The sequence below is a fragment of the Mycobacterium sp. E1214 genome, from assembly GCF_001666755.1.
Taxonomy (GTDB): Bacteria; Actinomycetota; Actinomycetes; order Mycobacteriales; family Mycobacteriaceae; genus Mycobacterium.
Genome location: NZ_LZJC01000166.1, coordinates 1 through 49,199 on the forward strand (window position 1 = coordinate 1; position 49,199 = coordinate 49,199).

At 67.9% G+C, this 49,199-nt stretch carries 47 protein-coding genes and 4 tRNA genes; 21 read left to right on the forward strand and 30 right to left on the reverse strand.

The genetic code is table 11. The features are described from left to right. Both purL and A5700_RS23790 read left to right on the forward strand, forming a co-directional pair. A partial coding sequence (purL, locus tag A5700_RS23785; RefSeq protein WP_231973839.1) for a phosphoribosylformylglycinamidine synthase subunit PurL occupies window positions 1-1,975 on the forward strand: 1,975 nt, incomplete at its 5' end. A gap of 34 nt (window positions 1,976-2,009) precedes the next feature. Beyond that, a complete protein-coding gene (locus A5700_RS23790) occupies window positions 2,010-2,624 on the forward strand; it encodes a CPBP family intramembrane glutamic endopeptidase (protein ID WP_156671418.1) in 615 nt (204 codons plus the stop codon). On the opposite strand, the gene A5700_RS23795 is transcribed toward A5700_RS23790, so the two are convergent. After that, complete coding sequence (locus A5700_RS23795; RefSeq protein WP_068071566.1) at window positions 2,614-3,825, reverse strand: MCE family protein; 1,212 nt, start codon at window positions 3,823-3,825, stop codon at window positions 2,614-2,616. The two genes, A5700_RS23790 and A5700_RS23795, sit on opposite strands and share 11 nt — an antisense overlap. A gap of 19 nt (window positions 3,826-3,844) precedes the next feature. Here A5700_RS23795 and A5700_RS23800 point away from each other — a divergent pair, with 19 nt between their 5' ends. The 3 genes from A5700_RS23800 to purM all read left to right on the forward strand — a co-directional run bounded on the left by A5700_RS23800 (window position 3,845) and on the right by purM (window position 7,074). Further along, on the forward strand, window positions 3,845-4,240 hold the full coding sequence (locus tag A5700_RS23800) for a sterol carrier family protein (RefSeq protein WP_068071564.1): 396 nt from the start codon (window positions 3,845-3,847) through the stop codon (window positions 4,238-4,240). A 132-nt stretch (window positions 4,241-4,372) separates the two neighbouring features. Beyond that, on the forward strand, window positions 4,373-5,899 hold the full coding sequence (gene purF, locus A5700_RS23805) for an amidophosphoribosyltransferase (protein WP_068071562.1): 1,527 nt from the start codon (window positions 4,373-4,375) through the stop codon (window positions 5,897-5,899). Between the two features lie 80 nt (window positions 5,900-5,979). Further along, window positions 5,980-7,074 (forward strand): phosphoribosylformylglycinamidine cyclo-ligase, encoded by a 1,095-nt coding sequence (gene purM / locus A5700_RS23810; protein ID WP_068071561.1) that lies wholly within the window; start codon window positions 5,980-5,982, stop codon window positions 7,072-7,074. A gap of 52 nt (window positions 7,075-7,126) precedes the next feature. Here the strand turns inward: purM and A5700_RS23815 are convergent, their stop codons facing one another. Together A5700_RS23815 and A5700_RS23820 are read right to left on the reverse strand one after the other, a co-directional pair. Then, window positions 7,127-7,312 (reverse strand): DUF3073 domain-containing protein, encoded by a 186-nt coding sequence (locus tag A5700_RS23815; RefSeq protein WP_068071559.1) that lies wholly within the window; start codon window positions 7,310-7,312, stop codon window positions 7,127-7,129. A gap of 146 nt (window positions 7,313-7,458) precedes the next feature. Continuing rightward, window positions 7,459-8,547, reverse strand: coding sequence for a folate-binding protein YgfZ (locus A5700_RS23820; protein ID WP_068071557.1), 1,089 nt, complete (start codon window positions 8,545-8,547; stop codon window positions 7,459-7,461). Between the two features lie 123 nt (window positions 8,548-8,670). On the opposite strand from A5700_RS23820, the gene A5700_RS23825 reads away from it, so the two are divergent. Then, on the forward strand, window positions 8,671-9,543 hold the full coding sequence (locus A5700_RS23825; RefSeq protein ID WP_156671419.1) for an aminodeoxychorismate lyase: 873 nt from the start codon (window positions 8,671-8,673) through the stop codon (window positions 9,541-9,543). 244 nt (window positions 9,544-9,787) lie between these two features. Here A5700_RS23825 and A5700_RS23830 read toward each other — a convergent pair whose 3' ends face one another. The 7 genes from A5700_RS23830 to lmeA all read right to left on the reverse strand — a co-directional run bounded on the left by A5700_RS23830 (window position 9,788) and on the right by lmeA (window position 17,392). Beyond that, window positions 9,788-11,314 carry a sensor domain-containing protein gene (locus A5700_RS23830; protein ID WP_068071553.1) on the reverse strand — a complete coding sequence of 509 codons (1,527 nt, stop codon included), beginning with the start codon at window positions 11,312-11,314 and terminating at the stop codon, window positions 9,788-9,790. 141 nt (window positions 11,315-11,455) lie between these two features. Then, window positions 11,456-13,828: a RyR domain-containing protein gene (locus tag A5700_RS23835; protein ID WP_068071551.1), complete on the reverse strand. Its 2,373-nt coding sequence runs from the start codon at window positions 13,826-13,828 to the stop codon at window positions 11,456-11,458. 71 nt (window positions 13,829-13,899) lie between these two features. Further along, complete coding sequence (locus A5700_RS23840) at window positions 13,900-14,556, reverse strand: FABP family protein (protein WP_068071549.1); 657 nt, start codon at window positions 14,554-14,556, stop codon at window positions 13,900-13,902. Between the two features lie 143 nt (window positions 14,557-14,699). After that, window positions 14,700-15,002 carry a DUF1416 domain-containing protein gene (locus A5700_RS23845; protein ID WP_068071547.1) on the reverse strand — a complete coding sequence of 101 codons (303 nt, stop codon included), beginning with the start codon at window positions 15,000-15,002 and terminating at the stop codon, window positions 14,700-14,702. A 1-nt stretch (window position 15,003) separates the two neighbouring features. Continuing rightward, window positions 15,004-15,837, reverse strand: coding sequence for a sulfurtransferase (locus tag A5700_RS23850; RefSeq protein WP_068071545.1), 834 nt, complete (start codon window positions 15,835-15,837; stop codon window positions 15,004-15,006). A gap of 39 nt (window positions 15,838-15,876) precedes the next feature. After that, window positions 15,877-16,347 (reverse strand): DUF4395 domain-containing protein, encoded by a 471-nt coding sequence (locus tag A5700_RS23855; RefSeq protein ID WP_068071543.1) that lies wholly within the window; start codon window positions 16,345-16,347, stop codon window positions 15,877-15,879. A 253-nt stretch (window positions 16,348-16,600) separates the two neighbouring features. Then, entirely contained in the window at window positions 16,601-17,392 is a 792-nt protein-coding gene (gene lmeA, locus A5700_RS23860) for a mannan chain length control protein LmeA (RefSeq protein ID WP_156671420.1), read from the reverse strand. Between the two features lie 210 nt (window positions 17,393-17,602). Between lmeA and A5700_RS23865 the strand changes: the two genes are divergently transcribed. From A5700_RS23865 to pstB, 6 genes are all read left to right on the forward strand, one after another. Next, window positions 17,603-18,370 (forward strand): response regulator transcription factor, encoded by a 768-nt coding sequence (locus A5700_RS23865; protein WP_068071540.1) that lies wholly within the window; start codon window positions 17,603-17,605, stop codon window positions 18,368-18,370. Further along, window positions 18,367-19,287, forward strand: a complete 921-nt coding sequence (mshD, locus tag A5700_RS23870; protein WP_068071537.1) for a mycothiol synthase — start codon at window positions 18,367-18,369, stop codon at window positions 19,285-19,287. Before A5700_RS23865 ends, mshD begins: the two co-directional genes overlap by 4 nt. 126 nt (window positions 19,288-19,413) lie before the next feature. Beyond that, complete coding sequence (gene pstS / locus A5700_RS23875) at window positions 19,414-20,529, forward strand: phosphate ABC transporter substrate-binding protein PstS (RefSeq protein WP_068071535.1); 1,116 nt, start codon at window positions 19,414-19,416, stop codon at window positions 20,527-20,529. 46 nt (window positions 20,530-20,575) lie between these two features. Beyond that, a complete protein-coding gene (gene pstC, locus A5700_RS23880; RefSeq protein ID WP_068071533.1) occupies window positions 20,576-21,610 on the forward strand; it encodes a phosphate ABC transporter permease subunit PstC in 1,035 nt (344 codons plus the stop codon). Beyond that, window positions 21,607-22,521, forward strand: coding sequence for a phosphate ABC transporter permease PstA (pstA, locus tag A5700_RS23885; protein WP_068071531.1), 915 nt, complete (start codon window positions 21,607-21,609; stop codon window positions 22,519-22,521). Before pstC ends, pstA begins: the two co-directional genes overlap by 4 nt. 14 nt (window positions 22,522-22,535) lie before the next feature. After that, a complete protein-coding gene (gene pstB / locus A5700_RS23890; protein ID WP_068071529.1) occupies window positions 22,536-23,312 on the forward strand; it encodes a phosphate ABC transporter ATP-binding protein PstB in 777 nt (258 codons plus the stop codon). Between the two features lie 4 nt (window positions 23,313-23,316). Here the strand turns inward: pstB and phoU are convergent, their stop codons facing one another. The 5 genes from phoU to A5700_RS23915 form a co-directional block, all read right to left on the reverse strand. Further along, window positions 23,317-23,985 (reverse strand): phosphate signaling complex protein PhoU, encoded by a 669-nt coding sequence (gene phoU, locus A5700_RS23895; protein ID WP_068071527.1) that lies wholly within the window; start codon window positions 23,983-23,985, stop codon window positions 23,317-23,319. Between the two features lie 57 nt (window positions 23,986-24,042). After that, on the reverse strand, window positions 24,043-26,094 hold the full coding sequence (locus A5700_RS23900) for an LCP family protein (protein WP_068071525.1): 2,052 nt from the start codon (window positions 26,092-26,094) through the stop codon (window positions 24,043-24,045). Between the two features lie 216 nt (window positions 26,095-26,310). Then, entirely contained in the window at window positions 26,311-27,444 is a 1,134-nt protein-coding gene (gene dusB / locus A5700_RS23905; protein ID WP_068071524.1) for a tRNA dihydrouridine synthase DusB, read from the reverse strand. A gap of 7 nt (window positions 27,445-27,451) precedes the next feature. After that, window positions 27,452-28,474, reverse strand: a complete 1,023-nt coding sequence (locus A5700_RS23910; RefSeq protein WP_068071521.1) for an acyl-ACP desaturase — start codon at window positions 28,472-28,474, stop codon at window positions 27,452-27,454. A gap of 170 nt (window positions 28,475-28,644) precedes the next feature. Next, window positions 28,645-29,253: a TetR/AcrR family transcriptional regulator gene (locus tag A5700_RS23915; protein WP_156671417.1), complete on the reverse strand. Its 609-nt coding sequence runs from the start codon at window positions 29,251-29,253 to the stop codon at window positions 28,645-28,647. A gap of 68 nt (window positions 29,254-29,321) precedes the next feature. Between A5700_RS23915 and A5700_RS23920 the strand changes: the two genes are divergently transcribed. Beyond that, window positions 29,322-30,380: an oxygenase MpaB family protein gene (locus A5700_RS23920; RefSeq protein WP_068071519.1), complete on the forward strand. Its 1,059-nt coding sequence runs from the start codon at window positions 29,322-29,324 to the stop codon at window positions 30,378-30,380. A gap of 10 nt (window positions 30,381-30,390) precedes the next feature. On the opposite strand, the gene A5700_RS23925 is transcribed toward A5700_RS23920, so the two are convergent. From A5700_RS23925 to A5700_RS23935, 3 genes are read right to left on the reverse strand one after another with little or no spacing between them, the layout of a single operon-like run. Then, the gene (locus A5700_RS23925; RefSeq protein WP_068071517.1) at window positions 30,391-30,594 is read right to left on the reverse strand and encodes a zinc transporter Slc39a7; all 204 of its coding nucleotides are present in this window, start codon (window positions 30,592-30,594) and stop codon (window positions 30,391-30,393) included. Continuing rightward, window positions 30,591-31,004 carry a metalloregulator ArsR/SmtB family transcription factor gene (locus A5700_RS23930; RefSeq protein ID WP_068071512.1) on the reverse strand — a complete coding sequence of 138 codons (414 nt, stop codon included), beginning with the start codon at window positions 31,002-31,004 and terminating at the stop codon, window positions 30,591-30,593. Before A5700_RS23930 ends, A5700_RS23925 begins: the two co-directional genes overlap by 4 nt. A 43-nt stretch (window positions 31,005-31,047) precedes the next feature. Further along, window positions 31,048-31,560, reverse strand: coding sequence for a nucleoside deaminase (locus A5700_RS23935; protein ID WP_068071511.1), 513 nt, complete (start codon window positions 31,558-31,560; stop codon window positions 31,048-31,050). 95 nt (window positions 31,561-31,655) lie between these two features. Here A5700_RS23935 and A5700_RS23940 point away from each other — a divergent pair, with 95 nt between their 5' ends. Next, window positions 31,656-32,552 (forward strand): class I SAM-dependent methyltransferase, encoded by an 897-nt coding sequence (locus A5700_RS23940; RefSeq protein WP_068071509.1) that lies wholly within the window; start codon window positions 31,656-31,658, stop codon window positions 32,550-32,552. An 8-nt stretch (window positions 32,553-32,560) separates the two neighbouring features. On the opposite strand, the gene A5700_RS23945 is transcribed toward A5700_RS23940, so the two are convergent. Further along, window positions 32,561-32,636 (reverse strand) — tRNA-Lys (locus A5700_RS23945). A 124-nt stretch (window positions 32,637-32,760) separates the two neighbouring features. Here A5700_RS23945 and A5700_RS23950 point away from each other — a divergent pair. From A5700_RS23950 to A5700_RS23960, 3 genes are all read left to right on the forward strand, one after another. Beyond that, window positions 32,761-32,833 (forward strand) — tRNA-Glu (locus A5700_RS23950). Window positions 32,834-32,861: 28 nt separating this feature from the next. After that, a tRNA-Asp gene (locus A5700_RS23955) sits at window positions 32,862-32,938 on the forward strand. A gap of 26 nt (window positions 32,939-32,964) precedes the next feature. After that, window positions 32,965-33,041 (forward strand) — tRNA-Phe (locus A5700_RS23960). A 32-nt stretch (window positions 33,042-33,073) separates the two neighbouring features. On the opposite strand, the gene A5700_RS23965 is transcribed toward A5700_RS23960, so the two are convergent. The 5 genes from A5700_RS23965 to A5700_RS23975 all read right to left on the reverse strand — a co-directional run bounded on the left by A5700_RS23965 (window position 33,074) and on the right by A5700_RS23975 (window position 37,135). Continuing rightward, entirely contained in the window at window positions 33,074-34,231 is a 1,158-nt protein-coding gene (locus A5700_RS23965; RefSeq protein WP_008263933.1) for a site-specific integrase, read from the reverse strand. Further along, window positions 34,232-34,465: an AlpA family transcriptional regulator gene (locus tag A5700_RS27140; protein ID WP_008263943.1), complete on the reverse strand. Its 234-nt coding sequence runs from the start codon at window positions 34,463-34,465 to the stop codon at window positions 34,232-34,234. Between the two features lie 10 nt (window positions 34,466-34,475). After that, window positions 34,476-35,822: a hypothetical protein gene (locus A5700_RS23970; RefSeq protein ID WP_020821580.1), complete on the reverse strand. Its 1,347-nt coding sequence runs from the start codon at window positions 35,820-35,822 to the stop codon at window positions 34,476-34,478. Then, the gene (locus tag A5700_RS25725; RefSeq protein ID WP_008263947.1) at window positions 35,819-36,241 is read right to left on the reverse strand and encodes a hypothetical protein; all 423 of its coding nucleotides are present in this window, start codon (window positions 36,239-36,241) and stop codon (window positions 35,819-35,821) included. Before A5700_RS25725 ends, A5700_RS23970 begins: the two co-directional genes overlap by 4 nt. 99 nt (window positions 36,242-36,340) lie before the next feature. Continuing rightward, the gene (locus tag A5700_RS23975) at window positions 36,341-37,135 is read right to left on the reverse strand and encodes a GntR family transcriptional regulator (RefSeq protein ID WP_020821582.1); all 795 of its coding nucleotides are present in this window, start codon (window positions 37,133-37,135) and stop codon (window positions 36,341-36,343) included. Window positions 37,136-37,214: 79 nt separating this feature from the next. On the opposite strand from A5700_RS23975, the gene A5700_RS25730 reads away from it, so the two are divergent. Beyond that, on the forward strand, window positions 37,215-37,646 hold the full coding sequence (locus A5700_RS25730) for an NUDIX hydrolase (RefSeq protein ID WP_008263949.1): 432 nt from the start codon (window positions 37,215-37,217) through the stop codon (window positions 37,644-37,646). A 116-nt stretch (window positions 37,647-37,762) separates the two neighbouring features. On the opposite strand, the gene A5700_RS23980 is transcribed toward A5700_RS25730, so the two are convergent. Continuing rightward, window positions 37,763-39,223: a hypothetical protein gene (locus A5700_RS23980; protein ID WP_231973838.1), complete on the reverse strand. Its 1,461-nt coding sequence runs from the start codon at window positions 39,221-39,223 to the stop codon at window positions 37,763-37,765. 264 nt (window positions 39,224-39,487) lie between these two features. On the opposite strand from A5700_RS23980, the gene A5700_RS25735 reads away from it, so the two are divergent. Then, window positions 39,488-39,934 carry a DUF6188 family protein gene (locus A5700_RS25735; protein WP_014710938.1) on the forward strand — a complete coding sequence of 149 codons (447 nt, stop codon included), beginning with the start codon at window positions 39,488-39,490 and terminating at the stop codon, window positions 39,932-39,934. A gap of 28 nt (window positions 39,935-39,962) precedes the next feature. Here the strand turns inward: A5700_RS25735 and A5700_RS23985 are convergent, their stop codons facing one another. Then, window positions 39,963-40,859, reverse strand: coding sequence for an alpha/beta fold hydrolase (locus A5700_RS23985; RefSeq protein ID WP_014710939.1), 897 nt, complete (start codon window positions 40,857-40,859; stop codon window positions 39,963-39,965). After that, window positions 40,856-43,942 (reverse strand): RND family transporter, encoded by a 3,087-nt coding sequence (locus tag A5700_RS23990; RefSeq protein ID WP_024636820.1) that lies wholly within the window; start codon window positions 43,940-43,942, stop codon window positions 40,856-40,858. Before A5700_RS23990 ends, A5700_RS23985 begins: the two co-directional genes overlap by 4 nt. Before the next feature lie 796 nt (window positions 43,943-44,738). Between A5700_RS23990 and A5700_RS23995 the strand changes: the two genes are divergently transcribed. Next, the gene (locus tag A5700_RS23995; protein WP_014710941.1) at window positions 44,739-45,374 is read left to right on the forward strand and encodes a TetR/AcrR family transcriptional regulator; all 636 of its coding nucleotides are present in this window, start codon (window positions 44,739-44,741) and stop codon (window positions 45,372-45,374) included. Between the two features lie 58 nt (window positions 45,375-45,432). Here the strand turns inward: A5700_RS23995 and A5700_RS24000 are convergent, their stop codons facing one another. Beyond that, on the reverse strand, window positions 45,433-46,626 hold the full coding sequence (locus A5700_RS24000) for a cytochrome P450 (protein ID WP_014710942.1): 1,194 nt from the start codon (window positions 46,624-46,626) through the stop codon (window positions 45,433-45,435). A gap of 83 nt (window positions 46,627-46,709) precedes the next feature. Here A5700_RS24000 and A5700_RS24005 point away from each other — a divergent pair, with 83 nt between their 5' ends. Further along, a complete protein-coding gene (locus A5700_RS24005; protein WP_014710943.1) occupies window positions 46,710-47,291 on the forward strand; it encodes a TetR/AcrR family transcriptional regulator in 582 nt (193 codons plus the stop codon). A gap of 57 nt (window positions 47,292-47,348) precedes the next feature. Here the strand turns inward: A5700_RS24005 and A5700_RS26405 are convergent, their stop codons facing one another. Continuing rightward, entirely contained in the window at window positions 47,349-47,660 is a 312-nt protein-coding gene (locus tag A5700_RS26405) for a hypothetical protein (RefSeq protein ID WP_131806047.1), read from the reverse strand. Window positions 47,661-47,719: 59 nt separating this feature from the next. Next, window positions 47,720-49,199, reverse strand: a 1,480-nt coding sequence (locus tag A5700_RS25740) for a hypothetical protein (RefSeq protein ID WP_369828304.1), incomplete at its 5' end; no start/stop codon positions are given.

Sequence of the window (49,199 nt, forward strand, 5' to 3'; positions counted from 1 at the left end):
GCCCAACTCACCGAACGGCTGCGGCTCGTCGGGGGTGGTCGCCGCGCGGTCGACGGTGTCGATCGCCTGGGTGGGCGGCATCGTCCGCGACATCATGGCGATGGGGGCGCGGCCGATCGCGGTCATGGACCAGCTGCGGTTCGGGGCCGCCGACGCGCCGGACACCCGCCGCGTGGTGGACGGTGTGGTTCGCGGCATCGGCGGTTACGGCAATTCGTTGGGCTTGCCGAACATCGGCGGCGAGACCGTCTTCGACGCGTGCTATGCCGGCAACCCCTTGGTCAACGCGTTGTGCGTCGGAGTGTTGCGCCAAGAGGACCTGCACCTGGCGTTCGCGTCGGGCGCCGGCAACAAGATCATCCTGTTCGGCGCGCGCACCGGGCTGGACGGTATCGGCGGCGTGTCCGTGCTGGCGTCGGAGACCTTCGACAGCGAGAACTCCCGCAAGAAGCTGCCCTCGGTGCAGGTCGGCGACCCGTTCATGGAGAAGGTGCTCATCGAGTGCTGCCTCGAGCTGTACTCGGGCGGCCTGGTGATCGGCATCCAGGACCTGGGTGGCGCCGGATTGGCTTGTGCCACTTCTGAATTGGCCTCGGCCGGGGACGGTGGGATGGCGATCCGGCTGGACGCGGTGCCGCTGCGCACCACCGAGATGACGTCCGCCGAGGTGCTGTGCAGCGAATCCCAGGAGCGGATGTGCGCCGTCGTCGCGCCCGAGAATGTGGACGCCTTCCTGGCCGTGTGCCGCAAGTGGGATGTCCTGGCGACCGTGATCGGCGAGGTCACCGACGGTGACCGGTTGCGCATCACCTGGCACGGCGAGACCGTCGTCGACGTCCCACCGCGCACCGTGGCCCACGAGGGCCCGGTCTACGAGCGCCCGGTCGCCCGCCCCGACACGCAGGATGCCCTCAACGCCGACCGCTCCACCGGACTGCCCCGCCCGTCGACCGGTGCCGAACTGCGCGCGACTTTGCTTGCACTGCTTGGCAGTCCGCATCTGTGCAGCCGCGCCTTCATCACCGAGCAGTACGACCGGTACGTGCGGGGCAACACCGTGCTGGCCGAGCACGCCGACGGCGGCGTGCTGCGCGTCGACGAGAACACCGGACGCGGCATCGCCTTGTCGACCGACGCGTCGGGCCGGTACACCAAGCTCGACCCCTACACCGGCGCGCAGCTGGCGCTCGCCGAGGCGTACCGCAACGTCGCCGTCACCGGCGCCACCCCGGTCGCGGTGACCAACTGCCTCAACTTCGGGTCGCCCGAGGACCCGGGCGTCATGTGGCAGTTCTCCGAGGCGGTGCGCGGGTTGGCCGACGGCTGTGTGGCCCTTGGCATTCCGGTGACCGGAGGCAACGTCAGCTTCTACAACCAGACCGGGTCGGCCGCGATCCTGCCCACCCCGGTGATCGGCGTGTTGGGCGTCATCGACGACGTCGCCCGGCGCATCCCGACCGGGCTGGGCGGTGAGCCCGGTGAGTCCCTGCTGTTGCTGGGCGAGACCCGCGACGAGTTCGACGGCTCGGTGTGGGCGCAGGTGACCGCCGATCACCTCGGCGGGTTGCCCCCCGCGGTGGACCTGCAGCGCGAGAAGCTGCTGGCCGAGGTGCTGGTGGCGGCCTCCCGCGACGGGTTGGTGTCTGCCGCACACGACCTGTCCGAGGGCGGTTTGGCCCAAGCCGTGGTGGAGGCGGCACTGGCCGGTGAAACCGGTTGCCGCATCGTGCTTCCCGAGGACGCCGACCCGTTCGTCGCGCTGTTCTCCGAGTCGTCGGGCCGGGTGCTGGTGGCGGTGCCGCGCACCGAGGAGAGCCGGTTGCGCTCCATGTGTGCGGCGCGCGGGCTGCCCGCCGTCCGGATCGGCGTGGCGGATCCGGCCTCCGACTCGGTGGAGGTGCAGGGCCTGTTCACCGTGTCCCTCGCCGAGCTGCGCGACACCTCCGAGGCGGTGCTGCCCCGGCTGTTCGGGTGAGCCGCGCCATCCAATCCCGTTGAGCGTCAACGCGATTCGGCGGGCAAGCTCGTTGCTGCTGGCCGCGGCCCTCGTCTGCTGGAGCTTCGCGAGCCCAGGGCTGCCGCAGCGCTGGCGGCCAGGGCTGAAAGCCGCGGTCGGTGGCGCGCTGGCGCTGGCCACCCGGGCCCCGCTGGGGCTGCGCGGCCGGCGGCTGCGGGCGGGGTCGCGGCTGGGCGCGGGCGTGGGGCTGGCGGCGGCGGGCGCGATCGGTGTGACGGCCCTGCTGGCGCCGGTGCGGCGGTCCATGGCCGCCCGCGACGCCCCGGCATCGCCGGCGGGCTGGTTGCTGCTGCGGATCCCGCTGGGCACCGTGTGGGCGGAAGAGGCGGCCTACCGCGCGGCGCTGGCGCACACCGCCTCGGCCGGCTTCGGCGCCCGCGGCGGAAGGCTCGTGCAGGCGACGGCATTCGGGCTCTCGCACATCCCGGATGCCCGCGCGGCCGGCGAGCCGGTGCTGGGCACCTTGCTGGTCACCGGCGCCGCGGGGTGGCTGTTCGGCTGGCTGGCCGACCGCTCCGGCAGCCTCGCCGCGCCCCTGCTGGCGCACCTGGCGATCAACGAGGCGGGCGCGGTCGCCGCCCTGACCGCGCGCCGCCTTACGGGTTGATGGTGTAGTCGCCCAGCTGCCGGCCCCAGACGTGCTCGACCAGCAGCGGCGACCCGAGCTCGAAGTGGTTGTAGGGGGCCATGCTCGCGCCGGTGTCCATGACGAGGAACGGGGCGGGCCACAGCTGCCGGGTGATCGTCTGCCAGCACCCCGGCCGCCCCCCGGGCCCGCCGCGGGCGTTGGTGCGGGGCAGGTTCTCCGGCCAGATGTAGGGGTTCGGTGCGCCCGTGACGGCGCCCGAGGCGTGGGCGCCCAGTGCGTAGCCGTTGTCGCCGAGGGCGTTGTGGATGCGCGGGCCGACCTCGGCGAAGTTGCGGATGGTGCAGAAGATTTCGGGGCTGTAGGCGTCGAGCAGTTCGCTGCTCGCCAGCAGGTCGGTCGCGCCGCGCTGCAAGAAGGGGCCGCCCCGGGTGACGACGTCGGCGCCGGTGTTGCCGACGCCGGCGGCCGCCAGCAGCGCGGCGTCGAGCTCGCGCCGCTGACCATCGACGGTGCGGGCCGTGGTCACCGCGTGATTGAGCGCGTCCACGAGGTCCGGCGCGGCCCGCGCGTATGTGTCGCCCAGGGCGGCCCAGCGGGCCAGGTCGCCGCGCAGCACCGGCAGCCGCGGGTTCACGTCGTCGAGGATGGCGTCGGCGTCGACCAGGGCCGCCCCGAGCCGTTGGCCCAGCCCGGTCAACGCCAGCGCGGCCGCGCTGAGCGTCAGGTTCACCTTGACCGGATCGACCTTGTCCGCGATGGCGACCAGCGTCTCGAACAAGCTGTTGAACTCCGTCGTCACCGACGTCGCGTCGATCACCGTGGCCGGTGTGATCGCCTGTGCCGCAGGGTTTTCCGGTGACGTGAGCGCCACGTACTTGTTGCCGAACACCGTCGTCGCCTTGACCGTGGCCGCCACGTTGGCGGGGATCTGGCGCACGTATTTCGGTGTGACATCGAGGATCATGACGGCGACGGGCACGCCGTCGCGGGTGGTCTCCGAAATCGTCGACACCCGCCCGACCTGCACGCCGTTGTAGGTGACCTTCGAGCCGGTGCCCATGACCAGGCCCGCCCGGGGGGCGATCATGGTCAGCTGCGTCACCGGCGTCAGGTCGCCGCGGAACTGCAGGTACAGCGCCGCCACGGCGAGGCCGAGGACCACGACCGTCGCCAGGCCGACGAGCTTGTACGGTGGCCCGCGCCGCAAACGACGCTTCATGGTTTTGAGACCCTAGGGTATGGCTGCCCGCGACAAGGCCGACCCGGCCAAGACCCGGCAGGCCGTGTTGGCCGTGGCGGACTGGCTGCGCGACGAGGCGCGGCCCGCGCCCGACCGCGCGGCGCTGGCGGCCGCGGTCCGGCTGACCGCCCGCACGCTGGCCGCGGTGGCGCCCGGCCGCAGCGTGGAGGTGCGCATCCCGCCGTTCGCGGCCGTGCAGTGCGTCACCGGCCCGGCCCACACCCGCGGCACGCCCCCCAACGTCGTGGAGACCGACCCCCGGACCTGGCTGCTGCTGGCCGCCGGCATGACGTCGTTCGCCGCGGCCAGAAGCTCCGCCGCGATTCGGCTGTCGGGGTCCCGCGCGGGTGAGATCGAACACTGGTTGCCCCTGGTCGACGTCGACGGAATGTAACTCTGAACTGCAGGTTTAGAGTGCGGCTCAAGGATTTTCGTCGCCCAACACGCCCGGGGGATTGGGCGGCGCGGCCGTCGTGCCCGTAGACTTCCCTACGTCACCAATCGTTCCCCGGGGAGCTGCCTAATCGTGACCGTCCAGGAACCCGAAGAGGATTTCAGCGCGCCTCGGGAAGAGTGTGGCGTATTCGGGGTCTGGGCCCCGGGCGAGGACGTCGCCAAACTCAGCTACTACGGCCTGTATGCGCTGCAGCATCGCGGGCAAGAGGCCGCCGGCATCGCCGTCGCCGACGGCTCCCAGGTCCTGGTCTTCAAAGACCTGGGGCTGGTAAGCCAGGTGTTCGACGAGCAGACGCTGGCCGCCATGCAGGGCCACGTCGCCATCGGCCACTGCCGGTACTCCACCACCGGCGACACCACCTGGGAGAACGCGCAGCCGGTGTTCCGCAACACCGCCGCCGGCACCGGGGTGGCGCTGGGCCACAACGGCAACCTGGTCAACACCGCCGAGCTGGCCGCTCGCGCACGCGACGAGGGGCTGATCGCCAAGCGCGCCCCGGCCCCGGCCACCACGGACTCCGACATCCTGGGCGCGCTGCTGGCCCACGGCGCGGCCGATTCGAGCCTGGAACAGTCGGCGCTGCAACTGCTGCCGACGGTGCGCGGCGCGTTCTGCCTGACGTTCATGGACGAGAACACCCTGTATGCCGCCCGCGACCCGCACGGCGTGCGCCCGCTGTCGCTGGGCCGGCTGGACCGCGGCTGGGTGGTGGCCTCCGAAACGGCCGCGCTCGACATCGTCGGCGCCTCGTTCGTCCGCGACATCGAACCCGGGGAGCTGTTGGCCATCGACGCCGACGGCGTGCGCTCCACGCGGTTCGCCAACCCGACGCCCAAGGGTTGCGTCTTCGAATACGTCTATCTGGCGCGCCCGGACAGCACCATCGCCGGCCGTTCCGTGCACGCGACGCGCGTGGAGATCGGCCGCCGGTTGGCCCGCGAGTCTCCCGTGGAGGCCGACCTGGTGATCGGGGTGCCGGAGTCCGGCACCCCGGCCGCCGTCGGCTACGCCCAGGAATCGGGCATCCCCTACGGCCAGGGCCTGATGAAGAACGCCTACGTCGGGCGCACCTTCATCCAGCCGTCGCAGACCATCCGGCAGCTCGGCATCCGGCTCAAGCTCAACCCGCTGCGCGAGGTGATCCGCGGCAAGCGGCTCATCGTCGTCGACGACTCGATCGTGCGGGGCAACACCCAGCGCGCGCTGCTGCGAATGCTGCGCGAGGCCGGCGCGCTCGAGGTGCACGTGCGCATCGCGTCGCCGCCGGTGAAGTGGCCGTGTTTCTACGGCATCGACTTCCCGTCGCCGGCCGAGCTGATCGCCAACGCGGTCGAGAACAAGCGGGAGATGCTGGAGGCGGTGCGGCACGCCATCGGCGCGGACTCGCTGGGTTACATCTCGCTGCGCGGCCTGGTCGCGGCCTCCGAGCAGCCGGCATCACGGTTGTGCACCGCCTGCTTCGACGGGCAGTACCCGATCGAGCTGCCCGAGGAGAGCGCCCTGGGCAAGAACGTCATCGAGCACATGCTCGCCAACGCCGCCCGCGGCGCCGGGCTCGAGGATCTCGCGCCCGACGAAGTGCCCGTCGTGCACTGACGGCCCCACCTCGCCCCTCGACCGACGGAACGCGGACGTTTGATACCGGCCGGCAAGGCCGCCCGGTAGCCTTTATCGCGATGACGGATCCCGGAAAGACCCCCGGACACCACCCGGACGGCCAGGGCATCACCTACGCGTCGGCCGGGGTGGACATTGACGCCGGCGATCGCGCGGTCGAACTGTTCAAGCCCCTGGCGAGCAAAGCCACCCGCCCCGAGGTGCGCGGCGGGCTCGGCGGGTTCGCCGGGCTCTTCGCCCTGCGCGGCGACTACCGCGAGCCGCTGCTGGCGGCGTCCACCGACGGTGTCGGCACCAAGCTCGCGGTCGCCCAGGCGATGGACAAGCACGACACCGTCGGCCTCGACCTGGTCGCGATGGTGGTCGACGACCTCGTGGTGTGCGGCGCCGAGCCGTTGTTCCTGCAGGACTACATCGCCGTCGGCCGGGCCGTGCCCGAACGGCTCGCCGCGATCGTGAGCGGGGTCGCCGAGGGCTGCGTGCGGGCCGGCTGCGCCCTGCTGGGCGGCGAGACGGCCGAACACCCCGGCCTGATGGAACCCGACCACTACGACATCTCGGCGACGGGTGTCGGGGTGGTCGAGGCCGACGACGTGCTGGGCCCCGACCGCGTCAAACCGGGGGACGTCATCATCGCGATGGGTTCGTCCGGCCTGCACTCCAACGGATACTCGTTGGCCCGCACGGTGCTTCTGGAGATCGACCGGATGAACCTGGAGGGCTACGTCGAGGAGTTCGGCCGCACGCTCGGTGAGGAACTCCTCGAGCCGACCCGCATCTACGCCAAGGACTGCCTGGCGCTGGCCGCCGAGACGCACGTCCGCACGTTCTGCCACGTGACCGGGGGTGGGCTCGCCGCTAACCTGCACCGCGTGATCCCGCATGGGCTGGTCGCCGAAATGGACCGTGGCACTTGGACGCCCGCGCCCGTGTTCGCGATGATCGCCCAGCGCGGCCGGGTCGCCCGGGAAGAGATGGAGAAGACGTTCAACATGGGAGTCGGCATGCTCGCCGTCGTGGCCCCCGAGGACACCGACCGCGCGCTGGCCATCCTGACGGCGCGCCACCTGGACTGCTGGGTGCTGGGCACCGTCGGCAAGGGCGGGAAGCAAGGCCCACGGGCGAAATTGGTGGGGCAACACCCGAGGTTCTAGGAGGACTACCGCGCTGCCGGGGGCGAGGGGTTAACGCCGGCCCGCGCGGGTCTCAACGACGCCAGGTGTCCTGCTCATCCCAGGGTTCGTCCAAGCCGTCCGAGTCCAGTTCGGTCGAGTCGTCCGAATCCGTCCCGGACAGCTCGCGCTGAAGCCGCTGGAAGTCGGTCTGCGGAGAACTGTATTTGAGTTCTCGAGCAACCTTGGTCTGCTTTGCCTTAGCCCGGCCGCGGCCCATGGGGGAACCCCCTCGCGCAATAACGGAGCGGCCTAACATGTAGGCGGCTCCGATCTCCTGTGTCGTTATTGTCCTGGTAGCAGTTTACCGTGCCGCGGGGGCAGGCGTCGGTGCCCCCTCCCCGCTGTGGCGGACGTCATCGACGATTATCTCGCACCGCCGCGCAACCGTTCAACGGCGAGTCGTCCCGCGCCGATCTGTTCGGCCGGCGGCAGGGAATCGGCGTCCATCACCGCAGCCACCGTGGCGTCCGGACCGGTCGCCAGCGGGGTGTCGCCCGGCAGCCCTCGCTTGACGAGCGCCAGCGCGATCGGCCCGTCGTCGACGTGGTCGACCACGGTGCCGAGGCGGCCCACGGCGCGGCCGCCGGCCAGCACCGCGTCGCCCGTCGACGGCCGCTCGACCGAGCCGTCGAGGTGCAACAGCACCAGCATGCGGGGCGGCTTGCCGAGGTTGTGCACCCGCGCGACGGTCTCCTGCCCGCGGTAGCAGCCCTTGTCCAGGTGCACCGCACCCACCCCGGGGCCACCGATCCAGCCCACCTCGTGGGGGATCGTGCGCTCGTCGGTGTCCACGCCGAGGCGCGGCCGCCGCGCCGCCACCCGGTGCGCCTCGTAGGCCCACACCCCGGCCGGGCGCACCCCGACGCCCGCCAACCGGTCCCGCCACCCGGCCGCGTCGGCGCGGGGCACCAGCAGGTCCAGCGCCGGGCTCCCGGCGCCGGGCGTGCGCCGCACGAAACCGCCGCCGGTGGCCACGGCCGACCGCGCGTCGGGCAGCGCGTCGAGGCCCAGGGCGGCGAGCACCGCCGGGTCGCTCAACCCCGGCCCGAGCAGCGACAGCACCGCGATGTCGGCGGCGGCCGGGACGACCTGCGACCAGAACACCATCTTGCTCAGGTAGCCCAGCAGCGCCTCGCCGCGCCACGGCTCGGTGTCGAGGTAGGTGATGCCGCCCAGTTCGGTTTGGATCCAGTGGTCCTCAACCCGGCCCTGGCCGTCGAGGCTGAGGTTGTCGGTGCTGGCGCCGTCGGGGAGCGCGGCGACGTGCTGCGTGGAGATGCTGTGCAGCCAGTTCTGGCGGTCGGCGCCGGTCAGCGTCAGGACCGCGCGGTGCGATCGGTCCACCAGCACCGCGGCGGTCTCGGCCGCGCGCTGCTCGCCCAGCGGATCGCCGTAGTGCCAAACGGCGCCCGCGTCGGGTCCGGAATCGGGGGCGGGGACTGCGTGGCTCACAGCTCAACTCTACGGATGCCGGGGCCCGCGCCGGGCGTGTGGAAAGCCGCGCGCCGGATGCCGAGTGCGCGGCCCGCCGCACGCTCGCCACTAGGCTCTCTTCCCATGCCCGCGGACACGAGCGTGATCGTCACCCTGGACGGCGAGGTGCACCCGCCGAGCGCCCCGCTGCTGCACGCCGACGACCTCGCGGCCGTGCGCGGTGACGGCATCTTCGAGAGCCTGTTGGTGCGCGACGGCAGGCCGTGCCTGGTCGAGTCGCACCTGCAGCGGCTGACCCAGTCGGCGCGGCTGACGGACCTGCCCGAGCCCGACCTCGCCCGCTGGCGACACGCGATCGACGTCGCCGCGGGCCGCTGGGCCGAGGCCGGCGCGGGGGAGGCCGCGATGCGGCTGATCCTCAGCCGCGGCCGCGAGAACGGCTCGACGCCGACGGCGTACGTGACCGTCAGCGCCGTGGCCGAACGGGTTTCGGCGGTGCGGCGCGACGGCCTGGCCGCGGTCACCCTGGACCGGGGGCTTCCCTCGTCCGGCACCGACACCATGCCGTGGTTACTCGCGGGTGCCAAGACGCTGTCGTACGCGGTCAACATGGCCGCCCTGCGGCACGCCGCCCGCCAGGGCGCCGCCGACGCCGTCTTCGTCAGCTCGGACGGTTTCGTGCTGGAGGGGCCGCGCTCGACGGTGGTGATCGCCACGGCCGCGGAGTCGGGCGCGGGCGGCATCCCGCGGCTGCTGACCCCGCCGCCGTGGCATCCGATTTTGCGGGGCACCACGCAGCAGGCCCTGTTCGAGGTGGCGCGCGGCAAGGGGTACGACTGCGACTACCGGCCGCTGCGGGTGGCGGATCTGTATGCGGCGCAAGCCATTTGGCTGGTGTCGAGCATCACGCTGGCGGCGCGGGTGCACACGCTCGACGGACGCCCGGTGGCCGGCGCCGAATTGGCCGCCGACTTCGCCGAACTGGTGGACGCGGCGATCGTCAGCGATCGCTGAGCGCTGAATTGTGTTGTCGGCTCCCCGTTTCGCGGGTACGGTCGGCCGTACACAAGAAGGGAGGTGGTCCGCGAAATTGATAGCTTCATGGACATGTGAGGTGGCTGCGCGCTAGCAGCACCGGCTCGGCGGAGCTAGCCACCGACGTGCGCTAGCGAATTCCCCGCAGTCACCCGGCCCCCGAGCTTCCCGGTCAAGTCCAACCGGGAGCATGGCTCGGGGGCCGTTCCATGTCACGACCCGGCTACTGGCTTACCCGCGCGGCGATCTGCCCGGCCAGCTTGCCCGCCTGACCCGTCGCCGCGTCCGGCCCGCACACCAGCAGGTCGACGACGACGTTGGCCGCCGCGTGCAGGGCGTGGTGGCAGACCCGGGCGCCGTCGGACTCGGTGCGCTCCTGGTAGATCTTCGGCGGCGCGCCGGTCACCTCACCGAACGTCCACCCCGAGCTCTTGCCGTTGAAGGTCACGGTCACCTGCTGCCCCGCGCACGCCCGCCACTTGTCGGCCGACGCCTGCACGAACGCGACCGCCCGCTCCGGGGAGGCGAACTCCGCGACGGCCTCGTAGACGCGGTGCGGCGCGTTCTCGCCGGCGGTGTGCACGGCCTGCCCGCTGACGGCCTTGAAGCCGTCGGCGCCCTTGTACGACGACTCCTCGATCGGTTCGTAGGGTCCCTTGCAGTCCGGGTTGGACACCGTCGCCTTGAGGTTGCGCAGCTGTGCGGACTTGTCCGAGACCACCAGGTTGGGATCGCCGACGACGTTGCCGACGTCGGCGGGCCCCAGCAGGTACGAATCCAGTTTGGTGTCACCACCGTTCGACGTCGCCGGACCCGAACCCGCGCCCGAACCGCCGGCCGCGCTCTGCCCCGAGTTGGCGCTGGAACTCGGGGCCGGCTTGGTCTTGCCGCCCTGGGTGGCGAACACGATGGCGAGCGCGACCGCGACGATCACCGCGACGGCGGCGCCGCCGAGAATGACCAGCCGCTTGCTGCCCCCGCCCGCGGCCGGCGCGGTGGAGGACGCCGCCGGCGTGGTGGCGACCGGCGTGGCGGCGACGGTGGTCGCGGCCTGTTCCCGGGGCGTCGGGGAGGGGCCGGCCGGCGAGCCGTCCCGGGCCTCGATCTCGGCCAGCACGTTGTCGATCTCGCTGCGGGTGCGGTAGGTGACGTCGTGGCGCAGCCGCAGCATGCGCAGCAACTGCGCGATGTCACCGCGCGCGCTGGGGTCGTCGCCGTCCTCGTCGAGCCCGGATCGCAGCTCCACCAGCAGCTGCAGCTGCTGCTGCGGGCTGAGCTCCTTCTCGGCCATCTGGTTGCCCAGCCGGGTGATGTAGCCGAACGGCACCGGCGGCTCCTCGGGCAACGGGTCCGGCAGCGGCACCGGCTTGCTCTGCAGGGCGTGCACGGCGGTGACCAGTTGGATGCCGGCGTCGACGGTGGGCTCCCGGTAGTCGATGATCTGCAGCGTGGCAAGGGGATTCACCCGCATGCTGTCGACGTCGCCGATGCGCACGGGAAGGATGGGGCGGTTCAGCGCCCGGGCGTAACGCAGCTCGGCCTGGCTGGGCTTGGACTGCAACCAGTTGTTGGACAACGCGACGATGAACACCTCGCAGTTGCGGATCTGCTCCAAGATCTTGTTCCACCAGGAGTCGCCCCCACCGAGCTCCTGGTCGAACCACACCTGCTGTTGCCCGCGCCGCAGTGCGGTCGTCAGGGCGTCGACCGTCGACCTGTCTTGGCTCGAGTAGCTGATGAACAACGCCATCGCGATCTCCTAGGGAGGCAGGAAAGAAAACCGGGGCGCAAGCCCTTAGCTGGCCGGCGCGTGCGCGGATACCGTATCAGTGTTGGACACGTGCGGAAGGGGTAACTTCACCGCTGATTCGGTTGCCCGTCCGCGTCGAACTCAGGCGCCGCCGCCGAGGGCCGGCGCCTGGCCGGCCGGGTGAATTTCGGCGTAGCGGCGCGCGAATTCCGGGCCGGGCACCGGCCACTGCTCGCCCTGCTCGCCGCGCACGATCCAGTCGCCCTCGGACGCGGTGGTCGGCCCCTCCAACGTGTTGACGGTTTCACCGGGCTGCGCCGGGCGGGCCTGCACCCGCCCCTTGCGCTGCCAGCGGCCCTGGCCGGCCGGCTCGTAGGTGTCGCGGAAGATGTCGTCGCGCACAGACCAGACCTTGCCGTCCTCGCTGACCGCCCAGTCGCCGGCGTCGCCGCGCATGGTGTGGCCCGAATCGGACGTCCACGACCAGGGGGAGCTGCGCTGCTCGGCGCTGACCGTGCCGACCCGGCTGAACGACTGCCACAGCGGGCGCGAGCGAAAGCCCAACTGCCGCAAGCTCCACAGCGTGCCCGCCAGGCTGCGCACCGCCGCGTTGAGCAACTCCGGGTCGCCTTCGACCTCCGACCAGTCGACCAGCTTGTTGTGGATCTTGCGCGCGTCGTCGCGCGGCGACCCGTACTTCCAGCCGTTGCGGCGGTAGTAGCGGCACCAGTCCTCGTGTTCGGCGCGGGCCATGCTGAGCGCGGCGTGCTCGTCGAAACCCATCAGCGCGAGTTGCTCCAGCGGCGCCAGGTCCGCCATCTCGTGGCCGGACAGCTGCGCGGGCGGGCTGCCCCAGGTGTTCCACGTGTGCCCCGCGATCTGCTCCACCATCCACAGCGCGTTGCGCACCTGGCGCCGGTTGGACCCCCGGTAGAACTCGTCGAGCTTCGCCCACGGCAGCGTGGCCGGGGACCGCGCGCCGTGCGGGTCGATCGTCGAGACGTACCGTTCGTGGATCAGCCGGGCCGCCCGCTCCCACGCGTCCTGAACCTGGCCCTCCCGGGTGTCGAGCACCAGGGAGAAGGACTGCAGGCGCCCGACGACCTGGATCGAGTCGTCGCTGATGCTGGTGTTGAGATCCGCGACGTAGCTGGGCATGTCGGGGAAGCGGGCGGCCAGCCGGGCCGCCGTCGTCGCGAGGTGCGCGTCGACGAAGATCACCGCGCTGGTCGCCGGGTCGGCGTCGCCGATCAGCGTCAGCAGGGCCGGCACCGTCGGCGCCTGCGCCACCGCGTCGATCGTCGGCCCCTCGGAGACGAAACCGGCCTGCCGGCGGTAGAACTCGTGATCCCGCAGGTAGTCCTCGGCATCGCGTTCGACCAGCGTCAACGCCGGCAGCGGCACGGCCCCGGGCGGGGTGTAGAAGTCGCGTTCCAGCGCCCGCTGGGTCAGGTCGGCGCACAACGCCAACGTCAATTGCGAAGTGCCGCAGACAAATACGCGCCTCGTGCGGGCCGTCGCGACGATACCGTCGAGCAGCCGGCCGGCGGTGACCTCGTACTTGCCGACCACGTCGGCCGCCCAGCGGGTGTCGGACCCCCCGAACTGCTGGGCGCGCCACGCCTGCGCCAGCCACGGGTCGTCCATGCGCACGATGAGCGGCAGCCGCCGTCGGTGCGCCACCTCGGCCAGCCGCCGGCTGATCAGGTCCAACCACAGCAGGTTGATCGCCGGGTCGGGCGCCATCAGATACAGCCGGGACAGGCGCCGCCACAGCCGCAGCGACACCAGCGTCGACGGGTTGTTGAAGTCCACCAGCACCACACGGGCGCCCTGCCTGCGGGCGCGCTGCACCCGGTCGTCGCTGGCGCCGGTGATGACCACCAGCGTGCTGCGCCGGTCCAGCGTCCGCGCGACCGCGCTGATCATCGACTGGGTGTCGGCGTCGACGCCGACGATCGCGGTGACGGAGTCCGCGAAGTTGGCCCGCAGCCGGTCCACCTGGGACCGGAACACGCCGACGACGACGCCGCCCAGGCCGGTGAAGATGGCCGCCAGCGCCGCGATCCGCGCCAGTTCCAGGCCGACCGGGGTGGGGTTCGGGCAGGTGCGACCGCCCACCGAGAAGTCACTGGTGCTGCCCTTGACCAGGCTGGCCGTCGCCATCAGCGGGGTGAAGAACGCCGGGTGGTTGGCGTCGTGACAACCCCAGTACGACGTCAGCCCCAGCACCGCCCCCATGCTGACGAGCACAGCGATCACGGTGAACGAAACCCCGACGACGCGGTGGCTGGTGTCCGAGCGGAAGGTCAGCACGCACGCCGCGATGAGCACGGCGACCACGATGGCCAGCGTCGGCATCGACCCGGGGCGGCCGAACCAGGCGAGCGACGGCGGCAGCCTGTCGATCACCGACGGCCACAGGTCCAGGACGGCGAGATAGAGGATCAGCAGCAGCCCGGCCGCGGTGACGACCCAGCGCAGCGCGGGAGCGGGGGCCCTCCTGGGACGCATGCGCCGATCTCCCTTCGCGGCTGTTCGGACGTCGAACAGTACACGCCAAAGGGTAAGGGGCGAGTGAGTTGCTAGCCCGCGAACCGCGACAGCCGCGCCGACAGGTGCGGGACCAGCCCGCCGTCGGCGTCCACCCGTTCCTCGACGTAGGCGAGGTCGCCGCCCTCGACGATGCCGTAGAGCCGTTTCGCGCCCCCGACCAGCACGCCCGAGCGGCTGCGGGCCAGGGCGTCGGTGACCAGCTCCCACGACGACTGGTTGCGCGGCCGCCCGTAGAACAGCTCGACGTAACCGGCCGAGTGCGCCAGCAGCACCTCGATCGCCTGCGATTCGCTGGGATCGTCGGGGTCGCTGACGAAGCGCCAAAAGCCCGTCTCGCGCAGGCCGCGCTCCTGGTAACCGCCCGCCTCGTCGAGCCGCCAGGACCGCGACTCCCAGATCAGGTAGTCACCCCCGTCGTGGGACACCACGATCTGTTGGCCGAAGCGGTAGTCGCCGTCGTGCCCGCGGCCCTCGCCCTCGCCGCGCCAGACGCCGACCAGCGGAAGCAGCGCCAGCAGCGCGTCGCTGAGGTCGGCGCCCTCGCGCAGGTTGGCCGTGTCCGGGGGGAAGGGCGAGTCGTCGAAGGCCGGGATGTTGCGGCCGGCGGTCAGCTTCGCGCGTTCCGCGGCGGCCGCCACCGCGCGATCCCCGGAGCCGGCAGCGCTCGCCGGTTCGTGGGAGGTCACGATTCGTCGGTAATGAGCCGGTAGAGCGTGTAGAGGGCGAACCAGGAGATCACCACGACCGCCACCACCAGCATGATCTCGTAGAAAAGAACCACGGGGTCAGTCTATTCGCCCGGCGCGGGCCGGGCGGCGGTGGCCGGCGCTCAGGCGATCTTGACGTCGACCTCGTGGACGCCCGCGCCCGACGGCGACACCACGGCGTTGCCGTTACCGGAGGCGGACAACGCGCGCAGCGTCCACGATCCCGGCGCGGCGAAGAACCGGAAGTCGCCGGTGGCCGACGCGACCACCTCGGCGGTGAACTCGTCGGACGAGTCCAGCAGCCGCACGAACGCGCCGCCGACCGCCTGGCCGTCGCTGTCCACGACGCGCCCGGTGATCACCGTTTCCTTCTCCAGGTCGACGCTGGCGGGCAGTGTCAGTCCTTGCTTGGGTGCAGAGCACATATCAGCTTCCCAACTCGATCGGGGCGCCCACCAGGGAGCCGTATTCCGTCCAACTTCCGTCGTAGTTCTTGACGTTGCGGTGCCCGAGGAGTTCGCGGAGCACGAACCAGGTGTGCGACGAGCGCTCCCCGATGCGGCAGTAGGCGATGGTCTCCTTCTGGCCGTCCAGGCCGGCGTCGGCGTAGAGCTTGGCCAGCTCCTCGTCGGACTTGAAGGTGCCGTCCTCGTTGGCGGCCTTGCTCCACGGGACGTTGATCGCGCCGGGGATGTGGCCGGGCCGTTGGCTCTGTTCCTGCGGCAGGTGCGCGGGCGCCAGGATCTTGCCGGAGAACTCGTCGGGGGACCGCACGTCGACGAGATTCTTGGTGTTGATGGCCGCGATCACCTCGTCGCGGAACGCCCGGATGCTGGTGTCCGGTGCGGACGCCGTGTAGGAGGTCGCCGGCCGGCTGACGGCGTCCCGGGTCAGCGGGCGGCCGTCGAGTTCCCACTTCTTGCGGCCGCCGTCGAGCAGCTTGACCTGCGCGTGCCCGTAGAGCTTGAAGTACCAGTAGGCGTAGGCGGCGAACCAGTTGTTGTTGCCGCCGTAGAGCACGACGGTGTCGTCGTTGGCGATGCCGCGGTCACTGAGCAGCTTGGAGAACTGCTCGGCGTCGACGAAGTCACGCTTGACCGGGTCCTGCAGGTCGGTGCGCCAGTCCAGCCGGACGGCGCCCGGCAGGTGGCCGGCGTCGTAGGCGCTGGTGTCCTCGTCGACCTCCACGAAGACGACGCCGGGGGAGTCGAGATTGCTCTGGGCCCAGTCCGCGGAGACCAGGACGTCGGAGCGTGCCATGAAACGGGATCCTTTCGATCGCTTGGGGTGGGGCGCCGGTCAGGCCGGACGCGCGCCGGTGCGCAGGCGCGCCACCAGCGGGTAGAGCTGGCAGCCCAGGCAGATGCCGAAGGCCGCGTTGAGGAAGGCGGCCGCCAGGGCCGCCGCGGTGGCGATGACGCCGCCCAGGAAGGCGCCGGCCGCGAAGGCGACGACCGCGACGACGGCGAAGACGAGGCCGACGAGCTGCGCGAACTTCAGCGGCGCGACGGGTTCGCGTTCCCGGACCGGCCCGAGCCGGGGCGCGACGGCACGGGCGAAGATGCGGCCGTAGGGGTGCTTGCGGGGTCCGCCGACGGCGCCGATCGCGAAGATGACCGCCTGCACGCCGAGGATCGCGGCGGCCGCGAGCGGGTTGATCGCCGCGACCACAAGGGCCAGCACGAGGACGGCGGTGGTGACCCAGGCCGCAAAGCGCGGCCCACGCACGTCGACGAGGTCGGGTTGCGCGGTGGTGTTGCTGCTCGGCACGGTACTACTCCTCGATACGCCTGCTGCGGGGATATGACGGCGGGGGAGACACGCCTCGGTCAGGATCCGGGCTGCTCCGAGTGCTACGCGACGGCGCGGCTACTCAGCGGCAACAGCAACAACAACAGCCCGCGGTGCGGCACAGTTCTACTGCGCGTCGCTGAATGAGCACGGGCTCAGGGCGGGCTGACACGACGGCAAGCTTACCCAATGACCCGGTCATACGGCCAACAGCGTCGCGCCGCGACGGCCCTCAGGACTGCCGGAAGCCGTCCAGCGTCACGGTCACGCCGTAGGTGATGCCCTCGATGATGACGTCGGAGCCGCGCGCCCCTTCGGTCTTGGGGGCGACGCCGAACGGGAGCCGCTGGTTGGGCAGCCGGGCGGCGAACGCGTGCAGCACCGCGTCCTTCTTGTCGGCCGGCACCGACTGGTTGGCGGTGTTGGCGCCGGTGAGCACGCCGGTCGGGCTGAACACCAGCGTCGCCGGGTCGTCGGGGGCGATCGACAGGTCGACCGACACGCTGACGCGGCGGCCGAAGCCCGCCGACTTCGGGGTGCCGGTGAAGACCAGACCGTGGCTGCCCGAGATGCCCGATTCGGTGGTGCCGCCGGTGGCGTCGTTGGTCTCCTGCGGCGGCGCCTCGACCATCAGGTCGGTGATGCCCAGGTAGCGCCCGAGGTACAGCGACCCGATGATGATGCGGCTCTCGAGTTTGCCCACCGGCAGCTTCGCGTCGGGCCGGATCAGCCAGGACGCGTATGTCAAGTCGATCGAGTGCATGGTGGCTTCGAGCGTGGCTTTGCCGACCGTCGCGTGGTCGACGTCGTTGGCCTTGATCTCGAGCTCGTTGTAGTGCCGCCGCAACGCCTGCGGGATGAACGGGAACGCCAGGATCGCGACGAACGGGTCCGACCCCAGGTTCGCCGCCCTGCGGACGCTGGACGACAGCCGGTATTCGGCATAGATGCTGGTCCCGTAGTCGACGCCGACCGCGCCGAGCGCGACGACCGCCACGGCGCTCGCCGTGGCGATCCCGGCCATCACAAGCTTGCGCACCCGCACATTGTGGCGCAACCACCCGCACCACCCGACCGGCGGAGGGGTGCTCGGCGGGGAGGTGGTGGGGCTCACACCGGCCCGTATGACACGCGAAAAAACCAGGTAGCACGTTAAAGTTGGGTGGCCTGGTAACTAACGCGTTATGGCGTTGTGAATTTGGGAGATGCCGTTCCCCCGAGCAGGAGGGACTAGTTGGAGCTACTACTGCTGACCTCGGAGCTGCATCCCGACCCGGTCCTCCCGTCGTTGTCGCTGCTGCCGCACACCGTCCGCACCGCGCCGCCCGAGCCGTCGTCGTTGCTCGAGGCCGGGACCGCCGACGCCGTGCTGGTCGACGCGCGGACCGACCTGTCGTCGGCGCGCGGGCTGTGCAGGTTGCTGAGCACGGCGGGCCGATCGGCGCCGGTGCTGGCGGTGGTCAGCGAGGGCGGCCTGGTGGCGGTCAGCGCCGACTGGGGACTCGACGAGATCCTGCTGCCGACCACCGGGCCCGCCGAGGTCGACGCCCGGCTGCGTCTGGTGGTCGGGCGCCGCGGCGGCCAGGCCGACCAGGAGAGCGCGGGCAAGGTCAGCCTGGGCGAGCTGGTGATCGACGAGGGCACCTACACGGCGCGCCTGCGGGGCCGCCCGCTCGACCTCACCTACAAAGAGTTCGAGCTGCTCAAGTACCTGGCCCAGCACGCCGGGCGGGTGTTCACCCGAGCGCAGCTGCTGCACGAGGTGTGGGGCTACGACTTCTTCGGCGGCACCCGCACCGTCGACGTCCACGTCCGCCGGCTGCGGGCCAAGCTCGGACCCGAATACGAGGCGCTGATCGGAACCGTGCGCAACGTCGGCTACAAGGCGGTCCGGCCGGCGCGCGGGCGGGCGCCCGTCGCGGAACCCGAGGACGACGACGACATCGACAGCGAAGCGCAGGGCGCCGAGGACCCGCTGGCCGATCCGTTGCGCAGTCAGTGACCGCGGCCGACTGGCGCCCCGCGCTGACCGCTCACCAACAGCAGCAGGTACGCGAATTGGTCGACGCCGCAACCGAAGCCGACGGCGTGGCGCCCGTCGGTGAGCAGGTGTTACGCGAACTGGCCCACCAGCGCACCGCCCACCTGCTCAGCACCGACGCCGCGGGCGCGGTCGTCGGCTATCTCAACCTGGCTCCCCCGCGCGACGGCGACGCCGCCATGGCGGAGCTCGTCGTGCATCCGGCGGCGCGGCGCCGCGGTGTCGGCGCCGCGCTGGCACGCGCGGCGCTCGCGAAATCCGGTGCCGCCAACCGGTTTTGGGCGCACGGCACCCTGGAGCCGGCCCGCGCGACGGCCGCGGCGCTGGGCCTGGTGCCGGTGCGGGAGCTGCTGCAGATGCGCCGCTCGCTGCGCGAGGTGCCGCCGGCGCCCGAGGTGGCGGGCGTGCGGATCCGCACCTACGCCGGCCCGGACGACGACGCCGAGCTGCTACGGGTCAACAACGCCGCCTTCGCCTACCACCCCGAGCAGGGGGGCTGGATCGAGGCCGACATCGCCGAGCGGCGCGACGAGCCGTGGTTCGACCCGGCCGGTCTGTTCCTGGCCTTCGACGACGAAGACGACGACGGCGCGCTGCTCGGCTTTCACTGGACGAAGGTGCACCTGGACCGTCCCGGTCTGGGCGAGGTGTACGTCGTCGGGGTCGACCCGGCGGCGCAGGGGCGCGGGCTCGGCCTGGCGTTGACGGCCGTCGGCGTCGAGTCGTTGGCGCGCCGGCTGGCCGAGGCCGCGCAGCCGACGGTGCTGCTCTACGTCGAGTCGGACAACGTCGCCGCCGTGCGCACCTACGAACGCCTGGGCTTCGGTGTCCACAGCGTGGACACGGCCTACGCGGCGGCGTCCGGCGACGGCAGCTGAGCGAACCACCAGCGCCGTGTACCGCCAAGCGCCCGGCTCCGCCGCCCCGCGTTGCCGGGAAACGCACGAGCGCATAGTTTCGCGGTGGACGGCCGCCCGCGGGGACGCGTCGAGGAAGCGAGATCGGTGAGGCTCCACAGGGGAGGCGGACCGCTGGTGGCCGCGGTGCTGACGATGGCGATCGGGGCGGCCGGCTGCGGCAGCGACGAGAACCACCGCGCCGCCGCTCCGGCGGCCCTGTCGGGGCCGACCGGCACCGCCGGCTGCGCCGGCAAGAACAAGCTGACGGCCGAGGGTTCCACCGCCCAGCTCAACGCGATGGCGCTGTTCAACCAGGTGTGGGGGCAATACTGTCCGGGCAAGAGCGTGGCGTACAACCCGACGGGCTCCGGCGCCGGCCGCGAGCAGTTCATCGCCGGCCACGTCGATCTCGCCGGAGCCGACTCGCCCCTGGTCGCCGACCAGATCGGGCCCGCGGCCAAGCGCTGCGACGGCAATCCGGCCTGGGACCTGCCGCTGGTGTTCGGGCCGATCGCCCTGGTGTACAACCTGCCCGGTGTGTCTTCGCTGGCCGTCAACAGCGACGCCCTCGCCAAGATCCTCAGCGGCAAGATGACCGCCTGGAACGACCCGATCCTGGCGGCCCTGAACCCGGGGGTGGACCTGCCCACCACCCGGATCACGCCGATCTACCGCACCGACTCGTCCGGCACCACCGACAACGTGCAGAAATTCCTGACCGCCGCCGCGCCGCAGAGCTGGACCCGGGGCGTCGGCACGGAGTTCCAGGGCGGCGTCGGCGAGGGGGCCGCGAAATCGGCGGGCGTCATCCAGGCGGTCCGCACCACCCCGGGCGCCATCGGCTACGTCGAGAAGGGCCTCGCCGACCAGGCCAACCTGCCCTACGCCAAACTCGCCAACCGCAGGGGCGCGGTCGCGCTGACCAACGACACCGCGGGCAACGCCGTGAAGGCGGCCCGGTTCGTGGCCGACGGCGACGACCTGGTGCTCGACCTCAACCCGATGTACGGCGGCCAGGAGCCCGACGCGTACCCGCTGGTGCTGGCCACCTACGAGATCGTGTGTTCCAAGGGCTACGACGCCGACACGGCGAACGCCGTCAAATCCTTCCTGACCGTCGCCGCCAACAGCGGGCAGAAGGATCTCTCGTCGGCCGGCTACGTCCCGCTGCCGGACAACGTCAAGGATCGGCTGCTCACGGCAATCAACGCGGTGCAGTGACCGGCGGGTTCGAAGGGAACGAGCGCGACACCGTGACGAGGCCGCTGTGACGACGCCGAACCCCGCCGACGCCGGCTCCGGCGCGGTGGTCGCCGCCCCCTTCCCCGAGTCGCCCGTGGTCCCCATGAGCCCCTGGGGCGCCGCGCGGCCGCACGTCGGCGACAGGATCTTCCGCAGGCTGGCGCAGGCGTCCGGGGTGTTCATCGTCCTGGTCATCGTGGCCATCGGCGGCTTCCTGCTCAGCCGCGCGCTCCCGGCGCTGCAGCGCAACCGGGAGAACTTCTTCACCTACGGCGGCGACTGGGTCACCACCGACACCGCGGCAATGCACTTCGGGATCGCCGCGCTGCTGCCGGTGACCGCGTTCGTGTCGGTGTTCGCGCTGATCCTGGCCATGCCGGTGGCGCTGGGCGTCGCGCTGTTCATCACCCAGTACGCGCCGCGGCGCGCCGCCGCGCCGCTGGCGTACGCGGTCGACCTGCTGGCCGCCGTGCCCTCGATCATCTACGGCGCCTGGGGCCTCTACGTGCTGGCGCCGCAGCTGCGGCCCGTCGCCACCTGGCTCAACCGCCACCTGGCCTGGTGCTTCCTGTTCGCCGACGGGAACGCGTCGGCCGCCGGGGGCGGCACCATCTTCACCGGCGGCATCGTGCTGGCGGTGATGATCTTGCCGATCATCACCGCGGTCACCCGCGAGGTGTTCATGCAGACGCCGCAAGACCAGATCGAGGCCGCCCTGGCCCTCGGCGCCACCCGCTGGGAGGTGGTGCGCTCCGTGGTGCTGCCGTTCGGCCGGTCCGGGTACGTCAGCGGTGCGATGCTGGGGCTCGGGCGCGCCCTCGGGGAGACCGTCGCGCTGCTGATCATCCTGCGCGGCACCCAGGCGCCGTTCAACTGGTCGCTGTTCGACGGCGGGTCCACGTTCGCGACTAAGATCGCCGGCGCCGCCGGAGAATTCGACAACCACTACCGGGCCGGCGCCTACATCGCGGCCGGGCTGACGCTGTTCGTCCTCACCTTCGTCGTCGACGCGCTGGCCCGCCGGGCCGTCGCCGGGATCTCCGACCGGGGGCTGCGATGACGTCGATGCTCGACCGTCCGCTCAAGTCGCGCACGTTCTCCCGGCCGAGCCGGCGCCGCAAGGTCGTCGATCGCGTTGTGACGGCGCTGGTCTGGTTGTCGTTGTTGATCGCGGTGACGCCCTTGGTGGCGGTGCTGTGGTCGGTCGTCGCCAAGGGGTGCACCCCGCTGACGTCGAGCCTGTGGTGGACGCATTCGCAGGCCGGGATGACGGCGTTCGTGGCCGGCGGCGGCGCGTATCACGCGATCGTGGGCACCGTGCTGCAGGGCGCCCTGTGCGCCGCCATCTCGATCCCGATCGGGCTACTGCTGGCGATCTACCTGGTCGAATACGGCGGCGGCACCGCGCTGGGCCGGGTCGCCGGCTTCGCCGTGGACATCCTGAGCGGGGTGCCGTCGATGGTGGCGGCGTTGTTCGCCTACGCGCTGTTCGTGGCGACGCTGGGCCTGTCCCGATCCCAATTCGCGGTGTCGCTGGCGCTGGTGTTGTTGATGCTGCCGGTGATCGTGCGGGCCACCGAGGAGATGCTGCGGATCGTTCCGGTGGACCTGCGCGAGGCGAGCTACGCGCTGGGCATCACGAAGTGGCGCACCATCGCCAGCGTGGTGATCCCGACGGGCCTGTCCGGGATCGTGACGGGAATCCTGCTGGCGGTGGCCCGCGTGCTGGGCGAGACGGCGCCGCTGCTGATCCTGGTGGGGTACGCCCAGTCGATGAACTTCGACATCTTCAGCGGGTTCATGGGGACGCTGCCCGGCATGATGTATCACCAGACGTCGGCCGGCGCGGGCGTCAATCCGGTGTCGACGGACCGGTTGTGGGGAGCCGCGCTAACCCTCATCCTAGTGATCGCCACCATCAACGTCGTGGCCCGGGTGACGGCGAAAGTCCTTGGGGCGAAGAAGAGCTAGGCAGGAGAAGCGGAGTGGCCAAGCGGTTGGACCTCAAAGCGGTCAACATCTATTACGGCGCGTTTCACGCGGTCGCGGATGTGACGCTGTCGGTTCTGCCCCGCAGCGTGACGGCGTTCATCGGCCCGTCGGGGTGCGGCAAGACGACCGTGCTGCGCACGCTCAACCGGATGCACGAGGTCGTTCCCGGCGGCCGGGTCGAGGGCAACGTGATGCTCGACGACGAGGACATCTACGGCGCGGGCGTGGACCCGGTCGGCGTGCGCCGCGCGATCGGCATGGTGTTCCAGCGCCCGAACCCGTTCCCCGCCATGTCGATTCGCGACAACGTGGTGGCGGGCCTGAAATTGCAAGGGGTGCGCAACCGCAAGGTGCTCGACGAGACGGCCGAGTACTCGCTGCGCGGGGCGAACCTGTGGGACGAGGTGAAGGACCGGCTGGACAAGCCGGGCGGCGGCTTGTCCGGCGGGCAGCAGCAGCGGTTATGCATCGCCCGGGCGATCGCCGTGCAGCCCGACGTGCTGTTGATGGACGAGCCCTGTTCGGCGCTGGACCCGATTTCCACGATGGCCATCGAAGAGCTGATCAGCGAGCTCAAGCAGGACTACACGATCGTCATCGTCACCCACAACATGCAGCAGGCCGCCCGGGTGAGCGATTACACGGCGTTCTTCAACCTGGAGGCCGTCGGCAAGCCGGGCCGGCTGGTCGAGATCGACGACACGGAGAAGATCTTCTCCAACCCGAGCCAGAAGGCGACGGAGGACTACATCTCCGGCCGCTTCGGCTGACCCGTCACTGCGAGGCGGGCTTGGCCTCTTCCTCCGGCAGCCGGCCGGTGGCCTGGAAGATGACGCGGCGGGCCACCTCCACGGCGTGGTCGGCGAAGCGCTCGTAGAAGCGGCCCAACAGCGTCACGTCGACCGCCGCGGCCACACCGTGCTTCCACTCGCGGTCCATCAGCACCGAGAACAGATGCCGGTGCAGGTCGTCCATCGCGTCGTCCTCTTCGCGGATCCGGGCCGCCTTCTCCGGGTCCCGCGACAACACCACCTCTTGAGCGTTGTTCCCCAATTCCACTGCAACCCTGCCCATTTCGGCGAAGTAGCCGTTGACCTCCTCCGGCAGGGCGTGCTGGGGGTGACGCCGGCGGGCGATCTTGGCGACGTGCAGCGCCAACGCACCCATCCGGTCGATGTCGGCCACCATCTGGATGGCGCTGACGATCGACCGCAGGTCCCCGGCCACCGGCGCCTGCAGGGCCAGCAGCACGAAGGCGCTCTCCTCGGCGCGCGCGCTCAGCACGGCGATTTGCTCGTGGTCGGAGATCACCTGCTCGGCCAGCACCAGATCGGCCTGCAGCAACGCCTGGGTCGCCCGCTCCATGGCAATCCCGGCCAGGCCGCACATCTCGCCGAGCCGTTCCGACAGCTCCGAAAGCTGCTCATGGTAGGCGGTGCGCATAGCGCCAAGCCTAGGGTCTCCACGGCGAAAACGGGCGCGCAGCGCCGCGAAATACGGTTACTCGCAGGTGGTGTCGGCCGCGTTGGTAACGGTCAGGTCCTCGGGTAGCTTGGCCGTGGCGTTGCCGGTGCCACGTTCGATCTGCAGGCTGACCGACGAGCCGTTGGGCGGCGGCGCGCTCACGGACTTGAAGTCCGGCCCGAGCACCACCTGCACCACCTGGCCGTAGCCGGACACCCGCTGCACCCGCGCGTTGGCGAACGACGACGCCACCGTGGCGGCCGCCTCCTCGTTGCCGGGGGAGAACAGCACCGTCGTGGCCCCCACCGAGCTCGGGTAGTCGTCGGGCGACATCACGTTGAAGCCGTTGCGCTTCAGCTGGCTGGTCGCGGTGGCCGCCAGCCCGCTCTGCGTGGTGGCGTTGGAGACCCGCACCGTGACGTCGCCCGGCGAGGTCGTCGTGACCTGCTGACGCTGCGCCTCGGGGGCCGCGGTGGGTGCCGGCGGCGCCGTGGTGGCGGGCGCCTTGGTCTGGGTCGCGTTCGACTTCGACGAGCTGCCCAGATTCTGCGCGTTCTGGTCGTTTTCCTCGGGCAACGGGTCGTCGTTGATGATCGCGTCGAACAGCGAGCGCATGTCGGCCATCCGCGGCGGCTCGTCACCGTTGGAGTCGGTGACGCCGGTCGGCACGGTGACGAAGGTGATGTGCCCGGCGGCCATCCCCTGCAGCGACTGGCCGAGCTGCACCAGGTCCTTAGTCTTGACGTTGTCGACGTAGGTGTCGCTGATGATCATGTTGACGACGTTGTTGAGCTTGTTGAGGTCCAGCAGGGTGTCCTCGGAGATCAACGCGCGCAGCAGCGACGACACGAACCGCTGCTGGCGCTTGATGCGGCCGTAGTCGCCGTTGGTCTCGGTGGTGACCTGGCGGGCCCGCACGTAATTGAGCGCGGTCGGGCCGTCGAGCACCTGGCGTCCGCCGTGCTCGAGGACGGTGCCGAGCTCGTAGTCGTGCAGCGCCGTCTTGGAGCACACCTCGACGCCGCCGAGCGCGTCGACCATCTTGGCGAAACCGGAGAAGTCGACGGCGATGAAGTGATTGATGTTCAGCCCGGACAGCTTCTGGATCTCCTTGACCAGGCACTTCGGGCCGCCGAACGCGAACGCCGAGTTCAGCTTGGTCTCGGTGTAGATCTTCGCCGAGCCCCACGTCTTGGTCTTGGCGTCGTAGAGCGGCCCGTACTTGCCGGTCTCGGGGTTCCAGGCCTCGCATTGCATCGGGGTGATCGCCAGGTCGCGCGGGAACGACACGGCCACCACCCGCTTGCGGTTGGCCGGGATGTTCACCAGCATCACCGAGTCCGACCGCTCGCCGTCGGCGTCGTCGGTGGTCCCGGCGCCCATGTTGGCGTTGTCGCCCAGCCGGGAGTCGAGGCCGACGATCAGGAAGTCCTCGTCGCCGTACTGCCCGCCCGGGTCGCGGATGTCGCTGGAGTTCTGATCCAGGGCATTGACGGTGTTGAGCCGGGCGTTTTTCGACGTGCTCCACTGCCACGCGCCGCCGGTCATGACCAGGGCCAGGGCCGCGGACAGCGCGGCCACCGCGCGGGCGGCCACCAGGACCGGCCGACGGCGGCGCCGGGTCTTGACCGGCGGGACGTCGGGCTCGGCGGTCGGCTGGTCGGCGGCCTGCGGCTCGCGCAGGTCGGGGATCTCCGAGGCGCCCCCGAGCGCGTAGGCCAGGTCGTCGATCACCTGGGTGTCCTGTAGATCCGCCGGGATCGGCGCCGGCTCGTCGGCGTCGGCGGCGGCGCGGCGACGCCCGGACCGGCCACCGGCGGGCGCGCCGATCTTCGCGATCAGGTCGGCGACGCTGACACCGCCGCCGGTGTGGCTGCCGCCCGCGTCGTCACCGGACTCCTCGGCGGGCGCGGGGGTTTCGGGGGCGTCGGGGTGAGCCTCGCTCTGCCAGCGGTGGGAGTTGTCGTCGGGCGGCGGGTCGAAGAACCGCTCCCACGGGGCGGCTCCGGACGTCGGGGCGTCCCCGCCGTGGGTGGCGACGGCCGAACGCCACGGGTCGCGAGTGGCGTCCTTGTCGGCGTCACTCATGTCCAACCGGCCTCCGAAGCTCTGATGCAGACGACAGCGTGTCCATACGCGATGTCAGCGCGGCGCCTCGACATCGGCGCCGCGATCGTGCGGGTGTCGCACACCGTGTGTCGCACTGTCGGGGCGGCGCGTTACCGAGCCGCCGCGAAAGCGCAACGCGGCAAGGCCCACATCGTACTGAGTTATGGCCGCAGACGCGATTTCGTGGCGGTCGGCTCAGCCGCCGGAGTGCATGACGTCGGCGCCGGACGGCACCGTGCAGTCGTCGGGATCGCGCAGCCACCCGTCCGGCAGCGCCACCCGGGCCGCGGACCCCTGCCGGCCCCGCGGGCCGCTGGCCGCGTCGGGGAACGGGACGGCGCCGTCGAGACGGCTCAGCAGGCGGTCCAGCTCGTCGAGCGTCTTGACCATCGCCAGCGACCGGCGCAGCTCGGAGCCGGCCGGGAAGCCGTGCAGGTACCAGCCGACGTGCTTGCGGATGTCGCGCATGCCCTTGTCCTCGCCGAAGTGCGCCGCCAGCAGCTCGCCGTGCCGGCGCGCGATATCGGCGACTTCACCCAGCGTGGGCGGGACCGGAGCGGGGCTGCCGGTGAACGCCGCCGAGAGCTCGGCGAACAGCCAGGGCCGGCCCAGGCAGCCGCGGCCGATCACCACGCCGTCGCAGCCGGTCTTCGCCATCATCGCCAGGGCGTCGCTGGCGTCGTAGATGTCACCGTTGCCCAGCACCGGGATGGTCGTCACGTGCTGCTTGAGCGCGGCGATCTGGTCCCAGTCCGCGGTGCCGGAGTAGCGCTGCGCCGCCGTGCGGGCGTGCAACGCGACCGCGGCGGCACCCTCCGACTCGGCGATCCGCCCGGCGTCCAGGTGCGTGTGGTGCTCGTCGTCGATGCCGACGCGGAACTTGACCGTCACCGGTATCCGGGTGCCCTCGGTGGCGCGCACCGCCGCGGCGACGATCTGAGAGAACAGCCGCCGCTTGTACGGCAGCGCCGCCCCGCCGCCGCGCTTGGTCACCTTGGGCACCGGGCAGCCGAAGTTCATGTCGATGTGGTCGGCCAGGTTCTCGTCGGCGATCATCTTGGCCGCGGCGTACGTGGTCGCCGGGTCCACGGTGTAGAGCTGCAGCGACCGGGGCGACTCGTCGGGCGCGAAGGTCGTCATGTGCATGGTGACCGGATGACGCTCGACGAGCGCCCGCGCGGTCACCATCTCGCACACGTACAGGCCGCTGACCGTGCCGACCTTCGCCAGTTCCAGCTCGCGGCACAGCGTCCGGAACGCCACGTTGGTGACGCCGGCCATCGGGGCCAAGACCACCGGGCTGGCGAGCGCGATGGGCCCTATGCGCACCTCTGGGCTACCGCCGGCTCATCGTCAGCGTGCCCGCGGTCTGGTGCAGCTCGAACGCGGTGGTCCGCTTGCCGGTGCGGGCCTCGCGGTCCAGCTGGCGTTGCTTGGACTGCTCGAACTTGTCGCAGGTCGCCTCGAGCTCCTTGACCAGCACCCCGAGGTCGTCGCGCAGCGCCGCGGCCTCCCCGGTGAAGTCCTCACGCTCGAAGATGCGCCACTTCTTCAACACCGGCATCACGACCTCGTCGAGGTGGATGCGCGGGTCGTAGACGCCGCCGACCGCGATGACCACGGCCTTGCGCCGGAACTCGGGCACCTGGAAGCCGGGCATCTGGAAGTTGCGCAGCACCTTGTGCAACGACTTCATCGCCTGGTTGGGCGACGCCTCGAAGCCGGCCTCGCTGACGTCCCGGTAGAAGATCATGTGCAGGTTCTCGTCGGCCGAGATCTTGGCCAGCAGCTGGTCGGCGATGGTCTCGTTGCACGCCTTGCCGGTGTTGCGGTGCGAGATCCGGGTGGCCAGCTCCTGGAAGGTCACGTAGATGACCGAGTCGAAGAGGCTCTCGGCGAACAGGTCGGCCCGGATCTGGTGGTTCTGGCCGGGGCTGAAGCCGCGGTTCACGACCTCCATGCGCAGCTTCTCCAGCTCGACGGGGTCGACCGCGCGGGTCACCACCAGGTAGTCGCGGAGCGCGATGCCGTGCCGGTTCTCCTCGGCGGTCCAACGGTTGACCCACTGGCCCCAGGCGCCGTCCATGCCGAAGTTCATCGCGATCTCGCGGTGGTACGACGGCAGGTTGTCCTCGGTCATGAGGTTCTGCACCATCGCGACCTGGGCGACGTCGGTGAGCTTGGATTGCCCCGGTTCCCAGTCCTGGCCGCCGAGCGCGTAGAAGTTCTTGCCGTCCGACCACGGGATGTAGTCGTGCGGGTTCCAGTTCTTGTGCATGCTCAGGTGCCGGTTGAGGTTTTTCTCGACCACCGGTTCGAGCTCATGCAGCAGCTGCAGGTTCGTCAGCTCGGCTGACATGTGGACCTCCGGTTATCTGTGTCGACGGGTAGCAGTCAATATATCTGTGTACCTCAGTAGCATCAAGTTCCTCCGCGGTGTGGCGCTGCTCGCGTTTCGCGCGAATTCGGCGGAATCGACGCCCGTGACAATAGGGCTTGCCAACCCGGCGGATCGGCAAACCGCCGCGGCTATTCGCTGAGCTCGGCGGCGGGCACGTAGGGCGCCGCGCTGATGAAGAGCAGGTTCACGCAGTAGTCGATGAACTGCTCGCGGCCGGCCCCCAGCTGCCCGTGCAGGTAGGCGGTGAACAGGCTGGTCAGGCCGCCGACCAGGCTGGTGGCGACCATCCGCTGCAGCACCGTGTCGCCGATGGCGGACAGCTTGCGTTGCAGCAGGTCGATGAAGGTGGGCATCCACTCCACGCCCGAGCGGGTCAACGCCGGCTCCACCGCCGGCACCAGCAGGAGCACGCGGCCACGGACCGGGTCGTCCACCATCAGCTCGACGAACCGCTCGACGGCCTCGCGGGGGGTGCCGGCCGAGGTGAGCGCGTCCATCGCGCGGGTGCAGACGTCGTCGTAGACCGCGCGCACGAATTGGTCCCGGTCGGCGAAGCTTTCGTAGAAGTAGCGCTCGGTCAGCGAGGCGCGCCGGCATACCGCGCGGACGGTGAGCGCCGGACCGCCGGCGCCGCCGAGCAGTTGCACGCCCGCGGCGATCAGGCTGTCGCGGCGAAGGGCGACCCGGCTCTCCAGGGGGACGCCCGTCCACCGACCCTGGCGTTGACCGGTCTGCACATCGCTCCTAGAGTAGAAACTGACAACGGTTGTAGTCAGTTTTGCAGATACCTGGTAGGGATCCGACAGTGACTCAAGATACGTCCGCATCGCGCCCGGTGACCAGCGCCGTTCAACCCGACGCCCCCGCCGCGCGAGTGTCGGCCGGTGCCTCGGCCGAGGCGTCCGACGGCCTGGCCGGCGGCTGCCCGGTGTCGCCGGGGGGATACGAGGCGCCCCCCGCGCCGCTGGGTCCCGGTTCCCTGACGTGGCGGTACTTCGGGGACTGGCGGGGCATGCTGCAGGGCCCGTGGGCCGGCTCGATGCAGAACATGCACCCGCAGCTGGGGGCCGCGGTCATCGACCACTCGACGTTCTTCCGGGAGCGCTGGCAGCGCCTGTTGCGCTCGCTGTACCCGATCGGCGGCGTGGTCTTCGACGGCGAGCGCGCCCCCACCACCGGGGCCGAGGTCCGCGACTACCACATCGAGATCAAGGGCACCGACGAGCTGGGCCGGCGCTACCACGCGCTGAACCCCGACGTTTTCTACTGGGCCCACGCCACCTTCTTCGTCGGCACCATCATTGTCGCCGAGCGGTTCTGTGGCGGCCTCACCGAAGCGCAGAAGCGCCAGCTGTTCGACGAGCACGTCGAGTGGTATCGGATGTACGGCATGAGCATGCGGCCGGTGCCGAAGTCCTGGGAGGACTTCCAGGTCTACTGGGATCACATGTGCCGCAACGTGTTGGAGAACAACTGGGCGGCCCGCGCGGTGCTCGACCTGAGCGAGCTGCCGCAGCCGCCGTTCGCGCGGTGGCTGCCGGACTGGCTGTGGGCGGCGCAGCGCCGGCTCGTCGCGCCGTTCTTCGTCTGGGTGACCGTCGGGCTCTACGACCCGCCGGTGCGCGAGCTGATGGGCTACGAGTGGTCCAGCCGCGACGAGTGGCTACACCGCCGCTTCGGTGACGTCGTCCGCGCGGTCTTCGCCGTGGTGCCACGCCGATTCCGCAAGCACCCGCGCGCCCGCGCCGGCCTGGACCGGGCCGCCGGGCGGATCGCGGCCGACGCGCCGCTGGTGCAGACGCCGGCGCGCAACCTGCCGCCGCTCGACGAGCGTGGCGACCCTAAGCACTACTGCCCGGTCTGACCCCGCCCCGTCACGCGTGGGCGTGGGCGTGGCTGTCCTCCAGCCCCGCCTGATGGACGTGCTGATGGGTGTGGTGGGTCCCGTCGCCGTGGTCGTGGGCGTGCTGGTGCTCGACGTGGTCGTGCTCGTGGGTGTCGTGCGGGTGCGCGTGGGTGAGGTCGCCGTGGCGGTGGTCGTGCGCGTGGGGTGCGTCGTGGGTGTGTTCGTCGCTCATCTGCTGCCTTCCTGTCTCTCGATCGGTGCACCGGCGGCCGGCCGGTCCGGCGGTGCGGCCACCGCCGCCAGCCCGCCGTCGCGGCGGTGGTGCCGGGGAACGCCGGGGCCGGCGTGTTCGGCGTTGAACACCGCGTCGATGACGAGCTGGCGCACGTGGTCGTTCTCCAGGCTGTAGAAGATCGTGGTGCCCTCCCGGCGAGTGCGCACCAGCCGGGCCATCCGCAGCTTCGCCAGGTGCTGGGACACCGAGGGCGCGGGCTTTCCGACGTGCTCGGCGAGCTCGTTGACGCTCATCTCACGGTCGGTCAACGACCACAGCACTTGCACGCGCGTCACGTCGGCCAGCATGCGGAACACCTCGACCACCAGGCCGGCCTGGTCGTCGGGTAGGCGACTATCTGCATGCATACGCAGATAGTAGCGAAAGTGCGCGGGCGTCGTCGGCGACGCGTCAGGCGGGCGGGACGACCGTCGAGCGTCGCCGGCCGTCGTTGCGCTCGTTCCACAGCCGGTAGACGTCCACCGCGGCGGCCCGGGTCTCCTCGCGAGATTCGTGTCGCATCGGCAGGCGGCGGTGCTGCCACGGCTTGGCGAACTCGTCGTAGAACGTGGACAGCTCGAAGTATTTGCGGTCGTCGACGTAGTAGCGCTCGTACTCCTCGCGGGCGGTCAGGAAGACGACCTCGCGCGGCGAGCAGTAATACAGCGACCCCAGGCACATGGGGCAGGGGTGGGCCAGCACGTAGATGGTGGCGTCGACGAGATGCTCGGTCCCGAGCGCCGTGCACGCCTGGCGGATGGCGAGGATCTCGGCGTGCGCCGTCGGGTCGTTGGTCTGGGCCACCTTGTTGGCGCTCTCGGCCAGCACCTCGCCGTCGCGCACGATCACCGTCGCGAACGGGCGGCCGCCGTCCTCGACGTTGCGGCGAGCCAGGTCGATCGTTCGCTGGGCGAAGTCGGTCATGGTCCCTCCGGCGGGTAGGCGGTTGACCGCGGGCGAGCCACGGCTCTGTGGTACTCACTAGATTGTCTATCTTTTTCACGGGTGAGAGGAGCCGGATGGCCCGGACCGAGAGCGATCGTTGGGACCTTGCGACGAGCGTGGGCGCGACGGCGACCATGGTGGCCGCGCAGCGGGCGCTGGCGTCCGACGCCGGCTTGATCGACGACCCGTACGCCGCGCCGCTGGTGCGGGCGGTGGGCATCGACGTCTACGTCCGACTGGTCAACGGCGAGATCGCCGCGGGCGGCAACGCGGACTTCGACCCGCGGCGGATGGCGGAGGGGATGGCCTGCCGCACGCGGTTCTACGACCAGTTCTTCACCGACGCCACCGGCAGCGGCATCCGTCAGGCGGTCATCCTGGCCTCCGGGCTGGATGCGCGGGCGTACCGACTGCCCTGGCCGGGCGGCACGGTGGTGTACGAGGTCGACATGCCGCGGGTCATCGAGTTCAAGACCCTGACGCTGGGGGACCTGGGGGCGCGGCCCACCGCCGAGCGGCGCACGGTCGCGGTCGACCTGCGCGACGACTGGGCCACCGCGCTGCGGGCGGCCGGGTTCGACGCGGGGGCGCCGTCGGCGTGGAGCGCCGAGGGCCTGCTGGTCTACCTGCCCGACGACGCCCAGGACGCGTTGTTCGACCACATCACCGGGTTGAGCGCCCCCGGCAGCCGGTTGGCCTTCGAATTCGTGCCCGACACCGCCGTTTTCGCCGACCCGCGGTGGCGCGCCCACCACGAGCGGATGAGCGGGCTCGGCTTCGAGATCGACTTCAACGACCTCGTCTACCACGGCGAGCGCAGCCACATCGTCGAGCATCTGGGTCGGCGGGGCTGGCGGACGTCGTCGAACACCGTGGCCGAGTTGCATGCGGCCAACGGGTTCGTCTATCCCGATGACGACGTCGCCGCCGCCTTCGCCGACATCACGTACAGCAGCGCCGTGCTGGGGTGATCGTGCGGTGGTGCCCCCACCAGGGCTCGAACCTGGGACCTGCGGATTAAAAGTCCGTAGCTCTACCAACTGAGCTATAGGGGCGCGAGGAACCAGGATACTGGGTCGGGAATCGGGGCCTCGTTTGAGGATTCGGCCCGTCGTGACCTAAGCTGACGTGGCTCCCAACGGAAACCCGTTGCGGGTACCCCGGAGAGATTCGGTTCTGGCCCCCTTCGTCTAGCGGCCTAGGACGCCGCCCTTTCAAGGCGGTAGCGCGGGTTCGAATCCCGTAGGGGGTACGCGACGCGGTGACGCGGAGCAGAGCAAGGCCCTGTGGCGCAGTTGGTTAGCGCGCCGCCCTGTCACGGCGGAGGTCGCGGGTTCGAGTCCCGTCAGGGTCGCCAGCGCGGCGAGATATTCGCTGCCTTCCGGCCAGGTAGCTCAGTCGGTACGAGCGTCCGCCTGAAAAGCGGAAGGTCGGCGGTTCGATCCCGCCCCTGGCCACCAGTCTTGAGCTGCACGGACGCGGTGATGGCACTCTATGGATGGTTCGGTGTGTCCGGTTCCTGTCCGTTCGCCCGGTTTTTGGCGACGTCCTGAAGCCGGTCGAGATTCGTGGCTACGTGGTCGAGTTCGTCTGAATAGAGGTCGCTGTAGATGTTCGCGGTGACGGTCGGCGTCGAGTGCCCCATCGTCTTCTGGACGTAGCGGAGGTCGGCGCCGGAGGCCCGGGCCAGGCTGGCGTAGGTGTGGCGCAGGTCGTGAATCGTCAGCGGCACCAGTCCGGTTTTCTTTAGGGCTTCGTTCCAGTCGGTATGCCGGCGCCAGTTGTTTGATCTGAGGAACCCGCCATTTGGCGAGGTGATTGCATGTTCTGTGGGCGCGCGATTATCGATCCTTGGTTTGAGCGCGTCGATGACGATTTGGGGGAGTGGGACGGTTCGGGCGGCGGCGCGAGTTTTTGGCGGCCCGACGATGATCCGGCCTTCCACTTCTGGCGCGGCCTGGCGGACATAGAGCCGACGCGCAGTTAGGTCGATGTCGCCGACCCGCAGGCCGACGAGTTCGGACCAGCGCAGGCCGGTGAAGGCGAGGATGATCACCACGTCGCCGTGGTCGCCGCATGCGGCTGCCAGGGCGGCGACTTCGGTGGCGGTCAGATAGCGGTGGCGTTCTCGGGTGGGTATCCGCCCGGATGACACCCCGTCAGCCGGGTTGCTGTGGATTCGACCGTCCTCGCGCGCCATGTCGAGAATCGACCGCAGCAGCCGCAGCGTGGCGAGTTTGGCCCAGGGACCGACGGTCATGGAATCGATGAATTGCTGTATATCCTTTCGGCTGATTTCATCAACCGGGACGTGGCCGAAACGCGGACTGATGCGTAGTTCCCAATGCTGGGTGTAGCCGCTCCAGGTCTTGGGCGACACTGCGGGGCGTTTCAACGCGCTGTATTGCGTCCAGACAGCGGCGAGTTTGGCCCGGCCAAGTCGGGGGTCGAAGCGTCTGGCGCCGATCGCCGCTTCGCCATCCCGGTCGGCCTTGAATGCCCGCGCTTCTCGCAAGGTGGCGAACGTCGACGACGTCTCAGCCCATCCCGACGGGGAGTCTGAATCACGCACCAGGTAGCGCACTTGATAGCGCGGCAGACCGGCCGAATTGATCCGCTTTCGGATACCGCGCGGGACCGATCCGGCCACTTAGCGACGCACCTTACGAAGCCATGCGCGGACTTCAGCTGCGTCCCAACGTCTTACGCGATCAGATAGCGTGTAGCAGGGCGGTCCCACGTCTGCGCCGTGTTCGCGCAATGCGCCCCATCGACTCACCGTCGCAGCGGACACGCCAAGCAGCTCGGCCACCTGCTCCGCTGTTAGAAGCTCTGGAAAGGTCGCTGTCGCGGTGGCGCTGGTTTTGATGCCGAGGGTTGTCATGCCGATGTCCTCAGTTCTCTGCTGAACCAGCGCGACTTGAGCTTGTAGGCCCGTATTCTTGTGCGACAGAACGGATTAGCGAATCGGGCCAGAAGTCGGCGCGTACTCGCATCGTTGACCCGTCTTCGGCGATGACGTATCCGGTACCAGGCTCATTTGGGTTGATCCGATGCGCGGGGGCGGCGTCGGCGAGGCCGTCACCCAAGACCATGGCGACTTCGTCGCGTGAGCGCAGCCGCAGTGCGACGGTTTGGGTGAACAACCCGCGCATGGGCAGAATCTCCTTGCGAGGGTCCTGCATGAATGCGGCGACCACGATGCCTACAGCCCTACCCTTTGTCAGGATGCGTGAGAGTGAGCCCGCAACTTGCTTCCTCAGTGCCGCGTCCGTCATGTATGCGGTCAAGCCCGCGAATTCATCGATGAGCAGCACGACGAGCGGTTCGGCGGTGCTCGGTGTGTGCGAACGCGCTCGGCCGGCCATCCTGCGACCGCGGCTGTCTAGTAGCTCCTCCAAGTTGGTCAGCAGTCTCGCGGCGTTGGCCTCGGTCGTCGCAATGCCGCTGAATAGTGCAGACCCGACTGACACTTCGATCCCGTACTTGAGATCCACGGCGAACAGCCGCACGGTTCCCGCCTTGATGGCTGGGCCTAATCCGCCTGCAATGCCCCAAAAAACGGAGCCCTTGCCCGCACCCGAGCACCCAACAGTGAGGGTGTGCAGGCCGGCGACGCGCAGAGTCCATGCCGACCCATTCTCACGCCGGCCGACCTCGACGCCCGTCGGCTCGACGCTGGTTGGGAATGCAGCGGTCTCTGCCTCTGAAAGGCATTGTTTCATAACGAATTCCACGCGAACCGTGCCGGGGCCGATCAGTGTCGAGCGGGCGGAATGCGCCCCGACAGCGTCACGAATTGCGGGGACCGCGTTTTCGAGGTCGTCCACCGTCTGGCCGGTCCGTGTTCGGACTGTCATCCGTAGGCAGTCGCCGAACATGCTCACCCCGAGAAGGCGAGGATGAGTCCAAACTGTCCTCGTCCTGCTCTTGCCCTGTGCGTCCGTGCGTGTGACGTGCTCGGGAGTCGACAACCCGCAGGCCTTGGCAACCCGTGGCCAGGAGATCGATGCCCAGATCAGCCATCGGGCCCGACATGCTGGTGTTGCAACATAACGCCCAAATGTGGCGGGGGAACGCACTCTCCAAACGACGAGCGAAACGGCGACCACGCCGATCACCGCAATGAGCCACATGGCGCCGACCGCCAGCAGGTGCGTGAGGTCAAAGAAGTCGATGCCGGCGTCGGGATCTGGAATCGAATACGGATCGCTAGGTACTACGGGGTCGTACGGACTCATGCTGACACCCGGTCTCCCGCTGAGGACCCCGCCTTGCCGGTGTCCGCAGTCATACCCGAGGCCCGAAACGACCACGCGATGCGGCCGGATTCGCTCGAACGGTCTACGTACGGCAATATGTATAGTTCCTCGAAAATCACTGGTGTGAAGGGCATTCCGGCAGTGTTCGGTGGGCACACAGGCTGCTTGGGCGTTGCGAACTTGACGGTGAGAGTGCGCGCTCGCTTACTAGCTGTCGGGTCGCCGTCGAGGACTTCGACCTGCCACAACGGAGCGCCTGATTCTCGATCAGTCGCCTGGACCTTGTTGTCCTTCGTCGACCGCTCGTAATCGATCACCGCCGTCACGTCGGACACCACAAACGCTTTGCGTGGGAAAACCTGCTGGTGTGACACCTTGAGCCATTTCGGCACAGACATTTGTCGACCTTTCATGAGAACTGCTCTAGACAAGTTGAGGTTACATAGTCGTCTAGAGGAGTGCAACGGTCGACGCCCAGTTGATCGAAGACTTTGGGCTCAGCGGGCCGGGAACTCGTATTCGAGCAGGTAGGCGGAAGCAACTTTCACCGTGTCGCAGACCTCAACCGCCACGTCATTCGCGTCATATGCGGTTCGCAGCACTGTCAATACGGGAACGCCTGGTTCGAGTTCCAGTTGCCGCCGTTCTTCGGGAGTGGGCATTCGGGCTGCGACCTCCTCGGTGAAGTGACCGAGTACGTGGCCATTCTCTTCCAGTCGGGCGTAGATGCCCCCGGGCCCAGTGTCCACCTGCTCGATCCTCGTGCCTTCGGCGAAAGCAGCCGGGATGAAGGAGACCGCCGTTTCAACCGGTCGGCCATTCGCCAGGTAGCGGCGCGATCGCACGACGATGTCATCGTCCGGTGATAATCGAAGTCGTTCCGCTACAAACGAATTCGGCTTCTCGCGGCTCACCGCAATATTGTCGACTTGCGGCGAGTAACCCGATTTCTCGGCCTCGACGGTAAACGCCGCCTTGCCTGCCGCGCGATGCTGTCGCGCGAATCGATCCGACGCGAGCCGGCGGATGGGGGGCGTCGGGCGAATAAACACCCCGCGGCCATGCTGCGAGACGACCAGTCCCTCGGAACGAAGCTCCTGCACAGCTTGTCTTACCGTCATGCGTGCCACACCGAAATGCTCGATAAGTTCCGTCTCAGACGGCAGTCGTTCCCCGGGAGCTAGCCGGTTGGAACGGATCGCTTCTCGCAACATGCCCGCGATCTGCCGATATGGCGGCTTGTCATCGGCTCTGTCGATTTGTCCAAGTTGCAGCACCCGCTGGCCTTCCATCACATGTCTAGACGACTAGTCTAGGAAGCCAGTCAACCCGTGTCTCTTCTGCCGGCATCGAACAAGGAGGACCCCAGAAATGGCAACCTCGCCTAAGCACTCGGTCAGTGTCGCCGGCATCGTAGTGCGTGACGATGATCGCGTTCTCGTGATCAGGCGGGACGACAACGGCCACTGGGAAGCCCCTGGTGGTGTACTCGAACTAGGCGAATCTTTTGAGGACGGTGTTCGGCGCGAAGTCCTTGAGGAAACCGGATTGACGGTGAAGGTAGAACGTCTCACCGGCGTTTACAAGAACCTGACCCATGGGATTGTCGCTCTGGTCTACCGCTGCCATCCGGCCGATGGGGACACTCACCCCACTGCGGAAGCCCGCGAGGTTCGTTGGATGACAAGGGAGGAAGTTCAGTCAGCGATGAATCCTGCATTCGCGGTGCGTGTACTGGACGCGTTCGACGAAGAAACTCATTCGCGGGTCCATGACGGCGTCAACCTCGTGTCGGGCTGCTAGGGGTCCACTACACGCTGTCCGGATGTAATCCGAACAGTGCTTGATAGAACACTGCTCGCTTTGGGGGCGCTGGCTCGACCTCGCCCGGACGAGCCTGCACGCATCCCAGGAACGCACTAGAACGACGGCGCATTCGCCGGTTTGTTCCGGACGATAAGTTTCGTGAACGCTTCGATGTACTCGAGCGCCGCTCGGATGAGGGTGAAACCGGTTGCCGCAAGGTCGGCCACCATTGACGAACCGGTAAAGGGCGAAACAGGTTCGGTCTGCCACACTCCCAGCGCGTCGTAGTGGTGCTGAGTCATCTCATTGTCGGCACCGAGGGCTAACTCGGGAATCACACTGAGATTCAGCGCCACGTTCATCGTGTTGCCGTAGCTGCGGCCAGGGTGGGTGTCGACGGCAAGAACGCCATCGTGGATGTGATTCCTCAACTGCTTGCAGAGCCACGCATACACCCGCAGGCGCGTCACGTCACCCAAAAGTGACTGGTCGTACTGCGTTCGCACTTCCTTGTCGATGAAGGTCCGCGAGTCGAGTGATCCCCGAGCCTTTTTCCGATCAACTGACGGGTCGACCATCGCTTGGTAAGCACGCCCGAAAATATCGAAAACTGCTGCAAGATAGAGTAATTCACGGTCAAAAGCTTCAGCGGTAGCCTCGGCAACATCTTCGTTCCGCTTCCCGTCCAGCGGGTTCGACAGCGCGGCCAGCAGATCGTCGAACGCGCGCGCTGCACGTCTCAGGCGGATGCGAACCGACGTGAATGCCTCTGCGGCCTCAGGTCCACCTTTAGCGGCAGCCGCAAACATTGAAGCGGCATCGAAGTATGGCAATCCGCTGACCGTGCCCCAGTCGTAAAGATTGACGATGGTCGCAGTCGACTCCGTCGTCTCCCAGCTTCCGCCACCCACCAACATGCCGCGCTCGACCGTCACAACCGGATTGCTAGTCACCCGCAAGTAGTGACCGATGAGTGGTACAGCCGCGTCGGGTGTCACGCTGACGACCACATCGTTGTCGGCGACATCTGTTCGTCCCGCAGTGGGGGCGGTGGTGACGATGGCATCGATGCCAACAGCCCCGGCGGCGGCAGCATAGGCAGCTGCACGATGTCGCTGATCGAGCGTCAACGGGGGGAGGCCGTCCGGCGCATCGTGCTCATCGAGCTGCTGGTACGCGGCGAAGAACCGAGCCTTGGACCAGGCACGGTAGCTCTCGCCACGAGCGGTGCTGACGGAGAACTCGGCCGCGTCGCAGAACTTGCCTGCGTCAGCTACGTTCGTGAAATTGACGGTGTGGCAAGGCGGTTCATCGAGCAACTCGGTCCACCCGCTCGGAGCTTCCGTTGCCGCCGGGATCAATAGGTGCACCTCGATCTCGTCGCGCGTCAGGAACCCGGTGATGTAGCCCTCCTCCGGCGGCTCCGCGATGGTCCCGACATCAATGCCCAGCCGCACCGGGCGCGTTGCCGGCCTCAATGGGTACAGAGGCTCCAACTTCGAGTCTCTCGTCGGCGGCCGAACGTAGCGCATGAAGCGCCAGTTGGGCCGGCCGGATGGGATGGTGATCGCCATATTGGGATGGTCGCACTTGGGGATGACAACTCAGATCGGTCCGTAGTGTTCGCATTCCGACGACTGCATGCATACGGCAGGTCAACCGACCGCAGCCACACCAGAGCCGCACGGCAGGGGAGGCGCGCGAGCGCATTGATCGAGGTTTGCAGCGCATTCTTGATGCATGGAACGCCCGCGATAGCGCATAGGAATACTAATAGTATCGTTGCGCTACTATCGGTAGCATAGATGGGACTCACCGACGCGTCGAAGGGGGCGGTTATGCACACGCAATGGATTGAGCAATGCACCGTTCAGCGAGTCTCGCTGCACGAAGGGCTCATACTCGACCTCGACGGTTACAACGAATTGGTGATTTCCCGACCGCTGCGACTGACCCTCCCGCCGGCAGGAGCCTGGCCGTCGGATGAAGTGTTGATCGACCCCATCAACCTTTCGCCCGAGGAGCGGCCACTGTTGGACCTTGCCGGAGCGATCTGCACGCGCGCCTGGTGCGACGACGACGGGGCCTTACATCTCTGTTTCTCCCCCGGCCACCGCATCGACGTCGACCCGGATGTAGCGGCGACCTCGTGGGAACTCTATGGCAAGTGTCACGGATACGTGGCGTGTCTGCCGCGAGGTCGCGTCCGAGCGATTCGGCACGACCTTCCTGTCGACGAGAATGACTCAGACGCAACACAACCCAAAGCCATGGCACATCAGTAGCCCGGGTGGCTGAAGACTCGCTGGATGCTTATGTCAGGGTCCTCATGGCGCGGTCGAGGAAGTCGGTAACCGCGGCGGTGAACGCGTCGTTGTTGTCGCCGGCAACCATGTGACCGGTGCCGGTGACGTCCGTCGTTTCGGCGTGCCTGACGAGCTGGCGGAATTCGCTGACGGTTTCCTGGGAGACTACGTCTGAAAGTGCCCCGCGTACCAACAGCGTTGGGGCCGTGATTCGACGTGCTCCTTCGGCGAGGAATCCGCTGATGGCGTCGAACTCCTCGCTGCCCGTCATGAGATTGCCTTGGAGGACATCGAAGTTGGAGCTGATGAAGGCCGGGTCCCAGCGCCAGATCCATCGGCCATCGCTACGTTGGCGCAGAACCTTGTGCAGGCCGTCGAGATTTTCGGGTCGCGCGCGGCGTGGGTTGTATTCGGCGATGACATCGGCGGCATCATTGAGCGTGCCGAATCCGTCGGGGTGTCCGGCCATGAATGACAGGATGCGACGGGCCCCATGAAATTCCATTCGCGGGGTGATGTCGACCAGGACAACGGCTGCCCAGAGGTCGGGTGGGGCCAGCAGATGGGTAGCGAGGATGATCAGCCCACCCAGCGACGCGCCGACGACGGCGGGGGGACTGTCGGCGCTGACGTGTCCTCGTACCGAGATCAGATCGGACACAAACCGTTCGATGTCATATTGTCCGCTCGGGTCCCAGTCGCTGTCGCCGTGACCTCGTGTGTCGTAGGCGACGACGGTGTAGCCGTGGGAATAGAGTCGACGGGCGGTGGTGGCCCACGCGTGACGGTTCTGGCCGCCGCCATGGAGCAGCAACACGACGGGGTGAGTCGCGGCGTGCCGGTAGCAATCGGCCACGAGAGTGATCCCGTCGCTGGTGCGGATGCGCTCTCGGCCAATTGTCATGTGGTCCGGTGTGGTCGGCCGTTGTGAGTCGAGGATTTCCGTTGCGGCCACCAGCTGGCCTCGCGCAGGAGCGTAGCGATCGCGGGCACCGTGAGGGTGCGAACGACGAAGGTGTCGAGTAGTAGGCCGCAGCCGACGATGAATCCGACTTGGATCATGATTCCGACAGAGCCGACCATCAGGCCGAACATACTCGCGGCGAAGATGAGCCCGGCTGAGGTGATGACTGAACCGGTGTTTGCGACCGTGCGTAGCACGCCGACGCGAATGTTGTGAGCGGATTCTTCGCGTAACCGCGAGATCAGCAGCATGTTGTAGTCGGCGCCGACGGCGACCAGGATGATGAACGCCACAAGCGGTACGGGCCAGGCGATTTCCTTACCCAGGCCGTATTGGAAGACGAGCGTCCCAATGCCCAGTGCCGCGCCATAGTTGAGTACGACCGTACCGAGGAGGTAGAGCGGGGCCAGCAAGGCACGCAGGAGAAGGACAAGGATCACTCCGACGATGACGAGCGTGGCGATCGCCAGCAGATGAAAGTCGGCCGACAGCAGGCGCTGAATATCGGAGTTGACGGCGGGGAAACCGGCCATCGATATCGTGGCGTTGGCCAGGGAGGTGTTCGGGCGTGCGGCCCCGGCAACTTCGGTGATTTTCTGAGCGAGATCCATCGCTTGGCTGCTGTAGGGGTTGTAGCTCGATTCGATCGCGAAGCGGGCGGTCTTGCCATCGGCCGACATAAAATGTTTTGCCACATCGGCGAACTGGCGATTCTCGAAGGTGTTGGCGGGCAGGTAAAAGCCGCTGGCGTTGTCCGAACCGGCGCTGGACCGCGCGGAATTTTGTAATTGGGTGGCGACCTGACTCATGCCGGACAACATTTCGATGTTGCTGTCGGCAAGGGTGTGCACGCCGGTGGCCAGGGCTTGTGCACCCGACGCGAGCTGGCTGATGCCGTTTTGGAGGCGGCGGATATTGCCGGCCATGTCGGCGGGATCGCCGAGTGCTCCGAAAGCCTTGTTCAGCGAGGTGACCGTGCTCTGCAGATCTGCTACGGTGCCCGCCGCATTGTCGCTGCCCGGCTGGTACATGTCGCCCAGGTTGGCGAGCTGGCTGAAAAAGCCGCCATCGCGCAAGGTCACCAGAATCTGCACCTGATCGCGGATCTGGGCACACTCGGGTGTGGTGGCACACCACGGGGAGGTGTTGAGCGCACCAACCAGCGGATCGATCGTGGCGATCGCGTTTTGGGCTTGTTGAGCTTCTTGACGCAGTCCCGGCCCGGTTCGGATCGCTTGATCGATGGTTGGTGTGGTAGCCGAAAGTTGCTGCAGCAGAGGGCGAAAGTGTTGAAATTGCGATCCGCTGGACTGGGCTTGGGTAAGGACCGCGGTCAGCGGTGTCAATGCCGTGCGCAGGGTGGTGTCAAGTTGCGCCAGGCCGCCGGCGAGTTGGTCGGCGCCACTGGTGAGTTTGGCCAGGTCGTCCTTATGGGCGTCTCCCTTGGCGACCGCGCCGGCCATCTTGTTGCCGATCTGGCCGTTTTGCCACGAGAGCTGTGCCTGATCGAGGCGTGCACCGGTGGGCCGAGTGACACCGGAAACCTTGGTGACGCCCGGCAATTGCGACACTCGAGACGCCATTTCATCTAGGTCGGCTAGGCCTTTACTGGTGCGCATATCTGTGGGTGATTCGACGACCATGAACTGTGTGATGACGATATCTTTGCGGAAATGCCTATCCAGCAAGCGATAGCCCTCATTGCTGGTGGTCGTCGCCGGCTGTCCTTGCCGATCGTCGTAGCTGATGTGCATAGTCAGCGCGACAGCCGCGAGGCCTAATACAAGTGCCAGGCTGGCGGCCAGCAGTGGGGCGGGTCGGCGGACCACGGCCACGGCGATCCAGTTCCAGTATCGGCGCGTGCGGTCAGCTTTGGGTTCGCCAATGCCATGTTTCGCGGCAAGCGCCAATACCGGAGGAAACAACGTTACTGTAGCTGCGACTCCGACAAAGACAGCGATCGCGCACGCCGGGCCTAATGCGCTAAATACGCTCAGCTTCGCAAAGACCAAGGATAGAAACGCAAACGCCACAGTCGCGGCGGAAGCCATGATCACCCGCCCGATGGTGGCGGTTGCGTTAATCACAGCCAGGTCAGCCGAAATCATCTGGCGGCGCTGCTCGTGATACCGGCTGATCAGAAACACGGAATAATCGGTGCCGGCACCCAACAAGATGGCAGTCATGAACGCAATCGTGAATTGCGACACCGGCATTCCTGATTCGCCCAGCGCCGAGAGCACCCCGCGCCCGACCGCCAGGCTCACACCGATCACGAGCAATGGCAGCAACGCGGTAACTAGTGACCGATAGATGACCAGCAAAATCACCGCGATCAGACCGGCTGTCACGATGGAGATGCCAATCAAATCCTGCTCAGCCGAATCGATTAGATCGCTGAATGTCGCGGGAGGTCCGGTTACACGAACGATCGTGGACGTACCGCTAAACGACTCGGCGACAATAGCGCGCACCGCCCGAACGGATTCCGCCGCTCTAGGATCGCCGAGCGTGCCAGCTACCCCGACCGGCACATACCACGCCTTGCCATCCTGGCTCATCGCCTGACCCGCAGTAACGGGGTCGGCTAACAGATCCTGAACCAGTCGCACGTGCTGGGAGTCGGCACGCAACCGCGAAACCATCGTTTTGTAGCGCTGACGCACCGGCGCAGTCAGGCCCGTCGGGTCCTCGAATGCAACAAAGACGGTGGTCTTGGACCCCTGCTCGCCGAATGCCGTGCCCATCCGGTCAACCGTCTGCAGCGATGGAGCATCAGGGGGGACCAGATTCACCGACTGCTGTTTCACAACGGTTTCCAGCTGGGGGAACAGCATCGCCAGGACGCCGGCGGTCACCACCCACGCCCCGATGACCAGCACCTTATGTCGGATGCTGAACCCCGCCAGGCGAGCTAGTCGATCACTGTATGCGCCCTCGCCCGCCGCGACCTTGCGAAGTTGCTCCCGAACTGGGCGACTCAGCGTCGCCACCCCCGAGGAAACCCACCCGTTGTCCGCCATCCCCCACCTCCGTTATCCCAAAAGAAACTAACGGTGTCGGAACAGTACCGCTAGTACCCTTTCGCTTCGTCGCCGAAACCGCGACAGGCGTGCACCCGTCGACCGCTACCGCACTACTCACCTGGATTGGCCCGAGAGCACCCCGCAGGCGACGGACCAGCATTTCGCGCCTGGCGCGACGTGCCCCTCGGCGCGCAGGTTGATTGACCGTGACGACGCACCGTCGCCGAAATTCTGAAAGGTTCATGAACGCCGCAGACGAAAAGCCAGCCGGGAAGTTAGCCTGGTGGGATCGTCGTGCACGTGGTTGTACATTTCCCGGTTCATCAAATTGTCGTCCAGGTATGAGCAGTAGCGAGGCGGGTAATGCCGAGGACGAACGCGGTCTTGGTCCGGCGGCGTTCGGTGGATGTCACTGGTAATGGTGCGGCCGCTGAGCCTGAAACCGCGAGCCGCACTCATCCACACTTGGGTCCTGGTTAGCGCAAGCAGCGCATTCATCGCAGAACGCCATCCTCGGCGTGTGCGAGTCCCTGCCGCACAAGTTGGGAGGGTTCGTGGGATGGCCTCATGAACCGACATGCCAGCCGTGCATTGGTGGCCTTTTGGACCACGGGTTGTTCGAGCCGTTGCCTGATCACGAATCCCCCTACTACGCACAAACCCCTACGAATAACTGTACTATTGGTAGCGCTATGCTACCAACAGTAGCGTTAGTTGGGTAGTGGCTGGATCAATCGCCAATGCAGATGCGATTCGGTGCGGGCCAGGTATGCGTAGGGTTTACGGTGACCATATGGAGCGCGACGGTTTTGACATGCCGGTCGACGACGATGTCGATCCGCGCCTGGTGCGCTCCCGGACCCGGCTATTAGATGCAGCCACCAAACTCCTCAGCGCCGGCGGGATTGAAGCCGTCACCATAGACGCGGTCACCAAGGCCTCTAAAGTTGCGCGCACGACCCTCTATCGCCACTTCAGCAGCTCCACTCAACTACTGGCCGCCACATTTGAACGGCTGCTGCCGCAGGTTCACCTTCCGCCGGCGACGGGATCGTTGCGCGACCAACTCATCGAACTGTTGAGCCGACAGGCCACGCTGTTCCAGGAGGCGCCGCTGCACGTCACCACACTGGCTTGGGTCGCGCTTGGCCCAACATCAAACAGCACTCAGGAGACCTACGATCGGCACGCGCTGCGGACCCGGATCATCGAGCAGTATCGCCAGCCGTTCGATCTACTTTTGCAAAGCCCCGAAGCCTGCGCCGACCTCGATGAATTCGACCCCGAGCTGATCCTGTGCCAACTCGTGGGGCCGGTCGCCTTCGCGCGCCTCACCGGGCTGCGTGCCATCGATCGTCAAGACTGTGAGCGCATCGTCGATGACTTCCTCGCCGCGCACCGCCGCAAGGTCGACGAGCCCGCATCGTAGTGATCCCGCTCCGCGGGAATGGCGCCGCCCCAGCCGCTCTGCCTGACGCGCAGTTCGGCTAATTTGCCGACCACGAGATAGGCAAAGACATATAGCCCCGGATGAGGCCCGACCGCAGGCGCTGCGCGTTCTCTAGGTCGACTTCCCAGTTGGGCACTCGGGCCAGCAGGGCGCGCAACGCTATCCGGGCCTCCATCCGCGCTAATGACGCACCGAGACAGAAGTGGATACCTCGGCCGAACGCCACTTGATGTTCGGGTTTGCGCCCGATATCGAACACGTCGGGATCAGCAAACACTCGTTCGTCACGGTTAGCCGAGCCGAACAACAGCAGCACTGAATCACCGACGGACATCGTGACGCCATGCAGCGTGACGTCGCGGGTCAGAGTTCGTGAAAGTCCTTGCACCGGTGAGTCATACCGGAGGAGCTCCTCAACTGCGGGACCAAGCAAGTTGTCATCGGCGACTAGTCGTCGGCGAATGTCGGGATCGCTCGCAAGCACTACTGCGGCGTTGCTGAGCAGGTTCGAGGTGGTCTCATGGCCTGCGATGAGCAGCAACAGGCAAAAGCCAAGGAGGTCCTCGTCAGTAAGACGCTTTCCGTCGATCTCGGCGGACACCAAGGCCGACATCAAGTCGCCGCGCGGTTCGCGTCGACGCTCGGCGAGGAAGTCGGTGAAGTAGGCATAGACGGCCGCAGCCGCGGCCAGCCCCTCGCCCATCTCACCGCGCGCCGGATTGGACTGGACCATCGTGGTTGACCACTGCCGAAACTGTGCGCGGTCCTCGCGAGGAATGCCGAGCAAATCAGCGATCACCATGGCCGGCAGGACGGCGGCAAAGTCGGCGGCAAAGTCAACCGACCCTGCGCCCCGGTCAAGGCAATCTGATAAATCCTCCGCCAGGTCCTCAATCCCACTACTTAACGCCGCGATGCGCCGCGGGGTGAACGCCTTGCTTACCAACGCGCGCAGCTGATCGTGTCGCGGGGGATCCATCAAAATCATCATGGGCAAGAACGATGCGTGGAAATCTGAGCCCGGTGGAGTTGGAAATATGCCGTCCACGGATGAGTAGGTGTGATGGTCAAGCAGCGCGCTGACGACATCTTCGTGGCGACTGAAAACCCACGTGTTGGAATCGGCTGCGCGATACAGCGGGGCTTTGTCGCGCAGCTGCCGGTAGATGGGGTAGAGATCGTCCTGAATCGTCGCATCGAACGGGTCGTAGCGAAGTTGCACCGTCGTCATCTGAGCTCCTACCGCTGTGAATCTAATTATACGGCTGTCTAATCCAGTAGTTTAGACTGTAAGTCCAACCGAGAGGAGCGTCAATGCGCGAGGTTCCGCGAAAAATTGCCGACCGCCTGCCGCCGGCGGCGGCACTTTTCGCAGACCGCGGGCTCAACGACACCAAGATCGAAGACGTCGCCGCCACCACCGGCATCGCCAAGGCCACCCTTTACTACTACTTCGCCGGCAAAGAGGAAATACTCGCCTTCCTCCTCGAAGACGTCCTACAGCAAGTCGCGCACGAGGTCGCCGCAGTCGTGGAGGCAGAAGGCTCCGCCGCTCAGCGCCTGCACGCAGTCATCAGTGCCCAGCTGCGCGTGATGGCACAGAGACCCGCCGTCTGCCGCGCTCTCATCGGGGAACTGGGCCGCGCCGCCCGCATGCCCGTCATCGCCGACATGATCAGCGCCGCATACTTCGCACCCGTCGAGACGTTACTTCGCGCTGGCGCCGGCGACGGCTCACTCGTGACCCTCGACAACCCAGCAGTTGCCGCGATCGCGCTATTCGGTGCCGTCACGACCAGCGCACTGACCTACCTAGTGCTTGACGATGCGCTCGACGAAGATCGAATTGCCAGAACAATTCACGACCTCGTTTTTGTCGGTTTACGACCGCGCTAGCCGTCCCCCGCACCGCGTGGACGGTAGTGCGCAGCTGAGCATGGCCCGCGACTCGGACTATCCGGAGCATCCAGGCGACGCGGGGTCGTCGGAGTGAGCTACAGACAGCGCGTGACGCAGCGGATGAAGTACGGCTGGCCCACCCGTATGCACCGCCAGCCGCAGCTGCTCAATGACTGTGTGCACCTGACGTCGCTCTTCAGTGTCGGAAAGTCCGAATTCATAAAGCTCCCAACGATATTTATGATCCTCCAGCCGCAGGAGTAGCTCGTTGATCACGTTGTCCAGGTCCATCTGCTCAGCGGCCAATTCCTGATGATTCCTCGGCCGCTCACCATCCGGCAGGCGCGGCGACAGTTCGATGGTCACGTGCTAAGCGTATGTAGCCGGTTGCTGCAATGCGACGGTCAGAGGTGAATTGCGTTAGATCACTTACGGCCCGCGAGTTGTTCGTCGCGCACCGCCTTCGCCCGATCCGCCGATAACGCTGCCGCGAGCTGGGATGCGAACGCTGGTCCGTCGTTCACAAGGGCGTAGCCACCCGCGAAGCCGCCTTGGCGGCAGAGAAGTCGCCTCCGACAGACGTTGCGGTGGCGTACTTTGCCAGTCTTGGAGTTTGTTCGTTGAACTGCGACGCGGGTCATTCGCGGAACGAGTGCGGTGGGGAAGCAGTGGGTGCAATCGCTATGAATGGCCTGTGAGCGAGACCACCGACGGATGATCCTTCGGGCCGTCAGGTATGCGTCCTGGGCGATCTCAACGACTGCGGTTGCTCGTTCCAACCCGTGGACCCCCCAAAAGCGACCCGGTCCGCGGCCCGGCCGCCGCCAGGCCTCCGGAACGATGTGCTGGTATTCCTTGTCGCCCAATCTATTCGGTGATGAGTGCTTCGTGAAGTAGATCGCCAAGCGTTTGGGGTCGCAAGCACGCAATCCGTTGAGGCTGTCGATAGCCGTACCGGCGCGCAAGTGGCGTGTGCGTTGTTCAGGGTCGGGATGGGCGACGACTTCCGCCCATTCCTGCGACAACCATTCGCTGAACCTACGGCCTGATCGACCGACGGTATACGGGGGAGCCATCCATAGGTGAATGTGTGGTGCGCCGCGGCGTTGAAATTCCATCTTCCAGATGTAGCGCGCTGGTTCACCCCATTCGCGCTGAAATCGTTTGCGCCACAGCATCATATGTCGCTTTACGCTGGCTCCATCGGGTGCGACCGATTCCCAGTCGCCGGGGTAGGTCAGCGTGACCATCGCGGGTACCCGTCCGCTTTCCACCATCGGCGTGTAGTCCAGCTCGGCGAAGGTGCGGCACATCGCCGCACGCGACTTGCGGGACCATTCGGTGATCGCACGGCCCGACGGGTCAGGCACATCACGACCGGCCTTTATGCGGTCTACCTCGCCCGCTACGTCCTGCATGTGCTGGCCCACGGTCCGCTCAGATGCCTTCTCCGCGCGAACGGGATTGGTCCAGCCGAGACGGACGACGCCCGGGCCGATCGTGATCCGGAATCGCCCGCACTCAGGTTCGACATCCAGCCGGTCCCGTCCATGCGCCCATGGTTCGGCCGGTTCGAACAGCGCCGCTGCCGAGGCCACCATGTTGGGCCTCGGGAACCGCAGCCCCAAGGCATCCGAGGCCGACAGTTCCGCATCAACAATGCCGTCGACGGTGTCGCGGACACTTTTGGCGCATATAACAAGCCCGTTGGTCCCAGCCGGAACACGGACGGAGCGGCGGACGCCGGTAGACCGCGAGTGCCCGAGGCCGGCAAGGCCGCAGGGCGCGAGAGCGGTAGCGGTCGGTCGGACGGCGGGAGCGGCGTAGACCGTGTTCCGGCTGGGACCAACGGGCTTGTTATATGCGCCAAAAGTGTCCGCGACACCGTCGACGGCATTGTTGCGC

Bases quoted from the DNA above. Each gene is read 5' to 3' on its own strand.
- A5700_RS23795 (WP_068071566.1), bottom strand. From the start codon at position 3,825: ATGAAGCGTCGTTTGCGGCGCGGGCCACCGTACAAGCTCGTCGGCCTG.
- A5700_RS23800 (WP_068071564.1), top strand. From the start codon at position 3,845: ATGGCTGCCCGCGACAAGGCCGACCCGGCCAAGACCCGGCAGGCCGTG.
- purM (WP_068071561.1), top strand. From the start codon at position 5,980: ATGACGGATCCCGGAAAGACCCCCGGACACCACCCGGACGGCCAGGGC.
- A5700_RS23815 (WP_068071559.1), bottom strand. From the start codon at position 7,312: ATGGGCCGCGGCCGGGCTAAGGCAAAGCAGACCAAGGTTGCTCGAGAA.
- A5700_RS23830 (WP_068071553.1), bottom strand. From the start codon at position 11,314: ATGGCGTTGTTCATCAGCTACTCGAGCCAAGACAGGTCGACGGTCGAC.
- A5700_RS23835 (WP_068071551.1), bottom strand. From the start codon at position 13,828: ATGCGTCCCAGGAGGGCCCCCGCTCCCGCGCTGCGCTGGGTCGTCACC.
- A5700_RS23845 (WP_068071547.1), bottom strand. From the start codon at position 15,002: ATGTGCTCTGCACCCAAGCAAGGACTGACACTGCCCGCCAGCGTCGAC.
- A5700_RS23850 (WP_068071545.1), bottom strand. From the start codon at position 15,837: ATGGCACGCTCCGACGTCCTGGTCTCCGCGGACTGGGCCCAGAGCAAT.
- lmeA (WP_156671420.1), bottom strand. From the start codon at position 17,392: ATGGCCGGGATCGCCACGGCGAGCGCCGTGGCGGTCGTCGCGCTCGGC.
- pstA (WP_068071531.1), top strand. From the start codon at position 21,607: ATGACGTCGATGCTCGACCGTCCGCTCAAGTCGCGCACGTTCTCCCGG.
- phoU (WP_068071527.1), bottom strand. From the start codon at position 23,985: ATGCGCACCGCCTACCATGAGCAGCTTTCGGAGCTGTCGGAACGGCTC.
- A5700_RS23900 (WP_068071525.1), bottom strand. From the start codon at position 26,094: ATGAGTGACGCCGACAAGGACGCCACTCGCGACCCGTGGCGTTCGGCC.
- A5700_RS23910 (WP_068071521.1), bottom strand. From the start codon at position 28,474: ATGTCAGCCGAGCTGACGAACCTGCAGCTGCTGCATGAGCTCGAACCG.
- A5700_RS23925 (WP_068071517.1), bottom strand. From the start codon at position 30,594: ATGAGCGACGAACACACCCACGACGCACCCCACGCGCACGACCACCGC.
- A5700_RS23930 (WP_068071512.1), bottom strand. From the start codon at position 31,004: ATGCATGCAGATAGTCGCCTACCCGACGACCAGGCCGGCCTGGTGGTC.
- A5700_RS23935 (WP_068071511.1), bottom strand. From the start codon at position 31,560: ATGACCGACTTCGCCCAGCGAACGATCGACCTGGCTCGCCGCAACGTC.
- A5700_RS23940 (WP_068071509.1), top strand. From the start codon at position 31,656: ATGGCCCGGACCGAGAGCGATCGTTGGGACCTTGCGACGAGCGTGGGC.
- A5700_RS27140 (WP_008263943.1), bottom strand. From the start codon at position 34,465: ATGACAACCCTCGGCATCAAAACCAGCGCCACCGCGACAGCGACCTTT.
- A5700_RS23970 (WP_020821580.1), bottom strand. From the start codon at position 35,822: ATGAGTCCGTACGACCCCGTAGTACCTAGCGATCCGTATTCGATTCCA.
- A5700_RS25725 (WP_008263947.1), bottom strand. From the start codon at position 36,241: ATGTCTGTGCCGAAATGGCTCAAGGTGTCACACCAGCAGGTTTTCCCA.
- A5700_RS23975 (WP_020821582.1), bottom strand. From the start codon at position 37,135: ATGGAAGGCCAGCGGGTGCTGCAACTTGGACAAATCGACAGAGCCGAT.
- A5700_RS25730 (WP_008263949.1), top strand. From the start codon at position 37,215: ATGGCAACCTCGCCTAAGCACTCGGTCAGTGTCGCCGGCATCGTAGTG.
- A5700_RS23980 (WP_231973838.1), bottom strand. From the start codon at position 39,223: ATGGCGATCACCATCCCATCCGGCCGGCCCAACTGGCGCTTCATGCGC.
- A5700_RS25735 (WP_014710938.1), top strand. From the start codon at position 39,488: ATGCACACGCAATGGATTGAGCAATGCACCGTTCAGCGAGTCTCGCTG.
- A5700_RS23985 (WP_014710939.1), bottom strand. From the start codon at position 40,859: ATGACAATTGGCCGAGAGCGCATCCGCACCAGCGACGGGATCACTCTC.
- A5700_RS23990 (WP_024636820.1), bottom strand. From the start codon at position 43,942: ATGGCGGACAACGGGTGGGTTTCCTCGGGGGTGGCGACGCTGAGTCGC.
- A5700_RS23995 (WP_014710941.1), top strand. From the start codon at position 44,739: ATGGAGCGCGACGGTTTTGACATGCCGGTCGACGACGATGTCGATCCG.
- A5700_RS24000 (WP_014710942.1), bottom strand. From the start codon at position 46,626: ATGACGACGGTGCAACTTCGCTACGACCCGTTCGATGCGACGATTCAG.
- A5700_RS24005 (WP_014710943.1), top strand. From the start codon at position 46,710: ATGCGCGAGGTTCCGCGAAAAATTGCCGACCGCCTGCCGCCGGCGGCG.